The organism is Brevibacterium sp. 50QC2O2 (assembly GCF_024580675.1).
Lineage (GTDB): Bacteria > Actinomycetota > Actinomycetes > Actinomycetales > Brevibacteriaceae > Brevibacterium > Brevibacterium moorei.
The window spans coordinates 115,343-172,594 of record NZ_JANIJZ010000006.1 but is presented as its reverse complement, the minus strand read 5'-3'; the positions used below and the strand labels follow the sequence as shown (position 1 = coordinate 172,594).

Genomic DNA, 57,252 nt, shown 5'->3' with positions numbered 1-57,252 from the left:
AAGGAGACCGGCCAGAAGCTCGTGCTGATCTTCGAGGGCCGCGACGCCGCGGGCAAGGGCGGGGCGATCAAGCGCTTCACCGAGCACCTCAACCCCCGCGGCGCACGGGTTGTGGCCCTGGAGAAGCCCACGGAGCGCGAGCTCACCCAGTGGTACTTCCAGCGCTATGTCGCGCATCTGCCGGCCGGGGGCGAGATGGTGCTGTTCGACCGGTCCTGGTACAACAGGGCCGGGGTGGAACGCGTCATGGGGTATTGCACCGATGAGCAGTACGAGGAGTTCATGTGGGAGACCCCGCGGTTCGAGCGGTTGCTCGTGCGTTCGGGCATCACACTGGTGAAGTTCTGGTTCTCCGTGGGCCGGGAGGAACAGCTGCGCCGGTTCGGCGACAGACTGACCGATCCGGTCAAGCAGTGGAAGCTCTCACCGACCGATCTGGCCAGCCTGGACAAGTGGGATGCGTACACCGCCGCCAAGGAGGCGATGTTCCAGGGCACCGATACCGACTATGCGCCGTGGACTGTGGTCAAGTCGAATGACAAGAAGAGAGCCAGGCTCGAGGCGATGCGCCATGTGCTCGGCCTCTACGACTACCCGGACAAGGACCCGGAGGTGGCTCTGACCCCCGATCCCCTGTTGGTCGGCGCCCCCGATCGGATCTACGATTCCGGCGAGTCCCCCACCGCGCGGGCGAAGAAGCACAAACAGCACCGCGGCTGAGAGCGCACCGGCCACATCGGCTCCGGTCCCGCCGGCGCCCGAGAGGAGACCAGACCACATGGATACCCGCATCAGCAGCCTGCTGGCCGAGGAGTCCGATCTGCAGCGCAGATCCCGGCAAATCACGCACAGACCTGGCATCGTCCACATCCGCGACACCATGAGCAGGTACTCGGCCCGGCTGGGCAATCAGTTCGCCGCCGCGATCACCTACTTCCTGATCTTGGCGGTACTGCCGATGCTCATGTTCGCCTTCGCCGCCCTGGGGTTCGTCCTCGATGTGGCCCGCCCCGAGTTCATTCCCGTTGTCGAGGACTGGATCGGCAGGCTGGTGCCGGGCCAGGATCAGCTGGTCGACCTGTTGCACTCCTACCTGTCCAATTGGGCCGGGGTGGGCATCCTGGGCATCGTCTCGGCGCTGTACACGAGTCAGGGTTTCATCGGCAATGTCAAGGACGCCGTGCGCGCCCAGCTGACTCCGAACATGGATGACATTCCGAAGGAGTCGTTCGTCCGCCGTTTCCTGACCAACACCCTGACCCTGGTGGGCATCCTCATCGGGGCGGCCCTGACAGTCGCCGCCACCGTTCTCGGCACCGGGCTGGCGACGTGGATCATCGACCGGGCCGCGCTGCCCGGCTGGTTCTACGGCGTGGTGACCCCAGCTGGGCTGCTCATCTCACTGGCCGCCGCCTGGACCCTGTTCTTGTTCATCTTCACCCTGTTGCCGGCCCGGCCGGTGCCCATGCGCACCCGGATGATCGGCTCGGCCCTGGGAGCCGTCGCGCTGACCGTGCTGATCAACCTGGCCACCGTACTGATCGGGGCGTTCTCCTCTTCGCCCACTGCGGCCCTGTTCGGCCCGGTGATCGCGATCATGGCCGCTCTGAACGTGTTCGCCCGGATCATGCTGGTGATCGCGGCGTGGATGGGCACCGGAATCGACGGGCCCACAATCGTCGCCGAGGTTCCCGCCACCGCCCCCGCCATCGCTCCGACGCAGGGGACGCCCGGTCGGCTGCGGCGCTCGACCGAGGCGGTCGCCGCTCTCAGCCTGGGCAGCGGAATGCTGGCGCTCGCCTTCACCGGCCTGTATCGGATCCGCAAAAGCAGTCAAAGTCACATCCCCGGCGGGCGCTGAGCGGAGCACCTGGGGCCGAAACCCACTTCCACTCCACGTAGAATGGGCCCGACGCATCCTCAACCCAACGAAAGGGACTGACCCGTGAGTGATCTCGCCACAGCGAAGATGCAGGAGTGGACCGCCAAACAGGACGCAGCGGAGCAGCTGCTGCCGATCGTGGGCCGCCTGCACCGGAACAACGAGGTTCTGCTGACCGTGTACGGTCGGAGCCTGCTGAACAAGTCGGTCAACGGCATCATCAAGGCACACCGATACGCCCGACACTTCGATACAACCGATCTGGACCTGGGCGAGACCCTGGCCATCGCCGAAGTACTCGAGACCTTGGACCTGGGCGCGGCCCGGATCGACCTGGGCCGTCTGGCAGCGGGCTTCCGCACCACCGGCGGTGAACTCGCCGACTACCTGCGCTCCGAGCTCGCCCCCGTCGTCGGCGCTCACACCGCCGCAGGTGCCCCCCGCGATGTCGTGCTCTACGGCTTCGGTCGGATCGGCCGACTGCTGGCCCGCATCCTGATCGACCGGGCGGGCAATTCCGGTATGCGCCTGCGCGCCGTTGTGGTCCGCCGCAACAGCGATGACGACATCATCAAGCGCGCCTCCCTGCTGCGCCGCGATTCGATCCACGGCAAGTTCGACGGCAACATCGTCGTCGACGAGGAAGCCGAGACGATCCTGGCCAACGGCGTGCTGATCCAGGTCATCTACTCCAACGATCCATCGACGGTCGACTACACCGCCTACGGCATCGAGGACGCCCTCGTCATCGACAACACCGGTAAGTGGCGCGACGAGGCCGGCCTGTCCAAGCACCTGCAGTGCCCGGGCGCTGCGAAGGTGCTGCTGACGGCACCTGGCAAGGGCGCGCTGAAGAACATCGTCTTCGGCGTCAACAACGATTCGATCACCGATACCGACACGATCCTGTCCGCGGCCTCCTGCACCACGAACGCCATCACCCCGGTGCTCAAGGTCGTCAACGACGAATTCGGCGTGGTCAACGGGCACATGGAGACCGTCCACTCATACACCAACGACCAGAACCTGGTCGACAACTTCCACAAGAAGGAGCGCCGCGGCCGCGCAGCCGGGCTCAATATGGTGCTCACGGAGACCGGTGCCGCCACCGCGGTTGCCAAGGCGCTGCCGGAACTGGCCGGCAAGCTCACCGGCAATTCGATCCGCGTCCCCACCCCGGACGTGTCGATGGCCGTGCTGAACCTCAACCTGGCCAAGGAGACCACCGCAGATGACCTCAACGACTTCCTGCGCCAGGTCTCACTGAACTCGCGGCTGCGCAACCAGGTCGACTACATCGCCTCCCCGGAGGTTGTGTCCACCGACTTCGTCGGGTCCCGGCGGGCAGGTGTCGTCGACGGCCTGGCCACGATCGTCGAGGGCAACCGCGCGGTTCTCTACGTGTGGTATGACAACGAGTTCGGCTACTCCTGCCAGGTTGTGCGCATCGCCGCGCAGATGACCGGGGCAGCGGCCCCGGCCTTCCCTGCACTGGGCTGAGCTAAGAGATGCGCAGGGGGCGCGGAGCCATTGTCGGCTCCGCGCCCCCTGCGCATGTCCCGGGGATCACGCCCGGGCGTAGCCGCGGGCCACATCGACGGGGTTGAGCAATTCCCCACCGGTCTGGAAGCGCTCCCAGTTCTCGATGAACTGGTCGTTCACGCGCTCCTCGGAATCACGCAGGTCACCGCTCATGTGCGGTGTGATAACGATCCCGGGCGCGTCCCACAGCGGGTGGTCGGCCGGCAGCGGCTCCGGATCGGTGACATCGAGGATGGCCCCGGCAATGGTTCCCGCCTCAAGCGCACCGACGAGGTCATCGGTGACCACGGACGCTCCCCTGCCCAGATTGACCAGTACCGCGTGTGGCGCACAGGCCTCCAGCACCCGGGAGTCGATGAGTCCACGGGTCGCCCCGGTCAGTGGGGCGATGTCGATGATCCAGTCGTATGCACCGACGTGCTCGGCCAATCGGGCGGAATCGACGATGGTCTCGAATTCCGCATCGCCCGCCCTGGCGTGGGTGCCGGCGCCGGAACAGGAGACCCCCACCGCGCGCAGCGCCCTGGCGATCGCGCGCCCGATCGAGCCCACTCCCACGATCAGCGCCGACGTTCCCGCGAGCATTCCGGTGGGTCGGTAGGCCCACTCGTGGGCGGCCTGCTGTCGGGCGAACCGTGCATGCTCCTTGACATGGGCGAACAGGTGGGACAGCACCCATTCGGCCATCGGCTCGTCGAACACTCCCCTGGCATTCGTCACGGCCGCCCCCAGCGCTGCGATCCGGGGATCGCCCAGGTGATCGACTCCGGCTGAGCCGGTGTGAATCCAGCGCAGCCCACCGGCCGTGTCCACGAGCTCGGGGAGCTCGCGGGCGGCCCGTGGGCTGCGGATGAAGAGCACCTCGGTGCCGGGCAGCAGCGCGGCCAGATTGTCCGCGTGCGCCCAGCGCACCTCAGTGCTTAGGCCCGCTAGGCGCGGTGACCTCTGCAGCTGGGGATCCTGCACGATGGTCAGGACCGTCTCCGGGGTTGGCTTCTGTGGCGTCTGCGTCATGCAGTGCCTCCTCGATTGCGTCGGCTGTGGCGGGCCCGTCGCCCACCACCGCCATCGTATTCGTATCGAGGATCTCCCGGTGGGCTTCGGGCGTATCCTGGACGATCTTCGTCGCCAGCGCCTTCTCCTTGACCCACAGCAGGATGATCGCACCGATGAAGGCTGTCGGGCTGACCCACATGAACACCGGGACCAGCGCATCGGCGTAGGCGTGGGTGATCATATCGTGGACAGGATTGGCCAGGGTCTTGACGAAGTCAGGGGTCAACGAGTTCGCCCCGCCACCGGACATGGCCTTGGCGGCCTCGGGTCCCAACTGTTTGAGCCCGTCGCTGAGGTTGTTCGTCAGCCGGTTGGTGAACAGCGAGCCGATCACCGACATCCCCAGGGTCGCGCCGATCTGACGGAAGAAGTTGTTCGAGGCGGTCGCGGTACCGACCATGCTCACTGGGAACGAGTTCTGCACGATCAGCACCAGGGTCTGCATGCCCAGGCCAAGGCCCAGACCCATCACACACAGATAGCCGATCATCACCCAGGCGTTCTGGTCGGCAGTGACGGTGCCCAACAGGACCAGGGCGACGCCCACCAGGGCCAGGCCGATAACGGGGTAGAACTTGTAACGGCCGGTCTTGGACACGAGGAAGCCCACGATGATCGACACCGGCAGCATCACACCGTTCATCGGCACCATCATCAGGCCGGCGGGCGTCGGGGCGATGCCGTGGACCATCTGCAGGAAGGTCGGCAGATAGGACAGGGCGCCGAACATGCCGATACCCACGAAGATGCCGGAGATGGTGCACAGCACGAAGTTCCGGTCCGTGAACAGGCTCATCGGGATGATCGGGTTGTCCACCGCGTTCTCCACGAACACGAAGACGACTGCGCTGGCGACTGCCACGCCCAGCAGGGTGACGATGACCGGGTCGGTCCATTCGTACTGGTGACCGCCCCAGGCCGTGGCCAGGATCAGCGCCGAAGTGAACTCGGCGATGAGCACCATACCGGCGATGTCGAGCTTGCGGTCTTTGCGCCCGTGGTTCAGGTGCGGAACCTTGAGGAAGATGATCGCCGAGATCAGCGCCAGAATGCCCAATGGGATCATCAACGCGAAGTTCCACCGCCAGCCGGGGCCCTCGGTGATCCAGCCGCCGATCAGGGGGCCGGCGACGGAGGACACCGCGAAGTTCGCGCCCATGATGCCCATGTACTTACCACGCTGTCGGGCAGGCACGACGGCGGCGATGATCGACTGCGAGAGGATCATCAGGCCACCGCCACCGATCCCCTGGAGCACACGGCCCAGGATCAACAGTGCCATGTTGTGGGCGAAGAAGGCCACGATCGACCCGGCCAGGAACACCACAATGGCCGCGATGAAGATGTACTTCCGGTTGAACATATCGGAGAGCTTGCCGTAGATCGGCATCATGATCGTCGAGGCCAGCATGAAGGCCGTGGAGACCCACAGCATCTGGTCCACGCCGTTGAGTTCGCCCACGATGGTCGGCAGCGCGGTGCCCAACATGGTCTGGTTGAGCGAGAACATGAGCATCGCGATCATCAGGCCCACGAACAGCAGGATGATGCCGGACTGGCTCATCTCACCGTCGCCCGGGTGCGAGTGCCGCGCCTGCGCCCTCCGGGCAGTTGACTCTGGGGTACTCATTTCATCCTTTCGATGACGGTTTTGAACATGGCCACGGATTCTTCGAAGGCCGCGTCCATCTCCTCTTGATTCAGTTCACGGTCGAGTTCGACCTTCGCGGATCTGAAAGCGTGTTGCAGGGGCACGGTGCACAGCAGGGTGAGCATCCGGGCCAGACGGTCCGCCCGTGCCTCATCGGCCGGTTCGATCCCGCGGGTCTTGATCCTGTCGCGTACGCCGGCCACGATGTCCTCGTCGAAGCGGCGCACCGCCTCCATGTTCAGCAGGACCAGCTGCGGGTACTGCACCAGCAGTGCACGGACCCGCGGGCGGGTCGCCGAGGCGGGTCCGACGAATTCGAAGGCGTGGCGCACCACGTGGGCGATGTCCTCGGCCAGGTCGTCCCGGCGCGGTTGGAAGTCGCGGATGAAGGCGCGCAGCTCACTGCCGTCGGATTCGTGATCCCCCTGGTCGAGGATCGCGGCCTCCTTCGACGGAAAGTAGTTGAAGAAGGTCCGCTTGGAGACCTCGGCGCGATCGGCGATCTGTGCGATCGTCACCGCGTCGAGGCCGGCATCGCCGACTAGGTCGACGGCCGCGGCGTGGATGGCGTGACGACGTTCGCGGGTCTTGCGCTCACGCAGTGATTCGCCACAGTCCTCCGGCTCGGAAGGATAACGGGGTTCTGTAGTCACCAGATCATTATGCACGGTATGCAAGTTTGCAGCAAGCGCAAATCTGCAGACCGTGCAAGTTTTAAAGGCAGATCACATATACACCCTGGTCACAGGGCCGGTCGGATCACATCTGCTGCCGCAGCCGGGAGCGCTGCACCTCGAGCACTGTGAGCTGTTCGAGCAGTTTCGCACTGGTGGCGGCATCGGCCGGGTCGGTGCGCTGCAGCCGCGAGTGCAGCAAACCGGAGATCCGCACCATGTCGTTGTCGAACAGCCGGGCGACGATCCCCCTGGCGTAGCGTTCGACCCCGTCCTCCCCCTGCGCCGGCAGCGGGGATACCGCGAGTTCGCCCACCAGGGGCCGCAGGTCCTCTCCGGCCGATTGCATCACGGCCTCCGGCCAGGCCGGCCCCACCGCGATCGCCCGGGAGATCCCACCGCAGGACACCATCGCCCGGTGCACCGCCCGCAGCCGCGGATCGCGGAAGGTGTCGGGGCTCAAGGCGTCGAACAGTCGGGCGTTGACGAACTCCGGGCGTTGCAGGGCCACCTGCAGGGCCCCGCGCTCGACCCGGAGAGCGGTGGCATCGGCCGGGGACAGTTCCTCGGCATAGGCCGCGATCGTCTGGGACACCGAACCGGGCGAAGACCCGGGGGCAGCTGCCGGGGTCGGCTCGACCGGGCGGTGCCGCTCCGGTTCCGAACGGCCGGGTGAGCCGTGCCTGCGGGACCGCGCGGCCCGCACCGCCCTGGCGACCTCCGCGGTGTCCACGCCGAGATATCCGGCGACGAATCGCTCATAGCCCGGGCGCAGCGCAGCATCGCGCAGACCCGCCACCATCGGCGCAGCAGCCCGGATCGCACCCACCCTGCCCTCGACCGTGCCGATGTCGAAGGTGTCCACCACCGAGGTGATGGCGAACTCGACCAGGGGCCTGCGACCGTCGACCAGCTCCCGCACGGCGGCATCGCCCTGGGCCATCCGCAGCTCGCACGGATCCATCCCACCGGGGGTGATGGCGACAAAGGTCTGCGAGACGAACTTCTGGTCCTCCTTGAATGCCTTGAGAGCGGCATTGCGCCCGGCCTCATCACCGTCGAAGGTGAAGATCACCTCGCCGTGGGCGCTGGCGTCATCGCCCATCAGCCGCCGGACGATCTTCACGTGCTCCTCGCCGAAGGCTGTACCGCAGGTCGCCACAGCCTGGGTCACACCGGCCAACTGGGCCGCCATCACATCGGTGTAGCCCTCGACGATGACCACGCGCTTGGTCTTGGCAATCGACTTCTTGGCCAGGTCGAGCCCGTAGAGGACCTGGTTCTTGTGATAGAGGGGGGTCTCCGGGGTGTTGAGGTATTTCGGACCCTGATCGTCGGGCAGGATCCGCCGGGCGCCGAAACCGATGACCCGGCCGGAGACATCGCGGATCGGCCAGGTCAGACGACCGCGGAACCGATCGTAGACCCCCCGCTTGCCCTGGACCACCAGACCGGCCTTGAGCATATCGTCGGTGGTGAAGCCGCGCCCGGATAGGTGCCGGGTCAGATTGTCCCAGCCGGGCAGGGCGAAGCCCACCCCGTAGGTCTGGCAGGCGGTCAGGTCGAAACCGCGCTCGCTGAGATAGGCCCGGCCGGGTTCGGCCTGGGGTGCGCCCAGGTTCTCCCGGAAGAAGTCCGCGGCGACCTGGTGCATGTCGATCAGGCGCTGCCTGCTCCCCTGCTCACGCCGGTCGGGACCCTTGCCATCCTCATAGGTCAGCTGCAGTCCGGCCTTCTCGGCCAGCCGTTCGACCGACTCGGTGAAGCTCAGGCCCTCGACCTTCTGCAGGAAGGTGAACACATCACCGGACTCCCCACACCCAAAGCAGTGGTACAGGCCCATACTGGGGCGCACGTGGAAGCTCGGGGTGCGCTCATCGTGGAACGGGCACAGCCCCTTGAGCGAGTCGACGCCCCCGCTGCGCAGGCTCACATGGTCACCGACCACCTCGTCGATGCGCGTGCGGGCGCGGACCTCGTCGATGTCCTCGCGCCGGATCAATCCCGGCATGTGCACTCCTTCCGCGCTCGCGCGCCCCGTTCCATTCCCCGCAGACCCCACCGCGCCCCGGCGCGGCTCACAACAGGCTGCCGGTGTCGTTCTGCATCGTGTGGTAATGCGCCCAGGCCGAATGATCGGTCAGGGTCGCCACCTGGTCGACGACCACCCGCAGCCGCCCGGCGTCGTCCGCGGCGTCCCAATGGTCGAGGAAGAACATCCTGTCCATCGCCTCCGGGCGCTCCGCGAAGTACTCGCACAGCTGCCCGATGACCCGTGCCTGGATCCGCTGCAGCCGCAGGCGGTCCTGGGCGACCATGACGGTCACGGTGGCGAGCCCCTTGAGCACCGCGATCTCGATCCTGGTGTCGTCTGGAACGATCAGCCGGCCGTCGTAGCGGCCCAGCGGCTCCCAGCCGTAGACCGCGTGGGTCGCGGCTTCCGCGGCACCGGCGAACCGTCCGATCAGCTGGCTGGTCATATGCTTGAGCGCTGCCTGGGCGCGGCGGGAGCCGTCGAACTCGCCGTGGGGCCAATACGGTTGCGCGCGCAGCCGTTCGAGCGCCGCCAGCAGTGGGGCGTCCTCGATCTGGGGCAGATACCACTGCCTGGTGATGTCGAGCAGACCGGCCAGGGCATGATCGTTGCGGTAGGCGTCCAGGTCGAGGAAGCCCGAGTTGATCGCGTCCTCGACGTCGTGCACCGAATAGGAGATGTCGTCGGCCAGATCCATCAACTGGGCCTCGATGCACCTGCGCCCATCGTCGCGCCCCGCACGGACGAAGTCGAAGACCTCCCGATCGTCGGCGTAGACGCCGAACTTCCTGATCGTCGCACTGGCGGTATCCGGCGTGGGCGCCGCGGCGCGCGGCCAGGGATATTTGATGCACGCGTCGAGGGTGGCGCGCGTCAGGTTGAGGCCGGCGGGCCGGCCACCGGGGCCGAGCACCTTGGGTTCGAGCCGGGAGAGAACGCGCAGCGTCTGCGCATTGCCCTCGAATCCGCCGATGTCGCGGGCGATCTCGTCGAGTACCGCTTCGCCGTTGTGGCCGAAGGGCGGGTGTCCCAGGTCGTGGGCCAGGCAGGCGGCGTCAACGACATCGGGATCGCTGCCCAGGTAGCGGGCGAGTTCGCGGCCCACCTGTGCCACCTCGAGTGAATGGGTCAGGCGGGTGCGCACGAAGTCGTCACTGCCCGGCGAGACCACCTGGGTCTTCGCGCCCAGCCGACGCAGGCCCGAGGAGTGCAGGACGCGCGCCCGGTCCCGTTGGAACGCGGAGCGGCGCGGACTCTTCTGCGGTTCGTGGACCCAGCGCGCCCGGTCGTCAAGGCTGTAGCCCGCCACACCCTGGGGCAGGGCGCCCGGCATCGCGGTCATCCCTCAGCCCCCGGAAACGTCGAGTTCGGCCTCGGCCAGGTCGGCCCGGTGCTCCTCGTGCAGCGTCCGGGAGTCCAGCCATCCTTCGGGCAGATGCGGCTTCTTCGCCCGCGAGGTCCGCCCACGCGAGCCCTCGGCGTCGGCCCCCGGATAGGGGGCATCGAGGTCGAGGCGCTGCAACAGGCCGCGCAGCTCGTCCAGTGAGGACACCTTGGCCAGCTGCGAGCGCAGCTCCCCACCGACCGGGTAGCCTTTGAAGTACCAGGCGATGTGCTTGCGCAGATCGCGCACTCCCATGAATTCGTCCTGGTAGTGCTCCATCAGGTAGACGCCGTGCCGGTAGACGGTCTCGGCGACCATCCGCAGGTCCGGCCGGATCCGCTGTTCGGAACCGCGCAGGGCATAGGCCAGATCGCCGAACAGCCAGGGTCGGCCCATACAGCCGCGGCCCACCACGACACCATCGCAACCGGTTTCGGCCATCATCGCCTGGGCGTCCTCGGCGGCGAAGATATCGCCATTGCCCAGGACCGGCACCCGGTCGCCGATGAGGTCCTTGAGGCGTGCGATCGCCTCCCAGTCGGCGTGGCCGGAGTACAGGTCGGCGGTGGTCCGCCCGTGCAGGGTGATGGCCGCGGCCCCGGCCTCGGCGGCGATCGGGCCGGCCTCCAGGTAGGTCAGATGGTCCGCGTCGATTCCCTTGCGCATCTTGACGGTCACCGGTACATCGCGGCGGGAGGCCTCGCGCACGGCCGTGGTGACGATATCGGTGAACAGGTCGAGCTTCCACGGCAGGGCGGACCCGCCGCCCTTGCGGGTGACCTTGGGGACCGGGCAGCCGAAGTTCAGGTCGATGTGGTCGGCCCTGTCCTCCTCGACGACCAGCCGCACCGCCTGGCCGATGGTCTTCGCATCGACTCCGTAGAGCTGAATCGAGCGCGGGGTTTCGAAGGGCTCGTGGTGGATCATCCGCATCGTCTTGGGATTGCGTTCGACCAGGGCGCGGGTCGTGACCATTTCGGTGACGTAGAGGCCGGCTCCGTACTCCCGACACAGCCTGCGGAAAGCGGTATTGGTGATGCCGGCCATGGGCGCCAGGACGACGGGAGAGCTCAGCTCGATGTTCCCGATGCGCAGGGCCGGTTGCCGTCCGGGCGCGGCGGCCCCGGAGGATGCTTCGATGGTCTGATACGAGGTGGTCACTCCCCCATTATCCACCGCGCGTCAAATGCCCGTCTTAGTATGCGGATGAATCGCCGTACCAGCATTCGGACGGCGCCGTGAGCGGTCGGCGAGACGAACGTAGATTGATCGAAATCCTCCGCCGCATATCCCTTTTAGCAAGGAGTCCCTATGACAAGCGCACCCTCTGCGCTGACCACGTCCGACCGGATCTCGGCCGGCCACATGATGATCAAGGCCCTCGAGGCCCACGGAGTCGAGCGCGTCTTCGTCGTCCCCGGCGAAAGCTACCTCGACATGCTCGATGGGCTCTACGACTCCTCGATCGAAGCGGTCGTGTGCCGGCACGAGGGAGGAGCGGCCTATATGGCGGAGGCCGTCGGCAAGCTCACAGACACCCCCGGGGTGGCAATGGTCACCAGGGGCCCCGGGGCCGCGAACGCCCATGTGGGCCTGCACACCGCCTGGCAGGATTCGACCGCCATGGTGCTCTTCGTCGGGCTCATCCCCTTCGAACACCGGGAGAAGGAGGCCTTCCAGGAATTCGATCCGAAGGCCTGGTTCGAGACCGGCGCCAAGCGCGTGATGGTCCTGGACCATCCGGAGCGCGCCAGCGAGATCGTTGCCGAGGCTATGTTCGCAGCGCAGTCGGGACGGCCGGGACCGGTGGTCGTCGGCGTCCCCGAGGACATTCTGCGGATGGGCAACGACGGAGTCATCCACCCCACCATCCCGGTGGCCGAGGGCGGGATGACCGTGGATGACTGGAAGGCACTCAATGCCTCCCTGTCCAGGGCCGAGCGGCCCCTGTTCGTCTTCGGCGGCAACGATTGGGATACGGACACCGCACAGGACTTCACCGCCTGGCTCGAAACCCACAATCTGCCGGCGGCCGCCGAATGGCGCTGTGAGGGCACGGTCCCCTTCGACTCCCCCAGCTATGTCGGTCCGCTGGGCTACGGCCGGCCCAAGCAGACCAGGCGGCTCTTGGACGACTCGGACCTGTTGGTCTTCGTCGGCACGGTTCCCGGTGACGTCGTGACCGACGGGTTCCGCAACCGGCAGGCCTGGGACAAGGAGAACTTCATCGTCACCATCGACCCGGCGCTGCGCGGTCGGTCGGGCCCGGTGACCAAGCAGATCGTCGCCAAGCCGGCCTCCTTCGTCCGCGATCTGGTCAGGATGGACCTGCCGGTCCAGAACTCCTGGCGGGAATGGACCTCGGGGCTGCGCGCCGAACAGCAGGTCTTCGCCTCCCTGCCCGATGCCTCGACCGCGGGGCCGGCGACCATGGACGCCCTGATGGCGCACCTGGTGCCGCGCCTGGACGCCGATGCGATGGTCACCTTCGGTGCCGGCGAGCACACCAACTGGGCACACCGGTATTTCCCGACCCGCGGCTACGCCTCGATGATCTCGGCGCGCAATGGCTCCATGGGGTATTCGATCCCCTCGGCCGTGGCCGCCTCCCTGCTGTATCCCGAGCGCCAGGTGATCTCGATCGCCGGCGATGGGGAGTTCCTGATGAACGGGCAGGAACTGGCAACGGCTTCCCAGTACGGTGCCCACCCGCTGGTCGTGCTCATGGACAACCAGGAGTACGGCACGATCCGCACCCACCAGGAACGCGAGTATCCGCACCGGGTCTCCGGGACTCAGCTGCACAATCCTGACTTCGCCAAGCTGGCCGAGGCCTACGGCGCCGTCGGGATCCGCATCGAGCACAATGCCGACCTGCCCGCCGCACTCGACACCGCCTTTGCGACGATCGCCGAAGGACGCACCGCGCTCATCCACCTCGTCGTAGCCCAGCGGCAGAAGGCCTACTGAGCGCCGGTGGGACAGCGCGGCCCCGGTACGCCTGAACTTCAGGCGTACCGGGGCCGCGTCGTTCGCGCCGTGCTCAGCGCACCGCTGTGCCCTTGGCGCTTTCGGTCTTGGCCGCCGTCTTGCGCTGCAGACGGCGTTCAAGCCAACTGGCCAGGCCCGCGATGAGCATGTTGAGAATGATGAACAGGACCGCGCCGACGATGAAGGTCGGCAGCAGGTTCTGATAGTTCCGCCCGATCTGGTTGACCTGGTAGAGCAGGTCCTGATAGGTCACGATATAGCCCAACGCCGAGTCCTTGAGCAGGACGACCACCTGGGCGACGATCGTGGGCATCATCGCGCGGAAGGCCTGCGGCATGAGCACCAGGCGCATTGTCTGGGAATCGCGCAGGCCGATCGACATGGCCGCCTCCCGCTGCCCGCGTGGGACCGCGACGATTCCGGCCCGGATGATCTCCGCGAGCACCATGCCGTTGTACAGCGCCAGACCGCCGACGACGGCGACGAACGGAGTGGTGGAGAACATCAGGTACAGCGCGAAGATGAGCAGCAACACCGGCACGCCGCGGAAGAACTCCAGCAACGCGGTCGCGGGCACCCGGATCCAGGCCCGGCCGGATAGCCGCAGCAGGGCGAAGACCACGCCGATGACCAGGGCCAGCAGAGTCGCGATGACCGCCGCCTTGATCGTCGACCACAGACCCTTGAGCAGTGCCGCCTGGATCACCGAATAGGTGAAGGGGCTCCACTTGGCGCCGGTCAACTGGCCCGCCGCACCGAACCGGTAGACGATATAGGCGATGATCCCCAGGATGGCCAGTGCGGACACGATCGACAGGATGACGTTGTTGCGCCGGCCCTTGGGCCCGGGCGCGTCGAACAGCACGGTGGTGGGGGCGCTCATCGTACGATCACCCACTTCCTTTCCAGATACGTGAACAGTCTGCCCAGGATGAGCGAGAGCAGCAGATAGGAGACGGCGGTGGCCAGCAGGATCACGATGGTCAGATCGCCGCGCAGCTCGATCGCCCCGCGCATCGCGGAGATGAGTTCGCGGTTGTTGAACCCCGAGGCGATCGAGGTGTTCTTCAACATCGCGATAAGCACACTGCCCAGCGGCGGGATAACGGTGCGAAACGCCTGGGGCAGGACCACGAAGCGCAGCGTCTGGCCGAATTTCAACCCGATCGACCGCGCGGCCTCGGCCTGGCCCACCGGCACCGTGGAGATCCCCGAGCGCAGGGTTTCGGCCACGAAGCACGAGGTGTAGGCGATCAGCGCCACCGTCGCCATGAAGAAGGAATTGATCCCCGCGTCCTTGCTGGCGCGGATCTCCAGGAACGGCAACCCGAAGACGCAGAAGAACATGACCAGGGTCAACGGCGTATTGCGGACGACGTTGACATAGGCTGCGGAGGCCGCGCGCAGGACCGGGGTCGGAGAGACCCGCATGGCGGCGAGTACCGTACCGCCGAGCAGAGCGCCGACGGCGGTGATAAGGAAGAACTTGACGGTTCCCCACACACCCGAGGCGAAGAGGTCGAATAGTGCTGCAGTGTTCACGTCTGACCTTCGGTGTCGATTACGGAAAGGGGCCGTCCCCGGCCGGCCGGAGAGCATGCTCGGCCGGCCGGGGACGGTTCAGGTTGGGCAGTGGGCCTCAGTACCGGTCCACCTTGGGCATCTCCACTCCGTCGGTGGAGCCCAGGGTCGCCTCGAATGCCTGCTTCCAGACCCCGTCGTCCTCGGACTTCTCGATCGCATCGTTGACGGCACCGCGCAGTGCACTGTCGCCCTTTGGCAGGCCCACCCCGTAGGGCTCCTCGGAGAAGGGCTTGCCCACGACCTTGAACTTGCCGTCGGACTGCGCCGCATAGCCGCGCAGGATCGCGTCGTCGGTCGTCACCGCGTCCACCGATCCACTCTCCAGATCCGTCACACACTTGGAGTACGTGTCGTAGGTGACCAGCTGCGCCTTGGGGTAGTCGGATTTGATTCGCTGAGCCGGGGTCGAGCCGTCGACCGAGCAGACCTTCTTGCCGTCGAGGGATTCGGGCCCGGCGATGTCGGAATCGGCCTGGACCAGCAAATCCTGGCCCGCGACGTAGTAGGGACCCGCGAAGTCGACGACCTTCTTGCGCTCGTCGTTGATCGTATAGGTCGCGATCACCAGATCGACCTTCTTGTTCTGCAGGAAGGGTTCGCGGTTCGCCGAAACGGTCTCGACCCAGTCGATCTGATCGGGTCCGAAGCCCAGGGACGCGCCGATCATCTTGCCCATCTCGATGTCGAAACCGGCCGGCACGTCCGACCCGGGAGTGACATTGCCCAGGCCGGGCTGGTCCTTCTTCACCCCGATCTTCAGTTTGCCCGCCTTCTTCGCAGCTTCCCAGGTCTTCGATCCGTCCAGCTTGACGTCGTCGGCGACTGTATAGGTGGGGGCGGCCGCGGAGCCGGATGCGCCGCCGGCATCGGGGGTGCCGGACTGGCCGCAGGCGCTCAAACCCAGCAGGGCGATGGCGGTTCCGGCGATGATTGTACTCAGGCGTTTCATCTGTTTCTCCTTCATTGGAATCGGTTGCGGGACGGGGTCGGGCCGATCAGTGGCCGAGGATCTGGGCCAAGAACGTCTGCGCACGCTCCGAGCGAGGATTGGTGAAGAACTCCTCGGGCGTGCCCACCTCCACGATCTGCCCATCGGCCATGAACACCACCCGATCCGCGGCCTTGCGCGCGAACCCCATCTCATGGGTCACCACCACCATCGTCATCCCCTCCTTGGCCAGGCCCACCATCACATCGAGAACCTCGTTGATCATCTCCGGATCCAAAGCCGAGGTCGGCTCATCGAAGAGCATCACCTTCGGCTTCATCGCCAAAGACCGCGCAATCGCCACACGCTGCTGCTGCCCACCGGAGAGCTGCGCGGGATACTTCTGCGCCTGATGATCCACCCCCACCCTGGCCAACAACTCCATCGCCTCGGCCTCGGCCTGTGCCTTCGACAGCCGGCGCACCCGGATCGGACCCAGGGTCACGTTCTCCAGAATCGTCATATGCGCGAACAGATTGAACGACTGGAAGACCATGCCGACCTCCGAGCGCAGATTCGCCAACGCCGCGCCCTCGGCCGGCAGAGGCGCACCATCAACGGAAATCGTGCCCGACTCGATCGTCTCGAGCCGGTTGATCGTCCGGCACAGGGTGGACTTGCCCGACCCCGAGGGCCCGATCACCACCACCACCTCGCCGACATGGATGTCGAGGTTGATGTCGGTCAGGGCATGGAAATCGCCGTAGTACTTCTCAACGTGGTCGATGCTCACAAGGACGGGGCGGGAATCCTGATCACTGGTGGGGGTGTGGTCCATGACACTGATACTAAACCACGTGTGACGGATTTTACAGTTGGAGTACAGGTCGCGTGCAGGCCGGGCACAGACACAGCGGGCCCCGGTATCCCGCTATGGGATACCGGGGCCCGCTGCAGCGTGGCGCCCGCTCAGCAGCCCAGGCCGGCTGCCAGATATGCCTCGACACGGTCCAGGGGAACGCGCTCCTGACTCATATCATCGCGCTTGCGAATCGTCACAGCCGCATCGTCGAGCGAATCGAAGTCGAAGGTGATGCAGTACGGGGTGCCGATCTCATCTTGCCGGCGGTACCGGCGGCCAATCGCGCCCGCGTCGTCGAAGTCGACGTTCCAGCGCCGGCGCAGGCGCGCGGCCAGCTCCTTGGCCTGCGGGGAGAGCCTCTCATTACGCGACAGCGGCAACACCGCGGCCTTGACGGGAGCCAGGCGCGGATCGAGTTTGAGCAGCACACGCTTGTCGACGCCGCCCTTGGTGTTCGGCGCCTCGTCCTCCGTGTAGGCGTCGACGAGGAAGGCCATCATCGAACGGGTCAGGCCGAAGGAGGGCTCGATCACGTACGGGGTGTAGCGCTCATTGGCCTGCTGGTCGAAGTACTGCAGCTTGGCACCGGAGGCCTGGGAGTGATTGTTCAGATCGAAGTCGGTCCGGTTGGCCACACCCATCAGCTCACCCCAGGAGTTGCCCTGGAATCCGAAATCGTATTCGATGTCGATGGTGCCAGCCGAATAATGGGCGCGGTCCTCCTTCGGAACGTCGAAACGGCGCATGTGCTCCGGGTCGATGCCCAGATCCACGAACCACGCCCAGCAGGCCTCGACCCATTCCTTGAAGTACTGCTCGGCCTCATCGGGCTTGGTGAAGAACTCGATCTCCATCTGCTCGAATTCGCGGGTGCGGAAGATGAAGTTACCCGGGGTGATCTCATTGCGGAACGCCTTGCCGATCTGGCCGATGCCGAACGGGGGCTTCTTCCGGGCCGAGGTGACCACGTTGTTGAAGTTCACGAAGATGCCCTGGGCGGTCTCCGGACGCAGGTAGGCCAGGCCGGACCCGTCGTCGACGGCGCCCAGGAAGGTCTTCATCAGGCCGGAGAACTGCTGAGGTTCGGTCCAGGCGCCGGGCTGGCCGGTCTCCGGATCATTGATGTCGGCCAGACCGTTGACCGGCGGATGACCGTGCTTGGCCTCATAGGCCTCGAGCAGGTGGTCGGCGCGGTAGCGCTTGTGGGTGTGCAGGGATTCGACCAGCGGATCGACGAAGGTCTCGACGTGCCCGGAGGCCTGCCACACCTCCTTGGGCAGAATGACCGAGGAGTCCAGGCCGACCATATCGGCGCGCCCGCGCACGAAGGTCTGCCACCAGTTCGCCTTGATGTTCTCCTTGAGCTCGACGCCCAATGGGCCGTAGTCCCACGCGGACCGGGAACCGCCGTAGATCTCCCCCGCCTGGAAGACGAAGCCACGCCGCTTCGCCAGGGTGATGACGGAATCCAACTTCGATGCCACGAATTTCTCCTCATGTCACGCTGCGGCCTGGCTGGCCGCACGCAGGTTCTCCCCAAGCCTACCGAAGAACCCACTGTGAGTTAGAACGCCCCCGAACGGGGCCCATCGGCGCAGGGCCCCGTGTAGACTTATCGGAGCACCCAAACCTATCCCGGGAACCCCGTCGTTTCGAAGCCGTCGCCCCTTGCGCGACCGGATCATCCGGCTGTTCCGATATAAAGGCCCCTTGTGCGTTGATGAGTGCACGCCGGCCTGTAGGTGATTTAAGGTCGGTCGCCAATCCAGTTCACTGCGACCAAGTGTGTGATGCGTTCAACGCCTGACGAAGGGTTCTTCATGAACACCACGGAAACAGCCGCGCCCGAAATCCCGGACACCGCGGAAACCACCACCCCCGAGGCCGGCACCCGGTTCGCCGATTTCGACCTGGCCGCGCCCATTCAGCGCGCGGTCGAGGACCTCGGGTACGAAACCCCCTCCGCGATCCAGGAGGAGACGATTCCGCTGCTGCTCGACGGCCGCGACGTCATCGGCCTGGCACAGACCGGCACCGGCAAGACCGCCGCGTTCGCTCTGCCCCTGCTGTCCGACTTGGCCAAGCAGGGTCCCTCGCCCGAGGGTCCGCGCGGCCTGATCCTGGCCCCCACCCGTGAGCTCGCACTCCAGGTGGCTGAGGCCCTGACCAGCTTCGCGAACCATCTGGCCGATTTCTCGGTCCTGCCGATCTACGGTGGTCAGTCCTACGGCCCGCAGCTGGCGGGCCTCAAGCGCGGCGCCCAGGTCGTCGTCGGCACACCCGGCCGTGTCATCGACCACCTGAAGAAGGGATCCCTGCGTTTGGGCGCCCTGCGCCACCTGGTGCTCGACGAGGCCGATGAGATGCTCAAGATGGGCTTCCAGGAGGACATCGAGGAGATCTTCGACCAGAAGCCCGAGGACACCCAGGTCGCGCTGTTCTCCGCCACGATGCCCCGCTCGATCCACCGGATCGCAGGGCAGTACCTCAACGATCCCGCCGAGGTCAGGGTCAAGTCGAAGACGACGACCGGGGCGAACATCCGCCAGCGCTACCTGACGGTGATGCACAGCCACAAGCTCGACGCCCTGACCCGGATCCTCGAGGTCGAGGAATACGACGGCATCATCATGTTCGTGCGCACCAAGCAGGAGACCGAGGAGCTGGCTGAGAAACTGCGCGCCAGGGGCTTCCGAGCCTCGGCCATCAACGGCGACATCCCCCAGCAGGCCCGTGAGCGCACCGTCGAGCAACTGCGCGACGGCAAGATCGACATCCTCGTCGCAACCGACGTCGCAGCCCGTGGCCTCGACGTGGAGCGAATCTCGCTGGTCGTGAACTACGACGTGCCCCACGACACCGAATCCTATGTTCACCGGATCGGCCGGACCGGCCGCGCCGGGCGCTCCGGCGAGGCGATCCTGTTCGTCACCCCGCGTGAGGATCGGATGTTGCGCCAGATCGAGAAGGCCACCAGGCAGAAGGTCGAACCGTTGGTCCTGCCGACGGTCGAAGAACTGACCAACACCCGCGTCGAGAAGTTCAAGACCCGGATCAACGACGCCCTGACCACTCAGGATCTCACCGAGGTGCGCCCCGTGATCGAGGCCTTCGAGCGCGAACACGATGTGGACGCTCGGGAGATCGCCGCTGCACTGGCCGTGCTGGTGCTCGACGGGGAGAAGCTCACCGCCGAACCTCTGCCGGAACCGCGCGGACGCAAGGACCGTGACCGCGGCGGCGAGCGGGGCGGCCGTGACCGCGGGCCGCGGCCCGGCATGCGGACCTACCGGATCGCGGTGGGCCGCAACGACCGGGTCTCCCCCGGGGCGATCGTCGGCGCGATCGCCAATGAGGGAGGACTGGGCTCCGGCCAGATCGGCCACATCGACATCCGCTCGAACCACACACTGGTCGATCTGCCCGAGGACCTGGGCCAGAACGTGTTCGACCGGCTGGAGAACACCCGCATCCAGAACCGCCGGATCGACCTGCGGGTGGACGCGGGCCGCCCGGGCCGCCCGTTCAAGAAGCGCACGGGCGATCGCGGACCCGGTGAGGGCCGCTCGTTCAAGAGCGACCGGGGCGAGCGGGACTTCCGCCGCGACGACCGTGGCGGTTACGACCGTGGCTCACGCGGCTACGACCGCGGTGGTCGCGGCAACCGGGACTTCCAGGGCGGCAAGCGCGATGGCGGCGGTTTTAAGAAGAACGGCCGCAAGTACTGAGTCCGGTCTGACACAATGAGGCCATGACCTCACCAGACGGCCCACCCGCACGACCCCTGCTGCAGCAGAACACACTTGTGATGCAGCAGGTCACGGGGTTCATGAGCAATGATTTCGGCATTGTGAATCCCCAGGGCGTGCAGGTGGGCCGTGTGCACACCATCGGGTCCGGTGCCAAGCGCTTCTTCATGGGCTCCCGCGAATTCCAGCTGTTCGACGCCGACGGTGGCTATCTGTTGGGCATCAAGGATCTCGTCACCTTCGGCCGCGACCGCTGGGAACTGCGCGACACCGCAGGCGCTCCCCTGGCCGATATCGTGCGTCGGTTCACCTTCTTCATGAAGAAGATCGATGTGCAGGTCGTAGACGGCCCCCTACTGCAGGTGCAGGCCGCCGATATCTTCGACTTCGGCTTCGGTATCACTGCGGATGGGGTGGAGATCGCCCGGACCTCTCGACAATGGGCGGGCGTGGGCAATACCCTGCTGGGCCGCGACCGCTATGTGTTGAACTTCCGGCCCGATGTCCGCCCGCGCGACCGGGTGGCCATCATCGGCGCGATGATCGCCCTTGACCTGATGAGGCAGAAGGACCAGTCGAGCTGAGTCTCAGGCTTTCCCCGGCCTGTCCACTGCGGCGCCGAACCGGCGGTCGCGCCTGGCGTACTCCTCGATCGCCGCCCACAGCGTGCGCCGGTCGACATCGGGCCAGAGCACGTCCTGGAAGACCATTTCAGCATAGGCCGACTGCCACAGCAGGAAGTTCGATGTGCGCTGTTCCCCCGAGGACCGCAGGAACAGGTCCACATCCGGGACCTCGGGGGCATACAGGCGGGCGGCCACGGAGCGGTCGGTGATCTTGCCCGGTTTCAGCCTGCCAGCGGCGACGTCGGCGGCGATCGCGTTGACGGCGTCGACGATCTCCGAACGTCCTCCGTAGTTCACGCAGAATTGCAGAGTCAGGCCGGTATTGTGCTTGGTCGTCTCCTGTGCATATTCCAGTTCCCTGATCACCGAGGACCACAGTCGGCCCCGCCGGCCGGCCCAGACGATGCGCACACCCAGTTCGTTGAGCTCGTCCCGGCGCCGGTGGATGACATCGCGGTTGAAGCCCATGAGGAAACGGACCTCTTCGGGTGAGCGCTTCCAGTTCTCCGTGGAGAAGGCATAGGCGGACAGGTAGTCGACGCCGATCTCGATGGCGCCGTGGATGACGTCGAGCAGGCTCGCCTCGCCGGCCCTGTGGCCCTCGGTTCTGGGCAGCCCCCGGTCATTGGCCCAGCGGCCGTTGCCGTCCATCACAACGGCCACATGACGCGGCACGAACTTCGCGGGGATGCGCGGGGGCCGGGCTCCGGAGGGATGGGGTGGTGGGGCCGGATAGGATTTCTTCACCCGGCCAGTGTATCCGTCCGACTCGCAGCCAGGTCGAGGATGTCCCGGCCCACCCTGCTGCGCCCCTGTTCCAGCAACCCCAGGGAGCGCACATGGCGTTCCAGATGCCACTGCACATGCGCCGAGACGACACGGGATCCCTGCACGGCTGTGCCCATATCGGAGCCGTCCGCAGTGGCCCAGTCACCTGCCAGCAGCGCGCCGAGGTGGACCAGCACATCGGAACCCGGCAGCAGCACTCCGTGCTGCGCGCCGGCCCGGCAGTCCGGACACAGGGCACCGCCGGCCGCCGGGGAGAAAGCGCGGTGGGGCCCTGGCGCCCCGCAGACGGCACAGTCGATGAGGCTGGGGGCCCAACCGGCGATCGCCACGGCCCGCAACAGGTAGGCGTCCAGGGACAGCCGGGGGGCGTGTTCACCCTTGCACAGGGAGCGCACCGCCGATACCGCCAACAGGTACTGGTTGCGGGGACGCGGTTCCGTCTCCGTGAGTCGCAGTGCCGTCTCCGCGAGCACACAGGCCGCCTGGTAGGTGTCGTAATCGGCCACGATGGCACGGCCGAAGGGCTCGATCAGCTCGACCTGGGTGACGGTATCGAGGTTGCGGCCGATATGGCACTGTAGGTCCACGAGCATAAAGGGCTCGAGGCGCGAACCGAACCGGCTCTTCGTCTTGCGCACGCCCTTGGCCACGGCCCGTACGAGGCCGTGGTCGCGGGTCAGCACGCTGACGATGCGGTCGGCCTCCCCCAGTTTCTGTGTGGTCAGGACGAGGCCGGTATCCCTGTAGTACTTCATCATGGGACATTATCCTCCCCCGCACTGACATGGGGCTGCACACCGTGGTGTGCAGCCCCATGTCAGTGCGGGTCCGGGAGGCTTCAGGCCCCTTCGCGTTCCGCGCGGTTGACCGCGGAGATGATGGCCTTCAGCGAGGCCTTCGTGGTGTTCTCGTGGATCCCGGCGCCCCACAGCACCCGGTCGCCCACGGCCAGTTCGATATAGGCCGCGCCCTGGGTGTCGGCGCCGGTACCCACCGCGTGTTCGGTGTAGTCCTGCAGGCGGATGTCCAGGTCGAAGTTGTCGTTGAGGATGTTGACCATCGCGCTGATCGGACCGGTGCCACGGCCCTCGAAGGTGCGTTCCTGCCCGTCGACGAGCATGTCGACCTGCAGGATCTCCCGATTCCTACCCGATTCGGTGTCGTCCTCGTGCGTCGATTCGGTGCGCAGCGCCAGCGCCCTGAACCTGCCCCAGCGGTTGTCCTGCTCGTCCGCGGGCAGGTATTCGTCGCTGAACAGCTTCCACAGGGCCGGGGCTGTGACCTCGCCGCCGGATTCCGTATGGCCCTGGACCACCTTGGAGAATTCCACCTGCATGCGCCGTGGCATGTCCAGGCCGAACTCGCTGTGCATCAGATAGGTCACGCCACCCTTGCCGGACTGCGAATTGACACGGATGATCGCCTCGTAGCTGCGCCCCAAGTCCTTCGGGTCCACCGGCAGATAGGGCATATCCCATTCCATCTCGGCGATCGGGATACCGGCTGCGGCCGCACGCGCCTCACGGTCGGCGAATGCTTTGTTGATCGCGTCCTGGTGCGAACCGGAGAACGAGGTGAAGACCAGATCACCGCCGTAGGGGTGGCGTTCATGGACCCCGATCTGGTTGCAGTATTCGACGGTGTGGATGACCTCGTTGATATCGCTGAAGTCCAGTTCCGGGTCGACTCCCTGCGTGTACAGGTTCATCGCGACCGTCACCAGGTCCAGATTGCCCGTGCGCTCACCGTTGCCGAACAGGCAGCCTTCGACGCGATCGGCGCCTGCCATCATGCCCAGCTCCGCAGCGGCGACCCCTGTCCCGCGGTCATTGTGCGGGTGCAGCGAGACCGCCACATCGTCGCGGTAGGGCATATTGCGGCAGAACCACTCGACATGGTCGGCATAGGTGTTCGGGGTGCCGCGCTCAACGGTGGCCGGCAGGTTGACGACGGTCTCGCGACCGGCGGTCGGCTGCCACATGTCCAGCACATTGCCCACGACGTCGAGCGCGAACTCCGGTTCCGTATCGACCCAGATCTCCGGGGAGTACTGGTAGCCGAAGTTCGCATCCGACAGCAGGGATTCCGCGTGCTTCATCACGGCCTGGGTTCCGCGCAGTGCGATGTCGCGGGTCTGATCGTAACCGTCCCCGTCGAAGCCGAAGACCACCTTGCGGAACACGGGTGCGGTGGCGTTGTACATGTGGACGGTGGGGTTCTTGGCGCCCACCAGGGATTCCACCGTGCGCTCGATCAGGTCTTCGCGGGCTTGGGTCAGCACCGAGATGCGGACATCGTCGGGGATCGCGTCCTCTTCGATGATCTGGCGGACGAAGTCGAAATCGGGCTGGCTGGCGGCGGGGAATCCGACCTCGATCTCCTTGAATCCCAGCTTGACCAGCAGATCGAACATCTTGCGCTTGCGTTCGGTCGTCATGGGATCGATGAGCGCCTGATTACCGTCGCGCAGGTCGGTCGACAGCCAGCGTGGGGCCTTGTTCAGTCGCTTGTCCGGCCAGGTGCGATCGTGCATGTCCAGCTGAATCCGGTCGAAGTACGACTTGTACTTCTTGAAGGGCATGGGGCTGGGCTTCTGTAAATCGACCACGGGATGACTCCTTAGAAATCCTTGGAAAATGTCTGGCGACCCCATTGGGGGCCGGAAGCGACCGGCAGCGCAGACTCCGCGGTGAGGATCCGGCCTCTTTCAGGCCTCACCGCGGCAACTAAGGAGGAGCATGCCCCGAAATGTCATACTCCAACCGTAGACCCGCCCGACACCGATCGACAATCCGTGTCACATTGTGGGAAAACGTCCGGCCTCAGCGCTTCCAGCCGATCCCGGCCTGGGCCACCGAGAATCCCCTGCCCGATTCGGTGGCGTAGCAGGAGACACCCGTCTGCGAGGAGGTGCACTTCATCCCGGATTTCGTGATCGAGTCGTCATAGCCGAGTTCGGATCCGCCCGAGGGCATGGAGGTGTCGTGGCAGTTGAATCCGACCTCGGCGTCGGTGGCGACGAGCACTTTGCCGTAGTTGGCGGCCTGGCACTGTTCGGGCGCTTCATCCGGGGTGAACTGCACGGTGTTGATCAGACAGCGGGCGTAGGAATCCCCGATCTCGCAGGTGATGTTCCCGCTGGGAGAGTGGAAACTCGTCAGGTCCGCCGGCTTGTCGACGTCCTGCCCCTCGTCCGGCGCACCGAGGCCGCCCTCATCGGACTGCCCCGCGTTCTCGTCGTCACCGGCTGCCGGGGCCTGCGCGCTGGGGGCGGTGCCCGCGGAATCCGAACCGCGGGCAGAGCCCAGGGAGTCGACTGCGATGAAACCGACGACGCCGAGCACCACCACAGCGGCCAGGGCGATCAGGGCGATTGCGAAACCGGGCAGCCGCCTCTTCTGCGGTCCACCGGAGCCACCGGTCGGCGTACCACCACCCGGCGGCACCGGGCCGCCGGGCCCCGCCGGCTGAGCCGGTGCGGGATACTGCGGGCCGGGCCACTGTCCCTCGGGCTGCTGTGGGGGCCGTTGGGGTACCTCGTAGCGGGCTGCGGGCACAGCATCCGCCCACCCGGGACGGCCCTGCGATCCCACTGCGGGCTCCGCCGGATCCGTCCGGGGCAGCGCCTGTGTCGGTTCCCCGGCCGCGGCCGGGGAATTGAAGTTCAGGTACCCCGACTGCTGTCCCGAGTCCTGGGGCTGCGATGGACGGGGGGAATTGGGCGCTTGACTCATATGGGTCATTCTACCGAGTCCTCCGGCTCGCCCGATGATACCGTCAGTGCCCCGGCCCGACCCGGTCCATGACAAAATGGGGTCATGAGGTTCAAGCACGTGCACACATTCTCCGGAGTAGCACTGGCCGCGTGCGTCCTCGCGGGCGCCACCGCCGTGTCGGGTCCGGCCGCCGCAGCCGATCTCGCCGCACCCACCGTCCGCTCCCCCGACGACCTGCCGGCGCCCCAGGTGCGCAGGGCGACTCCCCTTCCGAAGGCATCCCCCAGCGCCGAGGAGCGCTCACAAGCGGGCTCGGCCACTCCGGCGCTGCCAGGAGTCGGCCCGCAGCATATGGCGGACCTACCGGCGGACACCACCCAGGTCCTGATCGCCTCGACCCCCAAAACGGGCGACGACGACGCCCGGATCGCCTTCTACACCCTGGACGACGGCCGTTGGAGGGAAGAACGGTCATTCAAGGGGCACAATGCGGTCAAGGGCTGGACAGACACGAGCAAGAAGCGGGAGGGTGACCTGCGGACTCCAGCTGGGGTGTTCGCGTTGACCGATGCCGGCGGCTACCTGCCCGACCCCGGGACGAAGATGCCCTATACCCGGGACCGCAGCCTGAAGAACGGGGCGGCCGGCGCCTACGGACCGCGCTATGCCAATGTCTTCGACTATGTGCTGGCCATCAACTACAACCGCAAGACCGGAGTCTCGCCGAACGAAAAGACCCGACCCCAGGGGTGGGACAAGGGCGGCGGCATCTGGTTGCACCTGGACCACGACGACGGCACCCACGGCTGTGTGACACTCAAACGGGCCGATCTCAAGTGGGTCCTGCGCCAGCTCGATCCGCAGGCTTCACCCCAGATCATCATGGGCGCCGCCCCGGACATCGCGAAATGAGCGCCGCCGCTCCTCTGCATATGTTGTTCGACGCCACCGGGCACCTCCCCGCCGGCGCCATCCCGCCGGCCGTCGGCGAACCACTGCTCAGCGGGCTCTACGACTCCGGCGCCTTCGGCGAACACACGCCGGGCCTCCGGGTGCAGGCGAATATGGTCGCGACCGTCGACGGACGCATCTCCGGCGCCGACGGCCTTTCCGGCACCATTTCCACGCCGGCGGATAAGCGGGTCTTCTCCGTACTCCGGGCCCTGGCCTCGGCAGTGGTGGTGGGCGCCGGCACAGTGCGCGCCGAACGCTATACCCGACTCAGCGCCAAGCCCGCCTTCGCAGCGGCCAGGGCGGGCCGCGGGCAGGAACCGTGCCCCACTCTGGTCATCGTCTCCGACTCCGGGCGCGTCGACATCGACCGGCTCGATTCGGCCGGGACCTCCCCCGTCATCGTGCACACGGGACCCACCGCGACTACGGGGATCCTGCGGGACCTGCGCGCGGCCTTCGGGGACGACCACGTCATCTCCCACACCTGCCCCGTGGAACCGGCACAGGTCCTGGCTGATCTGCGCGAGCGCGGTCTGACCCGCGTCCTGACCGAGGGAGGGCCGGGCCTGCTGGGCCAGTGGGTGGCCCAGCGCGCTGTCGACGAACTGTGCCTGACAGTCTCCCCTCTGCTGCTCGGGGCTCCCGCCCAGAGCATCCTGGGCGATACCCGACTGCCCCGAGCGGTACCCACGGTGCCGCGGTCCCTCATCGGCGACGCCGCAGGTCTGATCTGCCGCTTCGGACTGGACTAGAGGACCCGGGTCTCCAAGAAGTTCGCGACATCGTCGTTCCAGCGCTCGGGATCGACGTTGTACTCCTTGGTGTGCCTGGCTCCTGCGTAGGAGGGCATGGTGACCAGGTCGGACCGCACCCGGGCCAGCGCGTGCGAGGGCCCCGACGGCACGAACTCGTCGTCATCGGAATGGATCAGCAGGACCTCTTTGTCCAGTTCCCTGGCCCGCTTGACCCAGTCCAGGCGGTCCAGGTTCACCGGGGTGTCCAGGCCGGTGATCCGACGCGCCCAGGGGCGGGTGATCATCGCCAGGGTCAAGCGGGCGATGGGCGTGGGCAGGAAGTTCTCCTTCGCCTGGTGGTCGAGCACGTCGTACCAGTCGACGACCGGACCGTCCAGAATCAGCGCCGCGATGTCCTCGCGGTGGGCACCACGGGCGGCGGCCTGGAACACGATGGCCCCGCCCATCGACCAGCCGATCAGCACAACGCGCTTGGCCCCGTTGTCCAGGGCATAGGCGATCGCGGCATCGACGTCGCGCCACTCGGTGTCGCCGAGTCCGTAGCGCTGTCCCGTGCCCGTGCGCAGCTCCGCGTCATTGCGATACGACATCGCCAGGGCGGGGATGCCCAGCTGATCGAGCACGGGTGCCGCGCGCAGCCCCTCGGCTCTGGTGCCACCGCGCCCGTGGACGAGGATCGCCCAGGTGTCGCGCGGTTCCCCGGCGTTGGTGGGCAGGTACCAGGTCGGCAGGACACCCGCATCGCTTTCGATCTGCACTTCGGCGTAGGGCAGGTCGAGCACATCGGGGTGGGAGTACACGGTGCCGCTCATCCGGCCCCACCTGGCGCTGCGCAGGTCGCCCGAGTCGATGCCGAGCACGCGCCGCGAAACGGTCCGGGAGACGGGATCGTATTCCTCGATCGCGCCGATCCTGGCATGGCCGTGGCCGGCGTCGAAGAACAGCCCGTACACACCGGGCGCCAGGGTCTCCTCTGTCGCCGAGAGCTGCACCCGCATATCGTCACCCAGACCGGAGACGTGGAGGATCTCCACTTTCTCCGGCGCCAGTTCGGGGATGACGATCCGGCGGGCGAAATAGGCCGCCAGGCCCGATGAGGCAATGGACACCACCGCAGCGGCCCCTGCACCCAGCCCGAGGGCCAACAGCCCGGTCCGCACGATCCCGGTCTTCACGCTCGTTGCCATAACCCGCTTCCCTCTCCTCGTGCCTCTATCGTATCCATCGGAACCGGGCCCCGACAGCAGGCGCGACCGGTACGCTGGGGAATTGCGCCACCGCATGTGGTGTTGGACTCAGCGGCACACCGATTTCGAATAGGAAGTGGACTCATGGACAAGCAGGCCGGCACACCGGCGGACACCCGCAGCGAGGTGCAGTGGCAGCAGATACTCGCTCCGGACGAATACGCGGTGCTGCGCCAGGGAGCGACCGAACGGCCGTACACCGGCCAGTACACCGAGGTCTTCACCCGTGGCACCTACCGGTGCAGGGCCTGTGATGCCGCACTGTTCTCATCCGATACGAAGTTCCCCGCCCACTGCGGCTGGCCCGCGTTCTTCGCGCCCCTGGCCCGCGAGACGGTCGTCTACATCCGCGATGAGTCCATGGGCATGGAACGCGTCGAGGTGCGCTGTGCGAACTGCGGGTCACACCTGGGACACGTCTTCCATGGCGAGGGCTACGGCACGCCGACCGATGACCGTTACTGCATCAACTCGATCAGCCTGGTGCTCGACGAGGCGACCGGCCCGGCCGCCGCCACACCACCGGAGGACGAAGAATGACGACTGAGCCCGCAACCGAATCCGCCGCCGGCGTCGCGGCCTCCGCCCAACACCTGATCACCCGGGCCTTCCCCGAGCTCACCGGCACCGAGCTCTACGGGCTGCTGCAGCTGCGCAGCCAGGTCTTCGTCGTCGAACAGGACTGCGTCTTCCTGGACCTGGACGGCGTGGATATGCTGCCTGACACCATCCACGCGTTCATCCCGGCACCCGCCTTCGGCCTACCCGAGGTCCGGCCGATGGTCGATTCGCACGGCGCGCCGGCCGGCCTGTGCGCGATGCCGGCCGCCTATGCCCGCGTCCTGCCGGCGGGTTTCATCGACGGTCCGGCCGGCGAACCCGCCTCGCGCAGTATCGGACGGGTCGTGACCGATCCGGGCATCCGCGGCAAGCGCCTGGGCTCGACGCTGATGCGCTCCCTGGTGGCCCGGTTCGGACCCGAGACCGTGCTGACACTCAACGGGCAGTCCCATCTGCGGGGGTTCTACGAAACCTTCGGTTTCACGGTCTCCGGTGACGAGTTCATCGAGGACGGCATCCCGCATCTGCCGATGCGCAGGCCCCGCGGCTGAACCGGCTCCTCCACGCCGAACAGCGCCGCCGCACCCCTTATCGGGGTGCGGCGGCGCTGTTGTTGCTGGGCCGAAACCGCCGGAGTCTGCTGCGGGCGGCTCAGCGCCAACCGGTGACGATGTCCTCGAGCGGCTTGAGGGGACCGGTGAAGAACGGGATCTCCTCGCGGACGTGGCGGCGGGCCTCGGTGGCCCGCAGATCGCGCATCAGATCGACGATGCGGTCCAGGCTCTCGGCCTCGAAGGCCAGCAGCCATTCATAGTCGCCCAGGCCGAAGCTGGCGATGGTGTTGGCCTTGATGTCCTTGTAGCCGGCTGCCGCGATTCCGTGGTCGCGCAGCATGGTGCTGCGTTCGGCGGGATCCAGCAGGTACCAGTCGTAGGAGCGTACGAACGGGTAGACGCACAGGTACGGATTGGGTTCCGGGTCCGTCAGGAAGGCCGGGACGTGGGACTTGTTGAACTCCGCGGGCCGGTGCATGCCGACGACCGACCACACGGGTTCGAGCACAGCGCCCAGATCGGACTTGCGGAGAATGGAGTTGGCCTCCTGGAGCAGTTCGACACTGGGGGCGTGCCACCAAATCATGAGGTCGGCGTCTGCCCTGGTGACGGACACATCATAGGTGCCGCGGACCACCAGTCCGCGCTCGGCCAGCGCGTCGAGTCCGTTCCTGACTTCGGCGACCAGGGCTGCGCGGTCGGCGGCGCCGATCTCCCCGACAGCCTGGAAGACGGTGTAGGCGACATAGCGGATGTCGGTGTTGGCCTGCTCGATCTGTTCGGGCGTCGGGGCCTTGAAATCGGCCATGGGGTGTTCCTTTCCTCGTCGGATTGCAATGAAGTCGATGTGGAGCGGGGCCTCAGGCGCTCAGCCGGGCGGCCTCGGTGGTGGCGCGCTTGATGCAGGCCGGGATGCCGACCCCGTCGAAGGCCGAGCCGACCAGTCCCAGGCCGGGGATGCCGGCCAGGTCAGCGTCGAGTTCCGCTGTGCGCTCCAGATGTCCGGGCAGATACTGTGGCAGGGCCTGGTTCCAGCGTTGGACGCCGGCGTGGACCAGTTCGTCGTGGCGCCCGGTGATCCGCGACCAGTCGGCCACTGCGCGGTCGATCAGTTCCGCATCGGACAGCTCGGACCAGGCCGAGGCCGGATCGCCGTAGCGCCCGATGCTCATCCGCACCACCGCCAGCCCCTCGGGCAGGGAATCGCGCAGCCACGGCCACTTGTTCGAGGCGAAGGTCGAGGCCTTGATGAAGGCCGGCTCCGCCGGCGGCACCAGGAAGCCCGAACCCGTCAGTTCCCCGTCCAGGCGCAGCACCGTGTTCACCAGTGCCGAATTCGCATAGGGGATGGCGCCGAGCCTGCCCGCGATGCGTTCGGCCGCCGGTTCGTCCACGGCCCGCAGCAGCCCGGCCGCCGCATAGGCCGGCACCGCCAGGACCAGGTTGGCTGCGCTCATGGGGTGCCCGCCTGCCGTGGTCACGGACCAGCCGTTCTCACTCCGGGCGATCTGTTCGACCTCAGTGGCGGTCAGCAGTTCGACTCCGGCGCCGCGCAGCCGCGTCGCCAGGGCGTCCACGAGTCCGTTGATACCGCCCGGCAGGCTCATGAAGGTCGGTGGGGCGTCGGCGGTCTGGGTGCCGGGAACGTTTGCGCCGCGGGTCGCGGTGCGCCGGGCCAGGGTCTGCCTGACCGTCTCAAGGACTCCGGCGCCGGTATTGGCAGCCGGCAGCAGGGCGGGCACGGTGGCGGCCATGGACAGGTCGCGGCAGCGGCCGGAGTATACGCCGCCGAGCAACGGGTCGATGAGTTTATCGACGACCGCATCGCCCAGGCGGGCGGCGAGGAACTCTCCGACGGCCACGTCGCCTGCCACCGGATCGGTGAGCTGTTCATGGGCCACGCGCTCGATTTCGGGCTCGCTGAGGATCCCGTGCAGCGACTGCGGATCGCCCGGGACCCCCATCAGAGTGCCGGCCGGCATCTCATGCAGACGCCCGCCGACGAACAGCTGTGAGTGCTGGGACCGGTCCGGATAGACCGGTTCCAGATCCAGCTCCGCGGCCAGGGCGCGGGTTTCCGGGCGGACGTAGAGGCTGGCCTCGGCGCCCACATCGGCGCCGAGTCCGGCGTAGCCGCCCAGCTCATCGCGCTTGAGGCAGCCGCCCAGTCGAACACGCCGTTCGATGACGCGGATGCGGGCGGCCGGCTGGGCCGTGTGCAGGCGCCAGGCGGTGACGAGTCCGGAGATCCCCGCGCCGACGATGATGAAATCGGCGGGCGCGCTCATGCGGCCTCCCCCGCCCTGCGGGCTGCGATGAGTTCCGCGCTGACCCGATGGACCTCGTCGACGATGAGGCCCGGCACTGCCGGATCGGTGTTCGGCAGGACGCCGTGGCCCAGATTGAACACGTGGCCGCCGTGGTCCAGGCCGGCCTTGACGATATCGGCGATGCGCGGGCGCAGCACTTCCCAGGGAGCGAACAGCAGAGCGGGGTCGAGGTTGCCCTGCAGCGCCTGGCCCGGCTGCACACGCGCAGATGCGTCGGCCAGCCGGACCCGGAAGTCCACGCCCATGACATCGGAGCCCGCCCGTGACATCGGTTCGAGCAGTTCGCCGGTCTGCACGCCGAAGTGGAAGCCGGGGACATCGTAGGGCCGCAGGGCCTCGAAAACCGCGGTGGAGTGCTCGAGCACGGAGCCGATGTAGTCGTCGGGTCCCAGATAGCCCGCCCAGGAGTCGAACAGCTGGAAGGCGGAGGCCCCCGCGGCCAGCTGCACCCCGATGAAAGTCGCGGAATAGCCGGCCAGGCGTTCCAGGATGTCGTGGAACAGGGCCGGATCGCCCAGCATCATCGCCTTGGTCTTCTCGTGGTTCTTGCTCGGCCCGCCCTCGATCAGGTAGCTGGCGACCGTGAACGGCGCACCGGCGAAACCGATCAGCGGGGTCTCGCCCAGTTCTGCTGTGATCCGGGTGACGGACTCGGTGATGTCCGCGAAGTGTTCGGCGCTCAGCTCCGGCAGCCGGTCCAGATCGGCCCGCGAGCGCACGGGGTGGTCGATGACGGGCCCGACGCCCGGTTTGATCTCGACGCCCACCCCCGCGGCCTGCAGGGGCACGACGATATCGGAGAAGAAGATGGCCGCGTCCACGCCGTGCCGACGGACCGGCTGGAGGGTGATCTCGGTGACGAGGTCGGGGGTTCGGCAGGCCTCGAGCATTGCATTGCCGCGGCGCAGCTCGCGGTATTCGGGCAGGGACCGGCCGGCCTGGCGCATGAACCAGACCGGGGTGAAGTCGACGTCCTGGGAACGTGCGGCGCGCACAAGAGTGGAAACCATATGCCCTATCGTCTCAAATCCGGTTGCCCGCCGCGGACGGTATCGCGGTGTGACCTTGAAGATCTCATCCGGCGGATGGTCAGCCGATCACGTGTTCGGCGTCCAGGGTGTAGAAACCACGGTCCATATAGACCAATGGGTCCCCTGCTGCGTCGACGACGACGTCCTCGACACGGGCGACGATGCACGTCGAGTCCCCGATCGCAACCTTCTCGAACGGCGTACAGCGCAGTGCGGCGTGCACCCCGGACAGGACCGGCTCGCCCGTCGGCAGAGTGCTCCAGCCCTGCTCCGTGGTGAACCGCGGAGCGCCCGGCTTGGCGAAGGACTGGGCGATGGGCAGTTGGTCTGCTCCCAGCAGGTTGACCACGAAGCTGTCCGCGGCCAGGATCTTCGAGGCCGAGCCCCGGCTGGTACTCAGGGAGAACAGCAGAGCAGGCGGATTGACGGAAACGCTGGCGACCGAGGACACCGTCAGTCCGGCGGGTCCGTCCGGGCCCGCCGCAGAGATCACCGCGACCCCCGCCGGGTGGTGTCCGAATGCGTGCTTGAATGCCGCGGGCTCAACTGCCATGGTTCTTCCTTCCGTAGATCTTCGAAGACAACACGTCTCGACATCAACATATTCCCACCCCGCCGCCCCGGCGGGCGTGTGAGTCATATGACGCCACACCGTGCGGTCGGCGAGCCGGACGCACGGGGTCCGCGGCCAGGTCTTACAGTTGCAGAGTGGACCAACCCATGCAGCTGAGAAGAATCCCGGAGCCGTTCGAGCGCGCTCATCGGGCTCTGGCACAGGCCGGCAGCGCCGGCCCGGTGACCCTCGAGGAGGTTTCCGCACCCGGCGGGCTGGCCCCCTGGGCGGCAGCGCTGAGTGCCCGCGTATCCGGCGGGGCCGTTCCGGCTGTCATCGGCACGGGCCGGATGGCCCTGCTCTACGATGCCTCGGCCCCCCGTGAGTGGGGCGGCGAATTCCGGATCGTGACCTACATCCGGTCCGAACTCGAGCCCGAGATGGCAGAGGAGGTCCTGTTGGGCCCAGTCGCCTGGTCCTGGCTGACCGAGGCGTTGAACCGACACCACGCCACCGTCGAGCGCGTGGGCGGGCAGACCACCCGGGTGCTCGCCGAGAGCTTCGGCATCCTGGCCGAAAGACCCGACACCCGCGATCTCGAACTGCGCGCGTCCTGGACTCCCATCCTCGCCGCCCCGGAGGACGTCGCGGACCACATCGACGCCTGGCTCGACCTGCTCTGCACGGTCGCAGGCCTTCCACCACTACCCGAGGGCGTCAGCGCCTTCCCAGGGAGCAACCGCCCATGAGCAACCCCCAGTCCGACGATTCGCTTGAGGCCCTGCCGCTGCTGGCCGAACCCGCGGCCGGCGTGCCCGAGGTCGTCGACACGCCCGCTGCACTCGCCACCGCCGTCGCGGCTCTGCGGTCCGGGTCCGGCCCCGTGGGCCTCGATGCGGAGCGCGCCTCGGGGATCCGCTACGGCCAGCGCGCCTTCCTGATCCAGCTCAAACGCGTGGGCGCGGGCATCGTGCTCGTCGACCCAGAGGCCCTGCCGGATCTGCGCGGGGTCTCCCGTGCCCTGGATGGGGTCGAATGGATCCTGCACGCCGCCACCCAGGATCTGCCGTGCCTGGCCGAGCGCGGAATGCACCCCGATGCGCTCTTCGACACCGAACTGGCCGCCCAGCTGCTGAACTTCGAGCGGATCGGGTTGGCCAGCGTGGTCGGTGGCCTGCTGGGCGTGCGCCTGGCCAAGGAGCATTCGGCCGTGGACTGGTCCCACCGGCCCCTGCCGCACGACTGGCTGGCCTATGCAGCTCTCGATGTTGAGCTACTGCCCCAGCTCGAGGAGCTGCTGTGGCAGCGGCTGCGCGCTGCGGGCAAGGACGGCTTCGCCGTCCAGGAGTTCGCCCATCTCAAGACCTTCGAACCGAAGGTCTACGCCGAGCCCTGGCGCCGGGTGCACGGTCTGGGTGCGCTGAAGTCGCGCAGACAGCTGGGCCGGGTGCGCGCGATGTGGGCGCTGCGCGACGATTTGGCCGAGGACCGCGATGTGGCACCGGGGCGGGTGGTGCCCGATAAGAAGCTCGTGGCCATCGCCGCAGGCCATGTCCGTTCCCCCTCCGACATCCTGCACCTACCGGGCAAGGGCCCGACTCCCGCGGATGCCAGGGAGTTCTACTCCGTGCTCAAGGCCGCCGATAAACTGCCCGAGTCCTCCATGCCGGGTCGCAAGGCCGATGGCAAGGCCGGGCCCCGGGTCGACAAGGACCTGGTCAAGGCCCGGCTCGAGGCGCTGCGGGCCTCTCTGGGGCACGTCGCGGCGGAGCTCGACATGCCCAGGGAAATCGTCCTGGCGCCCAAGATCCTCAAGGAGCTGGCAGGCCTGCCGAGCATCGGCGATGGGGCCTTCATCGCCGATTTCCTGGCCGCGCATGCCGCCAGGCCCTGGCAGATCGAGTACGCAGCGGACCCGCTGGCACGGGCATTGGCGAACCTCTAGTCGGCACCGGGCTTCAGTCGGTGCCGGCCAGGTGGCCGGTGATCCGGCGCACCATGGTCTCGACGTCGAGGCCGGCCAGCTCGAGGATCTCCTCACGGGTGCCGTGCGGGAGGAATTCGTGCGGCACCCCGAGTTCGAGCACCCCCGTGCGGTGCTCCTCATCGCGCAGGTCCTGGCGCACCTGTGTGCCGATGCCGCCTAGTTTGACCCCATCCTCGATCACCACGACCAAACGGTGTGCGGCCCCATCTGTCACGACCGGGGCCGGGACGGGCAGAACCCAGCGGGGGTCGACCACACTGGCCCCGATCCCGGCTTCCGCCAGCCGGGCGTGCACGGCCAGCGCCCGGTCGGCCAGGGCGCCGACGGACACGATGTAGACATCGGCGGCCAGGCCGGCGGGGACCTCGGCCAGGGTGTCGACGCCACAGGCGTCGCGGTGCAGCGCGACGATCTCCCGACCGACAGTGCCCTTGGCGAAGCGCACGATGGACGGGCCGTCCTCGATCGCCACCGCCTCGTTCAGTTCCTCCCGCAGGCGTTCGGCGTCGCGCGGGGCTGCCAGGCGCAGGCCTGGCACGATCCGGGCCAGCGCCATGTCCCACACGCCGTGGTGGCTGGCCCCGTCCGGGCCGGTGATCCCCGCCCGGTCGAGCACGATGGTCACTGCCTGCCGGTGCAGGGCCACGTCCATCAGCAGCTGGTCGAAGGCGCGGTTGAGGAACGTCGCGTAGACGGCCACGACCGGGTGCAGGCCGCCGTAGGCAAGGCCTGCGGCAGAGGCCACCGCGTGCTGTTCGGCGATGCCGACGTCGAATACCCGCTCGGGGAACTCGGTGGCGAAGGGGCGCAGCCCGACCGGGTCCAGCATCGCCGCGGTGATCGCCACGATATCCTCGCGGCGCCGGGCGATCTCGAGGATCTCCTGGCCGAACACCTGGGTATAGGAAGTGCCGGTGCTGGGCTGGGCCCGGCCGGTTACCGGGTCGATCACGCCCACCGAGTGGAACTGATCGGCCTCATCGGCCACGGCCGGGCCGTAGCCGTGGCCCTTCTCGGTCAGTGCGTGCACGATGACGGGCCCCTGGGTGTAGCCCTTGGCCCGCTCCAGCGCCTTCTCCAGGGCGAACTGGTCGTGGCCGTCGATCGGCCCCATGTACTTGATGCCCAGGTCCGCGAACATCCCGGCCTCGGGGGCGGAGAACATGTCCTTGAGTCCGCGCTTCATCCCGTGCATCGCGGTATAGGCGGCGCGTCCGGGGATCCCCGAATGGTGCAGCGCCTCCTTGCCCCAGTCCAGTAGCTGTTCATAGGCGTTCGAGGTGCGCAGCGCGTCGAGGTGTTCGGCGAAGCCGCCGACGGTGGGCGAATAGGAGCGACCGTTGTCGTTGACGACGATGATCAGACGCCGGGCGGGTACCGATTTGTCCGCTGCGATCGTGTTCAGCGCTTCCCAGGCCATACCCCCGGTCAGTGCCCCGTCACCGATCACCACGACGACGTAGCGCTCGGACTCCCCGCGCAGCTGGTGGGCCTTCGCGATCCCGTCGGCCCAGGACAGGGCGGCCGAGGCGTGCGAGTGCTCGAGCACATCGTGGTCGCTTTCGGCACGGCTGGGGTAACCGGAGAGCCCGCCGAATTGTCGCAGGGTCTCGAAGCGCTCGGCCCGGCCGGTCAGCAGCTTGTGGACGTAGGCCTGGTGGCCCACGTCGAACAGCAGGGTGTCCCGCGGTGAGTCGAAGGTGCGGTGCAGGGCCAGGGTGAGTTCCACGACCCCGAGGTTGGGGCCCAGGTGCCCGCCGGTGCGTGCGACGGTGTCGACCAGCACGTCGCGGATCTCCTTGGCCAGTACCTCGCATTCGGCCGGGTCCAGGCGTTTGAGGTCCTGTGGAGAGGCGATATCGGAAAGAATGGGCGGCCTCCTTGCACGGTCACGACCCGCCGAACACGAGCCGCGTCCATCCTATCCTCGTCCTGCCAGGGCCGGTTATGAGCCGACGCTCAGCTCAGTGCCCGGTGGGCAATGGCAGGGCCAGGCGGACGCTGGTGCCCTCCCCCAGCCGTGAGCGCAGGGACACGGTGCCGCCGTGGCGCGCGACGATCACCCGCACCAGGGCCAGGCCGACCCCGGAGCCGGGGCGATCGAGCGCATTCGAAGCCCTGCCCAGCTCTTCAAAGACCGTCGCGACCTCGGCGGCGGGGATGCCCCGGCCGGTGTCCACAACCTCGATGACCACCCAGCCGTCGGCCTCGCTGCCGCGCACCTCGACCCTCTGCCCCACATCCGTGTACTTCACGGCATTGCTCACGAGGTTGCCGATCGCCAGGCGCAGCAGGTCCGGGTCGCCAGGACACAGCGGCAGGGGCCAGGGCGCCGATGGCAGCTGGACCGAGATCCGGGCGCGGGGGCCGGTGCCCGTCTCCTCGGCGAGGTCCTCGACTGCTTCGCGGATCAACAGGCCCGGATCGACCGGTTCGACCGCCAGGGGTGTCTCCTCGAGTTCGGCCAGCGCGCGCAGATCCCCGACCAGGCGCGCCATCCGGTCGGCCTGGCCGCGCACCCCGGCCCAGGCCGGATCGCGTTCGGCCCGTTCGGCCGCCAGGGAGCGCACCACCGTCACGGGGTTCTTCAGCTCGTGGTCGAGCCGGGAGAGGAACCTGCGGCGCGCCTGGGCCGCGGCCTCGCGCTCGGCCGCGCGCGCCCGGTCGAGCCGCGTCGCCGCACGCCTCCCCGCGATCGCCAGGGCGGTGTAGGCGCAGAGCACAAGCACCCCGGCTCCTCCGATCACGGCGCCCAGTGGGGCCGAGGCCGACAGCCAGGTCGACGGCGCCAGCAGCCATACGAGAATCCCGCTGGTAAGCAGTGCGCAGACCAGGAGCAGGGCCGTCCAGTCACCGATCCGCAGGCCTCGGCGCTCAGCCACGGCGCACCGCTGCGATCAGCCGGTAGCCACCCGGCACCGTGCGGATCAGAGTGGGGTCGGAGGCGTCCTCGTGCAGCACGCGGCGCAGTTCGGCGATCCGGTGGTCGACGGCGCGCGAGGCGACGACGGACTCGAATCCCCAGACCCGCTCGAGCAGGGTTTCCCGACTGTGGGTCTCGTCCGGGTGCATCATGAAGAAGTCGAGCAGAGCGAAGGCCCGCGGTGTCAAGGAGACCTCGGCGGGCCCCAGGAAGACCCGCCGGCCCTCCCGTTCGAGCCTGACCTCCCCCGTGGAGCGGGGGCCGGCCACCAGCACATCGGCCACGGGCCCCGGTGCCGGCCGGCTGCGCCGCACCAGCGCCCGGATGCGCGAGGCCAACTCCTGGGGTTCGAAGGGCTTGTTCAGATAGTCGTCTGCGCCTTCGTCGAGTGCCGCGGAGCGTTCAGCGGCCTGGCCCACCCGGGTCAGCAGGAGGACCGGAGTCCAGATCCCGGCCGCGCGCATCCGCCGCAGCAGTTCGCGGCCGTCGAGGCCGGGCATCATGACGTCGGAGACGACCACGGCGGGCCCGGAGCCCTGGCCCGCGGCCAGCTGGGCCAGGGCCTCGAGTCCATCCGCAGCGCAGGAAACGGCGAATCCGGCGCGCTGCAGAAAGGATCCGACGCTGTCCCTGATCGCCGGATCGTCGTCGACCAGGAGGATCCTGGTGCCCCCGGTGTCCACCGGCCTCAGCCCTGCAGGGGCGTGGTCGAGACCGTGTTGTCGACTCCGTCGCCGCTGGTCTGCGGAGCGGGACCCGCATAGGCCACGGTGTTATCCGAGCCGGACATGTTCACCGACTCGACTGCGGACGTGGCCACAGAGTTCCCGGCACCGGTGATAATCAGCGCACCGATCCCGTGCGGGGCCAGGACGACGGCGTCGGCGGCTGAGACGGTGACGTTCGCGCAGTGTTCGGTCAGTTCGACCACCGCGTCGGTCTCGCCGATGTCGATGCTGCCACCGGCACAACCCGTGCGGGAGGTGACCGCGGCTCCGAAAGTGCTCGCGGCGGGGAGTTCGCCCGTCGTGGTCCCAGCTGCCGGAGCTGACGCCGCCGTGTCGTCGCCGCCCGGTGGGGCGGAGTCGGCCGACTGGGAGCCGCGCTGGTCGACGGTCATGCAGGCGCTCAGGGAGAGTGCGACGGCGGACAGAGCGGCGGACAGGATCAGGGGCTTGCGGGCTTTCATGGGAGGCTCCTCGGTAGTCGGGAGTGATCGGGGTCCGATCGGCTCATGAACCACGTTATGGGGAATGGTTCGCCGGTTGATCGCAAGCGTGTCGCAGCCCTGTCTCAGATCTGCGATACGCCTGCGGCATGATCACAGTATGCCGGAAACGGCGCGGGGCCGGAGGGACATGATGTCCCTCCGGCCCCGCGCCGTAGCGATGCTACCGAACGATCACTTCACGAGCGAACGCAGCACGTACTGCAGGATGCCGCCGTTACGGTAGTAGTCGGCCTCCCCGGGGGTGTCGATGCGCACGACCGCGTCGAACTCCGTGGTGGAACCGTCGGCCGCGGTTGCGGTGACCTTGACGGTCTTCGGGGTGGTCCCGTTGTTCAGCTCCGTCAGACCGGCGATATCGAAGGTCTCCGTGCCGTCCAGGCCCAGGGTCTCGGCGGATTCGCCTGCCGGGAACTGCAGCGGGACGACGCCCATGCCGATGAGGTTCGAGCGGTGGATCCGCTCGAAGCTCTGGGCGATGACGGCGCCCACACCGAGCAACTTGGTGCCCTTGGCGGCCCAGTCACGCGAGGAGCCGGTGCCGTATTCCTTGCCACCGAGGACAACCAGCGGAATGCCGGCGGCCTGGTAGTTCTGCGAGGCGTCGAAGACCGTGGTCTGCGGGCCGCCTTCGAGGGTGAAGTCGCGGGTGAAGCCGCCCTGCACACCGTCCAGCAGCTGATTGGCCAGGCGGATGTTGGCGAAGGTGCCGCGGATCATGACCTCGTGGTTACCGCGTCGCGAGCCGTAGGAGTTGAAGTCCTTGCGCTCGACGCCGTGCTCGACCAGGTACTTGCCGGCCGGGGTGTCGGCCTTGAAGGAACCTGCGGGCGAGATGTGGTCGGTGGTCACCGAGTCGCCCAGCTTCAGCAGCACGCGGGCGCCGCTGATGTCGGAGACGGGCTCCGGTTCCGCGGGCATGCCGTCGAAGTAGGTGGGCTTGCGCACATAGGTGGAGTTCTCGTCCCACTCGAAGGTCTTGCCCTCGGGCGTGGGCAGGGACTGCCAGCGCTCGTCACCGTCGAAGATCGTGCCGTATTCCTTGTCGAACATGGCGGTGTCGATCGAGGAGTCGATGACCTCCTGGACTTCCTCCGGCGAGGGCCAGATGTCCTTGAGGTAGACGTCCTTGCCCTCGGAGTCCTGCCCCAGGGGCTGGTTGTCGAAGTCGAAGTCCATCGTGCCGGCCAGCGCATAGGCGATGACCAGCGGCGGGGAGGCCAGGTAGTTCATCTTGACGTCGGGGCTGATGCGGCCCTCGAAGTTGCGGTTGCCCGAAAGCACTGCGGTCACGGACAGGTCGTTGTCCTGGATGGACTGCGAGATCTCGTTCTCCAGCGGGCCGGAGTTGCCGATGCAGGTCGCGCAGCCGTAGCCGACCACGTAGAAGTTCAGCGCTTCGAGGTCCGGGATCAGGCCGGCCTTGTCGTAGTATTCGCTGACGACGCGCGATCCGGGTGCGATCGAGGTCTTGACCCACGGCTTGGTCTTCAGGCCCAGCTTATTGGCCTTACGTGCCAAGAGGCCTGCGGCCATCATCACCGAGGGGTTCGAGGTGTTGGTGCACGAGGTGATCGAGGCGATCGCCACGGCGCCGTTCTTCAGTGCGAAGTTGCGTCCATCGCCCATCGCGACGTCTGCTTCCTTCGCCTCCTCGCCCGGCTTGGCGTAGTTGTGGATGTCCTTTTCGAACTGTGCCTTGGCGTCGGTCAGCTCGATCCGGTCCTGAGGGCGCTTGGGCCCGGAGATCGAGGGGACGACGGTGCCCAGGTCCAGTTCCAGGTACTCCGAGTAGTCGACCTCGACAGACGGATCGTGCCACAGGCCCTGTTCCTTGGTGTACTTCTCCACCAGGGCGACCTGCTCGTCGGAGCGGCCGGTCAGGCGCAGATAGTCCAGGGTGACCTCGTCGATCGGGAAGATCGCAGCGGTCGAACCGAACTCGGGGCTCATATTGCCGATCGTCGCACGGTTGGCCAGCGGGACCTCGCCCACGCCCTGGCCGTAGAACTCCACGAACTTGCCGACCACGCCGTGCTGGCGCAGCATGTCCGTGATGGTCAGCACGACGTCGGTGGCGGTCACGCCCGAGGGGATCGAACCGGTCAGCTTGAAGCCGACCACGCGCGGGATCAGCATCGACACGGGCTGGCCCAGCATGGCGGCCTCGGCTTCGATGCCGCCGACGCCCCAGCCGAGCACGCCCAGGCCGTTGACCATCGTGGTGTGCGAGTCGGTGCCGACCAGGGTGTCGGGGTAGGCGCGCATGACACCGTCGGTCTCACGGGCCATGACCACGCGGGCCAGGTGCTCGATGTTGACCTGGTGAACGATGCCCATGCCCGGGGGAACGACCTTGAAGTCGTCGAAGGCGGTCTGGCCCCAGCGCAGGAACTGGTAGCGTTCCCCGTTGCGCTGGTATTCGATGTCCATATTGCGCTTGATCGAGTCCTCGGAACCGAAGGAGTCGATCTGCACCGAGTGGTCGATGACCAGTTCGGCCGGTGCCAGCGGGTTGATCTTGGTCGGATCGCCGCCCATATCCTTCACGGCTTCGCGCATCGTAGCCAGGTCGACGATGCAGGGCACGCCGGTGAAGTCCTGCATGACGACGCGGGCGGGCGTGAACTGGATTTCGACGCTGGGTTCCGCGCTGGGATCCCAGTCGGCCAGGGCCTTGATGTGGTCTGCCGTGATATTCGCACCATCTTCGGTGCGCAGCAGGTTCTCCAGGAGTACCTTGAGGCTGTACGGAAGCTTCTGCGAGCCGTCCACCGCATCGAGGCGGTAGATCTCATAGCTGTTGCTTCCGACCTCAAGAGTGCTCTTGGCTTTGAAGCTATCGACGTTGCTCATCGTCACTCTCCTGATCGGTTATCCAAGATCCTATTTAGGTCACAATCCGCTGGCCTAAACTATCTTGACATCAAGATAAATTCTAGCCCATTCGGGCCCGGCCCGCCACTGCGGATCACAGAATGAACGGCGCGGATTCTAGGGGATTGCGAGGGTTTCGGCTCTACCATCCCGCATCGGCGTGGTGAGCCTCAAGCTGGCGCGCCCTGAGGGAATTAGCGAACAAATTCACTGAAAAATTCCACATGCGCCGTCAGTGGGAACAGATCGTGCCCCTCAACGGTCTCCAGCCGCCAGCCGCGCTCCAGCAGGTTCTTCGCATCGCGGGCGAAGGTGCCGGGATCGCAGGAGACGTAGAGCAGCCGTCCGGCTCCGGTTCCGGAGATCAGGTCGACCACTTTCTGGCCCAGGCCGGCCCGCGGCGGGTCGACGATCACGGTGTCGGCACCGGGCAACTCGGTCAGCCGCTCGATCCGGGCGGTGCCGAATTCGGCGCCGGTGCTGCCCGCGCCCAGCAGTCGCTGCGCATTCGCCCTGGCGTCCTCGACGGCACGCGCCGAGCCCTCCAGCCCGATCACCGGCACACCGAGTTCATGCGCCGCACGCAGGGAGAACAGGCCTGCACCGCAGTACAGGTCGAGCACGCTGTCGGTCCCGTCGATGCGTGAGAGCACCCGGTCCGAGAGCACCTCGGCGGCATCCCGGTGGACCTGCCAGAAACCCTGGGCGCTAACCCGGAAATCACTGGCGGCAACCCGCTGGAGCAGTGTCGTCTCCCCCAGGGTGATAGCACCCTGGGCGGTATCCGAACCCGGCTTCGGGCGCCGGGCCCGAACCTGTTTGCCACCGCGCTGGCGCCGTCCCGCGCCCGCCACCCTGCCGTGGGAGGAAGCTACTAACAGGCTGAAGCCCGAGGCCTCGGCGATCGAGCGCAGCGCCGCGGTTGCCTGTGCAGAGGGCCGACCGGTCGCCACGATCGTCCCGCACCCGGTGCCGGCTGCCAGCTCGATCCGGGACACACCGGGGAAGACGCCGTGTTGGACCCCCAGGGCGTCCAGTTCCCCGACCGCCAAGGGCAGCCGGTCGACGTCGACGACATCGTGCGTGCCCGCGCGGTACATCCCGGGGCGCCCGTCGGGGCGCACCGCCAGTTGGACACGTGTCCGCCAGGCCTGTCCGGCGTCCTGTCCCCCGGTGGCCTCCAGGGGTGCGGGAGCCACGCTCAGCTCGGTTTCGATCCCGCCGATGCGGGCAAGCTGATCCCGGGCCGCCTGGGCCTTGAGGTCTCGGGAGGTCGCCAAGTCGACGTGGGCGAATTCGACGCCTCCCACGCCCTCGGCACCCCAGGCCACCCGGCGATCGGGTACCCGTGCTGCAGCGGCGTCGAGCACCTCGACGGTTGCGGCCCTTGCGAAACGCGGCTTGATCTCGGTGATCCTGGCCCGCACGGTCTCGCCGGGCAGGGTGCCGGTGACGAACACCGTGCCGTACTCCCCCGTCGCCACCGACTCCCCGCCGGCGGCGGGTCGCAGGACCTGTAATTCGAGTTCGTCTCCGAGCTGCGGGCGCTCGTTCATATCTGGTCTCCCCATGTGGTCTCCGACTGATCGCGCGCAGGGCGCAAGGGTTCAATATACGCGTCCGGACCCGCGGTGAACGACTGCAGACGCCACGGCACGGTCGCCACCACCACATTGGGCACGATGAGCAGGCGTGATTTCAATCTCAACACGGTCTGATTGTGCAGCAGGTGCTCCCACCACCGGCCCAGGATGAACTGTGGGATGAACACGATCACCAGATCCTCCGGATTGTCACGGCGGATCCGCGCGATGTGGCCCAGCACCGGGCGCACCAGGGCCCGGTAGGGCGAGGCCAGGATGGTCAATGGGACCGGCAGCTCCATCTCGTCCCACCGGCGCTGCAGTTGAGCCGCCGCGTCCTCGTCTACGGCCACCGTGATCGCTCCGATGAACGTCGGCCGGGTGGCGCGGGCGAAGGACAGCGCGCGCAGCGTCGGCTTGTGGATCTCCGTGACCACGACCACCGCGTGGGTGTTCGGCGGCAGGCGCTGAGCGGGATCGTCGGGCGCCGCCGCCAACTCCGAATCGACCCGCTGGTAGTGCCTGCGCACAGCGCCCATGATGAGCGAGAGCACCACCATCGCCACAAGCGCCAGCCAGGCGCCGTGGGTGAACTTGGTGACCACCACGATGAGCAGCACCGCGCCGACCACGACCAGGGAGAATCCTGCCACCAGGCGCGCGGCCAGCATCCGGGTGCGCGCCGGCGAGGACACCATCCGGCGCACCCTGACCGTCCAGTGGCGCACCATGCCCAGCTGCCCGATCGCGAAGGAGAAGAACACTCCGACCAGGTACATCTGCACCAACCGGGTCGGCTCCGCCCCTGTGGCCACGACCAGCACCACGGCGGCGCCGGCCAGCAACAGGATGCCATTGGACAGGGTCATTCGGTCCCCGCGCTGGGCGAGCTGGCGCGGCAGGAAGCCGTCACGCGCCAGCCGAGAGGCCAGACCGGGAAAGCCCTCGACCGAGGTGTTGGCCGCCGCCAGCAGTACCAGTGCTGCGATGATGATCACGCAATAGCCCAGCGCCGGCGCGAAGTCGAAGACGCCCAGTGCCAGCTGCCCCAGCACGGGGTCCTGGGCGTAGTCGCCCACCGGCGTGCCATCGGCGCGTAGCAGCGCCTGTTCCGGCCGCTCGACGTATTTGACGCCGGTCACCCCGGCCAGCCACGTCAGTCCCACCAACAGCACGATCGAGAGCACCCCGGTCAACAACAGGGTGTTGCCGGCGTTGCGCCCGCGCGGCTTGCGGAAACTGGGGACCGCCGTTGCGACGGTCTCCACCCCCGCCAGCGCCACCGACCCCGAGGCGAAGGACCGCAGGAAGAGCACCAGCAGGCCGATCCCCGTCAGTTGGGCGCCGGGGTCGGCGGGATCGGCGATGTGCAGCTGCGAGCTGGCGGTGCTCGGGGGGTCCCCGGAGAGAACCCGGATCGCACCGACGATCAGGGTCAACCCAACCGCCGCGATGAACAGATAGGTGGGGGCGGCCAGAAGTTTCCGGCGGGAGCGCCAGCCGCGCAGGCCCAGCAGTGTCACCAGCGCGATACCGGCCACCGCGATCCACACGGTATGCGGCGCCAGCACGGGCCAGGCCGCGGCCAGATAGGCCGCGAAGACCGCCATCGAAACCGCCAGGGTGAGCGTGTAGTCGACCAGCAGGGCCGAGGCGACGAACAGGGAGGGGCCGCGCCCCAGGTTCTTCGCGGCCACCTCGTAGTCCCCACCGCCATCGGGATAGGCACGCAGGTTCTGCCGATAGCACAGCACCAATAGGACGATGACCACACCAACGCCCACGCCCACCCACGGCCCCAGGTGCAGTCCGGCCATGCCAGCCACCGCCAGACCCAGCAGGATCTCATCGGGGGCATAGGCCACGGATGAGAGCATGTCGGAGGCGAAGACCGGCATGGCGATGCGCTTGGGCAGGGCCTGGACACGGTAACTGTCGCTGCGAAACGGCCGCCCAACGAGTAGTCTTTTGACGGCATCAGAAATACTGCTTGCCACGACAGCCATCGTAGAGCACTCCCGGGGTTTCCGGGCCTGGAGGGACCTCGTGCACTTCGTCATCATGGGATGCGGGCGGGTCGGGGCGCTGCTGGCGCGCACCCTGGACAAGAACGGCCATACGGTGGCCGTGGTGGACCGTGACCCCGATGCCTTCACGCGCTTGGGCAAGGACTTCTCCGGCTCAACCGTCACAGGGATCGGTTTCGACCGCGACGCCCTCTCGCGTGCGCGCACCGGCGATGCATACGCCTTCGCGGCCGTCTCCAGCGGGGACAACTCGAATATCCTGGCCGCCCGGGTGGCCAGGGAGACATTCGGAGTGGCCAATGTGGCGGCCCGGATCTACGATCCGCACCGCGCCCAGGTGTTCGAGCGCCTGGGCATCCCCACCGTCGCCACCGTCCGGTGGACGGCCGATCAGATGATGCGCCGCCTCATCCCCTCCGGCTCGGTCAGCGAGTACCGCGACCCCTCGGGGCGCATCGTGATCGCCCAGGTGCATCTGCACCCGGCCTGGGTCGCCCGACCATTCAAGGAGATCGAAACCGCCGTGCGGGCACGGGTGGCTTTCGTCACACGCCTCGGCGATGGAATGCTGCCGGGACCCGACGATCTGGTCCAGCAGGGCGATCAGGTGCATCTGAGCTGTGAACGCTCCGGACTGCCGGAGATCACCCGGGTACTGGACCGCCCACCGCGGGACGACGAGGAGTGACGGTGCGCCGTGAGCGCTCCGCCGAAACAAGGGGAAGACGATGCGCGTTGTGATTGCCGGCGCCGGCTCGGTCGGTCGGTCGGTGGCCAGAGAGCTGCTGGAAAAACACCACGAGGTCCAGCTGATCGACCGGAACAAGGATGCCATCCGCCGCGACCGGGTGCCAGGTGCCACCTGGCTGCGCTCGGACGCCTGTGAACTGACCGGGCTGTCCGAAGCCCGGCTCGACACCGCCGATGTGGTGGTCGCCGCAACCGGCGACGATAAGACGAATCTGGTTCTCAGCCTGCTGGCGAAGACGGAATTCGCGGTGCCGCGCACCGTGGCCCGGGTGAACAATCCCCGCAATGAATGGCTGTTCGACGACAACTGGGGCGTCGATGTGGCGGTATCCACTCCACGGCTGATGACAGCATTGGTCGAGGAGGCCGTCGAGGTGGGCGGACTGGTGCGGTTGATGAACCTGGACCGGGGTCGGACCGGGCTGATGGAATTCACCGTCGCCACCACCGACCCGGTGGCGGGGCAGCGGATCGGGCAGCTGCGCTGGCCCGGGGACACCGCACTCGTGGCTATCGTGCGCAGTTCCAAGGCCATCGTCCCTGGACCCGACGTTCAGCTGGTCACCGGTGATGAGTTGTTCTTCGTCTGCCCACCCGACGATGAGGCCCCTCTGCTGGGGCTGCTGACCGGTTCAGCAGACGATATACGGGATTGAACACGATGAGACCGCCGGCGCCCACATCGGCGAAACGACCGGTGATGACCACCCGCCGCCCGGGGAACAGCCCCGGCACCTCACGTTGGCCGAGGAACCGCACGGCCACGGTTCCCGTCCCGTCGTCGACGTCGAGATCCAGGCGCGGGCGCGAGCCGGGCACCGACCGGGTGACGGCGACGATATCGCCGATCACCGTGGCCCGCTGTCTGTCCCGCAGCCCGGCGATCGAAGTGTCGCCAGACCGCCCAGGGGTCATCTGACCTCGGCGATCTCGGGACCGCGGGCGAACGGATTGGGGTCCTCATCGGCGTCCTGTACCTCACCCTCACCGTCGTCGACCCTGGGGGCCGACAGGAGCAGCACCTCGCGCGGGGGCATCGCCTGGTCGCCACGCTCGACGATGGTGCCGCGGAAGATCTTGAGGAACAGCTCGGCCGCCTCGTCATCGGTCGCCGCAGCGTCGGTGAGCACTGCGCGCAGGAACCAGCGGGGCCCGTCGACTCCCAGGAACCGGGCCGGATGCAGATGCGCCCGTCCGGAGCGGTCGGCCACAGGCACACCCGCGACGATCTCGTAGCCGTGCTCGCCGAACGCCTCCCTGGCCTTACCGCCCGAGGCCGTGATGCCCTCGATCAGTGAAGCCCTGACCTCGCCCCACAGCCCTTCGGTCTTGGGCGCGGCAAAGGCCTGCAGTTGCATCTTGCCCTCACCGTAGACAACCGAGGCCGCCATGATCGTCTGCTCGTCCTCGGCGGTCTCCAGCTGGAACTGCAGTCCGTCGACCACCGGGATCCGTAGGGCGCCCAAATCGATCCGATTGCCGTCCAGGGCGTCCTCTGCGGCGTCCCACGGCCCGTTCTCGGACCGGTCGCGCGGAGCCTGCTTGGCGAACTCCTCGTCCTCCGCAGGGGTCTCCTGCTCTGCCGGGACCGGCTCGGACGACCCCGCGGTGTCATCTGCCTCCTGTGCCCCCGCCGCCGCGTTCGACGGCTCCTGCGATTCCTCGTGCTTCTTCCGGAACCGATCGAAGAGTCCCACTGCGTCCTTCTTTCCTCGCCTGCGGACCGGTGCGGTCCGCTTTTCAGTCTCCCATATCGAATCCGCCGGTGGAACCGAAGCCGCCGGTACCGCGCTGGGAATCGTCCAGGCAGTCGACCGGGGTGAAGTCGACGCGGACGACGGGCTGGACCACCAGCTGGGCGATGCGATCGCCGCGGGTGATGCTCACGGCCTCCACCGGGTCCAGATTGATCAGCGGCACCTTGATCTCTCCGCGATAACCGGAGTCGATCGTGCCGGGGGAATTGACGACCGTCACGCCCCGCTTCGATGACAGTCCCGAGCGCGGGTGGACGAAACCGGCCAGCCCGGCGGGCAACGCGATCGCGATGCCCGTTCCCACCGTGCGCCGCTCAAACGGCTGCAGGGTGAAGTCCTCCGTCGAATATAGGTCGGCGCCCGCATCGCCGACGTGTTCGTATGCGGGGCAGGGCAGACCCTTGTCGATCTGCTTGAGCATGACGTTCGTAACGTGTTCCACGGCTGGCCACTCTACCGCCGCCGCTGCCTGTGCCCAAGCCCGGAAGGACCGATGTGGGAGAATCGACGTATGTCAAACGTTCCCACGTCCGCCTCCGGCGTCCTGTATCGTGACCGTGCCTTCCCACCTGTGACCTGGTGGATCGTCGCGGCGCTGATTTCCGGCATGACCTCACTCATCGTCCTGCCGGTCTGGCCCCTGGGCGGGCTCCTGGTGCCCATCGTCATCTGCATCCTGGTCTTCTTCGGACTGGCCCGGCTCTCGCCGACGGTGATCGTCACCCCGGATGCGCTGTACGCGGGCCCCGCCCATATCGACCGCCGGTTGGTGGGCACGGCCACCGCCCTGGACCGGGAGAAGACCAGGTGGGAGTGTGGCCCCGGTCTGGACGCGCGCGCATTCATCTTCATCCGCCCTTGGATCCGCACCGCGGTTCGCGTGGAACTGGATGATCCGGCGGACCCGACGCCGTACTGGATCGTCTCCAGTCGTGATCCGGAGGCCTTGGCCGCCGCAATCAACTCCGGATCGCCGACCGCCTGAGAGTATCGGGGACATGGACAAGGAGCCCGGATCCCCCTGCGGGGATCCGGGCTCCTTTACACATCCATGGAACGGACCATATCGTTCCGGTATCGGCTCAGCCGGCGCAGTCGGTGCACACGAGCACACCGCCATCGTCACTGGCCAGCTGCGAACGATGCCGCACCAGGAAGCACTCCATGCAGGTGAATTCGTCGTTCTGCTTCGGCAGAACACGCACCGAGAGTTCCTCGTTGGACAGGTCGGCACCCGGCAGCTCGTAGCTGTCGGCTACCGCGGTCTCGTCCTCATCGACCTGGCTGGCCTGCTTCTGATTGCGCTGCGCCTTCAGCTCCTCTAGCGAATCACTGTTGACGTCCTCGTCCTGCTTCCGAGGCTGATCGTAATCTGTTGCCATAAGAGACCACACTCCGCGAGTTCATTTGGTGTACATACAAGGGATATCGTTTCGACGTCTCAAGCATTGTCTACCGTTCGAACACTTTGCGCAAAAATTTATGCCCATCCGATATATGACGTTGCTCACAGAGTATTCGCAAGCGCGGTTTCTAGACTGGAGGACATCGCCGAACTGGCGATTTCCGCCCCGCCTCCGGATACCCCGGCCGGGGTATCCGACCCTGAAAGGAGTGACGATGAGCCAATTCGAAACCGAACTCGACAACAGGGTAACCGATCTACGCCAGATGCTCGCGGACGCCCGCGCCGCCGACGACGATTTCAAGGCCGAGGCCCTGCTCGAAGAACTCGGGTCCCTCGTCGGCCTGGCCGATGACAACGATGTCGACACCTCGCAGATGCGCCACGTGCTGGCCGTCGAAACGGGTGCGATCCCCATCGTCGAAGAGGCCTGATCGACAAAATGCGAGGGGGCCGGTCCCGCACTCAAGGTGCGGGACCGGCCCCCTCGCTTTCCGATGCCCTCTTCAGGCTGCGCGCCAGGGCTCGCCGTCACCGCCGTCCAACGGACCCTGTGGGGTCACGGCAGGCCTTTCCGGGCTCTTCCCCGAGGCCTGGGCCGCGCGCTCCTCCAGCAGGTCGACCAGGCCCGCAACGAACCCGGGAGAGGTCGAGACCGTGGCAGCACGGTGGTAGTCCAGGCCCAACTCCGCAGCGGTCTGGGCGGCCTCCGTGTCGAGGTCGTATTTGACCTCCATATGGTCGGACACGAAGCCGATCGGCACCGCTACGACGCCGGTGACGCCCTGTGCGGAGAGCTCGCGCAGCCGATCGTTGATATCGGGTTCCAGCCACGGGCTGCCGGGGGCGCCGGAACGCGAACAGAAGACCAGCTCGGTCGGCAGCGTCAATTCGTCGGACAGCTGTTCGGCCACGTAGTCGATGAGCTCCTCGTGCTGGTGCAGATAGCCGTGCGACCGGGTCTCCGATTCGGCCTCCATCGGGTCGGGGATCGAGTGCGTGACGTAGAGCAGGCGGTGGTGCTGCGGGTCGAGTCCGCCCACCTGCCGGTCCAGAGCGGCCAACCCCGAGCGCACGATGTCGACCTCGGTGTCGGCGAAACCGGGATGGTTGAAGTATTGGCGAATCGCGTCGATCTCGACCTCGATGCCCTCGGAGGCCAGTTCCTCGCGGGTCTTGGCGAAGTAGTCGTAGTACTGCCAGACGCTCGAATAGGAGGAGTATGCACTGGTCAGAATCGCCAGGTAGCGCTTCGCGCCGGTGGCCCGCGAGTGTTCGCGCAGCGCATCGGGCAGATACGGCTCCCAATTCCGGTTGCCCCACAATAGCGGAGTGGAGATGGAGCGGGAGTCCAGTTCGGCCCGCAGCGCAGCCAACAGGGCCCGATTCTGGTCGTTGATCGGCGACTTACCGCCGAATCCGTAGTAATGCGCTCCCACGACCTCCAACCGCGCATCGGGAATTCCCCGACCACGGGTCACGTTCTTGAGGAACGGGAGGACGTCGTCGGGCTTCTCGGGCCCTCCGAAGGACACCAGTACAACGGCGTCGTAGGGACTCAGTAAGGATTCGGTCATACCCCTACTGTACCCAGCGCACCCGGTCACCGCGCTCGACGACCAGGTGTGGAACGCGGCGTCCCGAAACGTGATCGATCGGGCCGATCGGCGACTCGCCCGGCGAATGCCGCGCGGATCCGCCGGACACATGACACTCTTGGAGATGGAAGGAAAGGTACCCATATGACCGATTTGACACTGCACGCCATCGCGTCAAGCGGTCGTGCCATCATCCTGACCGACGACGCGGGCGGCGAATACCGGCTCGAACTCACCGATGAACTCTACGCGCTGATCGGACGGGCCAGGGCCCAGTTGGCCGGGGCCAAGGCCGGCGAACCGGTCCGGCCGCGCAACATCCAGGCGCTCGTGCGTTCGGGTATGAGCGCCGAAGACGTGGTGGAGGCCACCGGAGCCGATCTCGAGTACGTCCGCCGTTATGAGCATCCGGTCCTGGCCGAGCGCGCACATATCGCCCATTTGGCCGGCCAGGTGCCGATCTATCCCGACACCGGCTCCGATGGCGGACCCAAGCCCTTGGCCGAGCTGGCCGCCGAACGCCTCGCCCTGCGCGAGGTCCCATCCGACTCCCTCCGGTGGGACGCCTGGAAGAACTCCGGGGGCAGCTGGCACGTGCAGCTGTCCTTCACCGCAGCAGAGACTGCGCTGAGTGCAGCGTGGAAGTATGAACGGGGAACCGTCACCCCCCTCGATGAGGAGGCCGGCTGGCTCTCGGACTCCGGGCCGACCGATTCCGGGCCGATTCCGACCCTCGGTTCGTTCCAATCCGACCGACCCGGCGCCGAGGCCCCCGTCGAGCAGCGCGGACAGCAACGCCTGCGGCCGGAGTACACCGCGATCCCAACGGAGCCGATCCTGACCAGGGAGACCCTGGACAATCAGGCCGAGACCGGTCGGATCCTCGAGAGCTTGCGCAAGCGCCGCGCCAAGGCGGCCGCACAGCCGACGGAGGCGCAGGGGCGTTTGCGCTCCGTGCCCGATGAGCCGACCGGCCCGGATGCACCCGACGGGGCGCACACCGCGCTCTCCCGCCCCGACGACGCTGCCGACGACGGGGTTCTGCCCCTGCCGGCCGACGACGGGCGGAAGGACGATTCCACCACCGGCGCCTCCGCCGATGAGCCGGGGACGGGTGAGGCGCGGCGCAAGGGCCGTTCCTCGATCCCCAGCTGGGATGACATCATGTTCGGACCGAAGAAGGACTAAGCGCGGGCGGGCAGCCGCACCACAAGGTCCCTGGCTGCGATCTCGGTCGGGTCGTGCGTGACGTCGATGACAGTGCGCTCGGCCAGGCTCTCACGCAGGTCCTTCAGTACCGTTGCAGAGGTCGCCGCATCCAGGTGTGCAGTGGGTTCGTCGAGCACGACGACCGGAGCTCCGGTGAGCAGGGTGCGCGCCACCGCCAGACGCTGTCGCTGACCGCCGGAGAGGGCTGAGCCCGCAGACCCGATGCGCCCGTCCAACCCGATCTGGTCCACCAGATCCGTCAGGCCAACCCCGGCCAGCACTTCCCGCAGCCGGTCGTCATCGGGGGCCTGTTCCATCGGACGGGCCAGCAACAGGTTCGCGCGCAGGCTGGAATCGAAGACGTGCGCTTCCTGCGGGCACCATGCGATGGTCCCCGAGAGTTCCCGGGCATCCAATCGCAGGGCGTCGAGGCCGTCGATCCGGTAGCGGCCGGCCGTGGGGTCGAGAAATCGCAGGATGACCGAGAGGGCCGTCGTCTTACCCGAGCCGGACGGACCGGTCAGGACAGTCCACCGACCGGGACGGGCCTGCAGGTTCAGGTGTTCGAACACCTCGGTCGCGCCCCACGACGCGCTGATATCGTCCAGCTCCAAGTGCCGGCCGAGGCTCTCCGGACGGCTTTCTGGTGGATCCTCCTCCACCGGCCGGCCGTCCAATTCCTCCAGACCGGCCAGACCGGCCGCCAGAGCCGGCCACTGCTGAATGGCGCTCAGGGCCTCGAGCGCACAGTCGATGAGCGACAAGGGCAGCAGCACGGTCACGGCGAACAGTGCCGGGCTCAGGGCGCCCGCTGCCACATCCGGTCCCAGACCGGCGATCATGGCAACGCTCGTCGCCACGCCCGCCGCTGTCACCAGCCCCTCCCCGAGTCCGGTCGCGCGAACCGCCCTGACCTCTGCCGCGCGGGCTCTGTGATCCTCCGCGAGGACGCGCTCGACTGCCCGCTCGGCCACACCACCGGCCCGCAGGTCCGCGCGGGCTGCGAGCAGGGAGGTAACCCGCTGGAGCACTGCCGACCGGATGCGCAGACGCGCTCGACTGGCACGGCGGTCCGCCCACAGGGTGATCGCGGGGGCGAACACGAGCATGCACACCAGCCCGAGGCAGGCGATCAGGCCGGCGTGCGGGCTGATGAGCAGCAGGGCGACGACGGCGGCCACTGCGACGACCAGTGCGACCAGCGGCGGCAGGACCACCCGCGGTGCCAAGTCGCGGACGTCGTCCACATCGCCGACCAACCGCCGCAGCGCGATGTCCCCGCGTAACAGCGACCTGTCGGCGGTGCCCCTGCCGGCGAAGCCGTGCCAGATGCGCACGCGCAAGGCTCCGAGCCCGGCCAGGACCGCATCGTGCAGGTTGAGCTGTTTGGCATAGGTGAATGCCGAACGTGACAGGCCGAAGAAACGGACGCCGACGATCGCAACCATCAGATACATGATGGGCGGACGATCCGCCGCGTAGACGATCAGCCAGGCCGAGACACCGGTGAGGGCGGAGCCCGCGGCGATGGCGCAGACACCGCACAGGGCGGCCAACCAGAACCGGCCGCTGCCCACGTTCGCGACCCGCGCCAGGCGGGCGAGCAAACGCTCGAGCGGCACCGCGGGCACGGCGGACTCGGCCGTGGTCGGCTCCCCGGCAGATTCCCGGTACGTCCCAGGGGCTGTCTCCACAGCCGGCAGAGGAACCCGAACGGCGACGCTCGGAGCCACAGTGGCCACTTCGCCGGAGACGGTTCCCGCTGAGCCACTCCACCCCATATGCCCAGTGGGATCGGCAGGGTGCAGCTCGACGCGCTGCCCGCACGCCAGAAGCTTGCGATCATGGCTGGCCACGATGACGGGGATGGTCAGCGCGATCTCCTCGACGCTCCTCCTGACCCGCCCGGCGCTGTTCGCGTCGAGGTGTGCCGTCGGTTCGTCGAGCAACAACAGGTCCGCGCCCAGCTCGACCTGGGCGAAGGCGCGGGCCAGCGCCAGACGGCGCAGCTCTCCCGGGCTCAGGGCAGCGCAGGCACGGCCGGGTTCGACGTCGAGCCCGGCCCGTTCCAGCGCACGTTGGCTCAGCCACTCGATTCGTTCGGCCGGCACCTCCCCGGCCCACTCCGGGGCACAGTACAGAGCCAGTTCCCCACCCACCGTGTCCGCATAGGTACGGGGGGTCTGAACCGCCTGGGCGATCCGCCGCGGCACCCCGGTGATCCGACCTGAGATCTCGACCCCGTCCTGAGCGCGAACACCGCCGCCGAGCACACCCAACAGGGTGGTCTTGCCGCTGCCCGACTCCCCCGCCAGAACCGTCAGCCCCGGTCCGGGGACCGACAGGTCCACCGGGGCGCACACGGGCCGGGGCCGGCCGGGATAGGTCACCGTGAGCGACCGGATTTCCAATGCCGTATCCGCGCCGGCGGCCGGTGCGCCACACGGCTCGACCACCGGCTGGTCCGTCAGTTCCCGGGTCCGGTGGTAGGCTGCCAGTCCGTTCTCCGAGGCGTGGAAGGCCGCGCCCAGCTGGCGCAGCGGGAGGAAGCACTCGGGTGCCAGGATGAGCGCCAGCAGGCCGTCCGCGAGCTCCATCTCACCGGCGACCAGTCGGACTCCGATGAAGACGGCTACAAGGGCCACGGAGATCGTCGCGATCAGTTCGAGGGCCAGGGCCGACAGGAAGGCGACCCGCAGCGTCTGCATCGTGGTCGCCCGGTAGTCCTCGGAGACCCTGCGCAGTGCCCGCTCCTGCGCATTGGCCCGGCCCAGCCCGATGAGTACCGGCAGGCCCCGCGCCAGTTCGACCAGGTGGGTCGAGAGCTGATCGAGCGCATGGGTCGCATCCGAGACGCGATCAGCCGTGTATTTTCCGATGAGGACCATGAACACGGGCACCAGTGGCAGGGTCACCAGGAGGACCGCCGCCGAGACCCAGTCGGCCAGCAGGATGCGCACACCGATGAGCAGTGGAATGGCCAGAGACCCCGTCAGCGCGGGTAGCACGGAGGTGAAGTAGTCGTCCAAGTCGTCGAGGGACCGGGTGGCGGTCACCGCCAGCGCCCCGTCGGACAGTCGTTGCTCATCCCCCGTCCCGGCGGTCGCCCGCCGCAGCAGACCCGCGCGCAGCTCCGCTTTCGCAGCCACCGCTGCGCGGGCTCCGACGACGCGGGTCAGCCAGAGCGCCACACCGCGGATCAGCGCGCCGACAGCACCCAACCAGACCGGTTCGGGGTCGACGGATCCGGCGGCCAGACCGATCACCGAGCGTGCAATCGCCTCCGCCACCAACACGAGGCCCACGGCCTTGAGAACGGACAACAGCCCGAGCAGGTAGAGCGCCCTGGCCCCGCCGGCGGTGGAGCGGGCGGGGGCCAGGGGCGAGGCGGAGCTCATTGGCTCAGTGCTTTCCGTCGGTGTCCGCGGCCAACAGTCGGAGCGCACCAGCAGCCGGCTGCGCCGTAGCGCCCGCGCCCCTGATCGCCACGGGGACCAGATGGGCCTCTGGAATGTGCGCTGCGGTCAGCCGGGTGGTCCAATGGCTGTAGGACCAGCTCTGGTAGATCAACACGATCGGGACGAACACCGCGGCCACAACCAACATCACCGCCAGGGTGTACGGCGAGGAGGACGCCGAGCCGGCAGTCAGGTCGAACCGGGGGTCGACTGTCGATGGGAGTACGACGGGGAACACCGCGGTGAAGATCGCGGCGACCCCGGCTGCGAGGAACAGTCCCTGGCAGACGAATGCCGACAGTTCCCGGCCCAGACGCACCGCCCACCAAGCGGCGGCCAGGCCCAATGCGGCCACGACCAGCAGGATCCAGCTCAGCGGATTGCCGGACTTGACCTGCACTATGACCGCCCATGCGACCAGTGGCACCGCGCACACGGGGCCCCAGGTCCCGGCCAGCGCACGGGCGCGCAGACGCAGCGGTCCGTCGGTCTTCAACGCGATCCACACGAGTCCGTGCAGCAGCGAGAAGCCCACGACGCCCAGGCCACCGACCACCGCGTAGACATTGAGCCAGGAGAAGGGTCCACCGGTATCGTCCCCGTTGGCGTTCAGGGGCAGTCCGGTGGTGGTCACGGCCAGCATCGCGCCGACACAGAAGGCCGCGACCGTGGAGCCCGCGGCCAGGCACCAGGTCCATCCGGTGCGCCATGCCTCGCTGTGGCCCTTGCCCCGGTATTCGATTGCGACGGCGCGCACGATCAGGCCCAACAGGGCCAGGGTCAGCGGTAGGTAGAGCGCGGAGAACAGACTGGCGTACCACAGGGGGAAGGCCGCGAAGGTCGCGCCACCCGCAGTCAGCAACCACACCTGGTTGCCATCCCAGACCGGGCCGATGCTGTTGAGCAGCACACGGCGTTCGCGCTCATCGCGGGCGAAGCCCTTGAGCAACATGCCCACGCCCAGGTCGAACCCCTCGAGGAAGAGGTAGCCGAACC

50 protein-coding genes (2 of these 50 only partly in view) are annotated in these 57,252 nt (G+C 67.4%); 17 read left to right on the top strand and 33 right to left on the bottom strand.

The genetic code is table 11. The features are described 5' to 3' along the window. The 3 genes from ppk2 to NQ038_RS07145 all read left to right on the top strand — a co-directional run. Window positions 1-720, top strand: partial view of a polyphosphate kinase 2 gene (gene ppk2 / locus NQ038_RS07155; RefSeq protein WP_257046498.1) — the 3' portion only. The gene continues 222 nt to the left of window position 1, outside the view; the window shows 720 of its 942 coding nt (coding positions 223-942); its start codon lies off the left edge, out of view; its stop codon occupies window positions 718-720. 58 nt (window positions 721-778) lie between these two features. Beyond that, a complete protein-coding gene (locus NQ038_RS07150) occupies window positions 779-1,861 on the top strand; it encodes a YhjD/YihY/BrkB family envelope integrity protein (RefSeq protein ID WP_257062210.1) in 1,083 nt (360 codons plus the stop codon). A gap of 84 nt (window positions 1,862-1,945) precedes the next feature. Beyond that, window positions 1,946-3,382: a glyceraldehyde-3-phosphate dehydrogenase gene (locus NQ038_RS07145; RefSeq protein WP_257056875.1), complete on the top strand. Its 1,437-nt coding sequence runs from the start codon at window positions 1,946-1,948 to the stop codon at window positions 3,380-3,382. Window positions 3,383-3,448: 66 nt separating this feature from the next. On the opposite strand, the gene NQ038_RS07140 is transcribed toward NQ038_RS07145, so the two are convergent. The 6 genes from NQ038_RS07140 to dusB all read right to left on the bottom strand — a co-directional run bounded on the left by NQ038_RS07140 (window position 3,449) and on the right by dusB (window position 11,385). After that, window positions 3,449-4,438 carry a D-2-hydroxyacid dehydrogenase gene (locus tag NQ038_RS07140; protein ID WP_257062209.1) on the bottom strand — a complete coding sequence of 330 codons (990 nt, stop codon included), beginning with the start codon at window positions 4,436-4,438 and terminating at the stop codon, window positions 3,449-3,451. Next, window positions 4,338-6,110, bottom strand: a complete 1,773-nt coding sequence (locus NQ038_RS07135) for an MDR family MFS transporter (protein ID WP_257046502.1) — start codon at window positions 6,108-6,110, stop codon at window positions 4,338-4,340. The genes NQ038_RS07140 and NQ038_RS07135 overlap by 101 nt, the downstream gene beginning before the upstream one ends. Then, window positions 6,107-6,784 (bottom strand): TetR/AcrR family transcriptional regulator, encoded by a 678-nt coding sequence (locus NQ038_RS07130; RefSeq protein ID WP_257062208.1) that lies wholly within the window; start codon window positions 6,782-6,784, stop codon window positions 6,107-6,109. The genes NQ038_RS07135 and NQ038_RS07130 overlap by 4 nt, the downstream gene beginning before the upstream one ends. Before the next feature lie 106 nt (window positions 6,785-6,890). Further along, window positions 6,891-8,816, bottom strand: coding sequence for a DNA primase (gene dnaG / locus NQ038_RS07125; protein ID WP_257046504.1), 1,926 nt, complete (start codon window positions 8,814-8,816; stop codon window positions 6,891-6,893). Between the two features lie 67 nt (window positions 8,817-8,883). Next, window positions 8,884-10,182, bottom strand: a complete 1,299-nt coding sequence (locus tag NQ038_RS07120) for a deoxyguanosinetriphosphate triphosphohydrolase (protein WP_373456791.1) — start codon at window positions 10,180-10,182, stop codon at window positions 8,884-8,886. Between the two features lie 3 nt (window positions 10,183-10,185). Beyond that, the gene (gene dusB / locus NQ038_RS07115) at window positions 10,186-11,385 is read right to left on the bottom strand and encodes a tRNA dihydrouridine synthase DusB (protein ID WP_373456790.1); all 1,200 of its coding nucleotides are present in this window, start codon (window positions 11,383-11,385) and stop codon (window positions 10,186-10,188) included. Between the two features lie 150 nt (window positions 11,386-11,535). On the opposite strand from dusB, the gene NQ038_RS07110 reads away from it, so the two are divergent. Continuing rightward, window positions 11,536-13,194, top strand: coding sequence for a thiamine pyrophosphate-dependent enzyme (locus NQ038_RS07110; RefSeq protein ID WP_257046505.1), 1,659 nt, complete (start codon window positions 11,536-11,538; stop codon window positions 13,192-13,194). Window positions 13,195-13,267: 73 nt separating this feature from the next. Here NQ038_RS07110 and NQ038_RS07105 read toward each other — a convergent pair whose 3' ends face one another. The 5 genes from NQ038_RS07105 to NQ038_RS07085 form a co-directional block, all read right to left on the bottom strand. Continuing rightward, a complete protein-coding gene (locus NQ038_RS07105; RefSeq protein WP_257056878.1) occupies window positions 13,268-14,113 on the bottom strand; it encodes an amino acid ABC transporter permease in 846 nt (281 codons plus the stop codon). Continuing rightward, window positions 14,095-14,757, bottom strand: coding sequence for an amino acid ABC transporter permease (locus NQ038_RS07100; protein WP_257046507.1), 663 nt, complete (start codon window positions 14,755-14,757; stop codon window positions 14,095-14,097). The genes NQ038_RS07105 and NQ038_RS07100 overlap by 19 nt, the downstream gene beginning before the upstream one ends. A 97-nt stretch (window positions 14,758-14,854) precedes the next feature. Next, window positions 14,855-15,748 (bottom strand): glutamate ABC transporter substrate-binding protein, encoded by an 894-nt coding sequence (locus tag NQ038_RS07095; protein WP_257046508.1) that lies wholly within the window; start codon window positions 15,746-15,748, stop codon window positions 14,855-14,857. Window positions 15,749-15,794: 46 nt separating this feature from the next. Continuing rightward, the gene (locus tag NQ038_RS07090; RefSeq protein ID WP_257046509.1) at window positions 15,795-16,565 is read right to left on the bottom strand and encodes an amino acid ABC transporter ATP-binding protein; all 771 of its coding nucleotides are present in this window, start codon (window positions 16,563-16,565) and stop codon (window positions 15,795-15,797) included. Between the two features lie 131 nt (window positions 16,566-16,696). Beyond that, complete coding sequence (locus NQ038_RS07085) at window positions 16,697-18,073, bottom strand: glycine--tRNA ligase (RefSeq protein WP_257046510.1); 1,377 nt, start codon at window positions 18,071-18,073, stop codon at window positions 16,697-16,699. A gap of 336 nt (window positions 18,074-18,409) precedes the next feature. Between NQ038_RS07085 and NQ038_RS07080 the strand changes: the two genes are divergently transcribed. After that, window positions 18,410-20,317, top strand: a complete 1,908-nt coding sequence (locus tag NQ038_RS07080) for a DEAD/DEAH box helicase (protein WP_257046511.1) — start codon at window positions 18,410-18,412, stop codon at window positions 20,315-20,317. A gap of 23 nt (window positions 20,318-20,340) precedes the next feature. Further along, the gene (locus NQ038_RS07075; protein ID WP_257046512.1) at window positions 20,341-20,922 is read left to right on the top strand and encodes an LURP-one-related/scramblase family protein; all 582 of its coding nucleotides are present in this window, start codon (window positions 20,341-20,343) and stop codon (window positions 20,920-20,922) included. Window positions 20,923-20,925: 3 nt separating this feature from the next. On the opposite strand, the gene NQ038_RS07070 is transcribed toward NQ038_RS07075, so the two are convergent. From NQ038_RS07070 to NQ038_RS07055, 4 genes are all read right to left on the bottom strand, one after another. Continuing rightward, a complete protein-coding gene (locus NQ038_RS07070) occupies window positions 20,926-21,711 on the bottom strand; it encodes an isoprenyl transferase (RefSeq protein WP_257046513.1) in 786 nt (261 codons plus the stop codon). Next, entirely contained in the window at window positions 21,708-22,508 is an 801-nt protein-coding gene (gene recO / locus NQ038_RS07065; RefSeq protein ID WP_257046651.1) for a DNA repair protein RecO, read from the bottom strand. Before recO ends, NQ038_RS07070 begins: the two co-directional genes overlap by 4 nt. A gap of 83 nt (window positions 22,509-22,591) precedes the next feature. Then, a complete protein-coding gene (gene leuA, locus NQ038_RS07060; RefSeq protein ID WP_257046514.1) occupies window positions 22,592-24,361 on the bottom strand; it encodes a 2-isopropylmalate synthase in 1,770 nt (589 codons plus the stop codon). A 214-nt stretch (window positions 24,362-24,575) separates the two neighbouring features. Further along, on the bottom strand, window positions 24,576-25,487 hold the full coding sequence (locus NQ038_RS07055; protein WP_257046515.1) for a hypothetical protein: 912 nt from the start codon (window positions 25,485-25,487) through the stop codon (window positions 24,576-24,578). Between the two features lie 84 nt (window positions 25,488-25,571). Between NQ038_RS07055 and NQ038_RS07050 the strand changes: the two genes are divergently transcribed. Both NQ038_RS07050 and NQ038_RS07045 read left to right on the top strand, forming a co-directional pair. Beyond that, on the top strand, window positions 25,572-26,381 hold the full coding sequence (locus NQ038_RS07050; protein ID WP_257046516.1) for a L,D-transpeptidase family protein: 810 nt from the start codon (window positions 25,572-25,574) through the stop codon (window positions 26,379-26,381). Then, window positions 26,378-27,175: a dihydrofolate reductase family protein gene (locus NQ038_RS07045; RefSeq protein ID WP_257056879.1), complete on the top strand. Its 798-nt coding sequence runs from the start codon at window positions 26,378-26,380 to the stop codon at window positions 27,173-27,175. The genes NQ038_RS07050 and NQ038_RS07045 overlap by 4 nt, the downstream gene beginning before the upstream one ends. Here the strand turns inward: NQ038_RS07045 and NQ038_RS07040 are convergent. Then, window positions 27,172-28,365 carry an alpha/beta hydrolase gene (locus tag NQ038_RS07040; protein WP_257046518.1) on the bottom strand — a complete coding sequence of 398 codons (1,194 nt, stop codon included), beginning with the start codon at window positions 28,363-28,365 and terminating at the stop codon, window positions 27,172-27,174. The two genes, NQ038_RS07045 and NQ038_RS07040, sit on opposite strands and share 4 nt — an antisense overlap. Window positions 28,366-28,509: 144 nt before the next feature. Here NQ038_RS07040 and msrB point away from each other — a divergent pair, with 144 nt between their 5' ends. Continuing rightward, window positions 28,510-28,965: a peptide-methionine (R)-S-oxide reductase MsrB gene (msrB, locus tag NQ038_RS07035; RefSeq protein WP_257046519.1), complete on the top strand. Its 456-nt coding sequence runs from the start codon at window positions 28,510-28,512 to the stop codon at window positions 28,963-28,965. Continuing rightward, entirely contained in the window at window positions 28,962-29,537 is a 576-nt protein-coding gene (locus tag NQ038_RS07030) for a GNAT family N-acetyltransferase (protein ID WP_257046520.1), read from the top strand. Before msrB ends, NQ038_RS07030 begins: the two co-directional genes overlap by 4 nt. Window positions 29,538-29,637: 100 nt before the next feature. On the opposite strand, the gene hemQ is transcribed toward NQ038_RS07030, so the two are convergent. The 4 genes from hemQ to NQ038_RS07010 all read right to left on the bottom strand — a co-directional run bounded on the left by hemQ (window position 29,638) and on the right by NQ038_RS07010 (window position 33,454). Continuing rightward, a complete protein-coding gene (gene hemQ, locus NQ038_RS07025; protein ID WP_257062206.1) occupies window positions 29,638-30,348 on the bottom strand; it encodes a hydrogen peroxide-dependent heme synthase in 711 nt (236 codons plus the stop codon). 52 nt (window positions 30,349-30,400) lie between these two features. Then, a complete protein-coding gene (hemG, locus tag NQ038_RS07020; protein WP_257062205.1) occupies window positions 30,401-31,828 on the bottom strand; it encodes a protoporphyrinogen oxidase in 1,428 nt (475 codons plus the stop codon). Next, on the bottom strand, window positions 31,825-32,880 hold the full coding sequence (gene hemE, locus NQ038_RS07015; RefSeq protein WP_257046523.1) for a uroporphyrinogen decarboxylase: 1,056 nt from the start codon (window positions 32,878-32,880) through the stop codon (window positions 31,825-31,827). The genes hemG and hemE overlap by 4 nt, the downstream gene beginning before the upstream one ends. Before the next feature lie 79 nt (window positions 32,881-32,959). Then, window positions 32,960-33,454 (bottom strand): flavin reductase family protein, encoded by a 495-nt coding sequence (locus tag NQ038_RS07010; protein ID WP_257056880.1) that lies wholly within the window; start codon window positions 33,452-33,454, stop codon window positions 32,960-32,962. Window positions 33,455-33,609: 155 nt separating this feature from the next. On the opposite strand from NQ038_RS07010, the gene NQ038_RS07005 reads away from it, so the two are divergent. Together NQ038_RS07005 and NQ038_RS07000 are read left to right on the top strand one after the other, a co-directional pair. Then, window positions 33,610-34,203, top strand: coding sequence for a DUF3000 domain-containing protein (locus tag NQ038_RS07005; protein WP_257046525.1), 594 nt, complete (start codon window positions 33,610-33,612; stop codon window positions 34,201-34,203). Beyond that, complete coding sequence (locus NQ038_RS07000) at window positions 34,200-35,399, top strand: HRDC domain-containing protein (RefSeq protein ID WP_257062203.1); 1,200 nt, start codon at window positions 34,200-34,202, stop codon at window positions 35,397-35,399. The genes NQ038_RS07005 and NQ038_RS07000 overlap by 4 nt, the downstream gene beginning before the upstream one ends. A 13-nt stretch (window positions 35,400-35,412) precedes the next feature. Here the strand turns inward: NQ038_RS07000 and dxs are convergent, their stop codons facing one another. The 7 genes from dxs to NQ038_RS06965 form a co-directional block, all read right to left on the bottom strand. Further along, window positions 35,413-37,311 carry a 1-deoxy-D-xylulose-5-phosphate synthase gene (gene dxs, locus NQ038_RS06995; RefSeq protein ID WP_257062218.1) on the bottom strand — a complete coding sequence of 633 codons (1,899 nt, stop codon included), beginning with the start codon at window positions 37,309-37,311 and terminating at the stop codon, window positions 35,413-35,415. Between the two features lie 94 nt (window positions 37,312-37,405). Next, window positions 37,406-38,323: a HAMP domain-containing sensor histidine kinase gene (locus NQ038_RS06990; RefSeq protein WP_257062202.1), complete on the bottom strand. Its 918-nt coding sequence runs from the start codon at window positions 38,321-38,323 to the stop codon at window positions 37,406-37,408. Continuing rightward, window positions 38,316-39,047, bottom strand: a complete 732-nt coding sequence (locus NQ038_RS06985) for a response regulator transcription factor (RefSeq protein WP_257062200.1) — start codon at window positions 39,045-39,047, stop codon at window positions 38,316-38,318. The genes NQ038_RS06990 and NQ038_RS06985 overlap by 8 nt, the downstream gene beginning before the upstream one ends. Before the next feature lie 5 nt (window positions 39,048-39,052). Then, complete coding sequence (locus NQ038_RS06980; RefSeq protein WP_257062199.1) at window positions 39,053-39,553, bottom strand: DUF3060 domain-containing protein; 501 nt, start codon at window positions 39,551-39,553, stop codon at window positions 39,053-39,055. Between the two features lie 213 nt (window positions 39,554-39,766). Next, window positions 39,767-42,448, bottom strand: a complete 2,682-nt coding sequence (gene acnA / locus NQ038_RS06975) for an aconitate hydratase AcnA (RefSeq protein WP_257062198.1) — start codon at window positions 42,446-42,448, stop codon at window positions 39,767-39,769. A gap of 215 nt (window positions 42,449-42,663) precedes the next feature. After that, window positions 42,664-44,025 carry a class I SAM-dependent RNA methyltransferase gene (locus NQ038_RS06970; RefSeq protein WP_257062197.1) on the bottom strand — a complete coding sequence of 454 codons (1,362 nt, stop codon included), beginning with the start codon at window positions 44,023-44,025 and terminating at the stop codon, window positions 42,664-42,666. Then, window positions 44,022-46,058, bottom strand: coding sequence for an APC family permease (locus tag NQ038_RS06965; RefSeq protein ID WP_257046532.1), 2,037 nt, complete (start codon window positions 46,056-46,058; stop codon window positions 44,022-44,024). Before NQ038_RS06965 ends, NQ038_RS06970 begins: the two co-directional genes overlap by 4 nt. 40 nt (window positions 46,059-46,098) lie before the next feature. Here NQ038_RS06965 and NQ038_RS06960 point away from each other — a divergent pair, with 40 nt between their 5' ends. Next, on the top strand, window positions 46,099-46,767 hold the full coding sequence (locus NQ038_RS06960) for a TrkA family potassium uptake protein (RefSeq protein WP_257062196.1): 669 nt from the start codon (window positions 46,099-46,101) through the stop codon (window positions 46,765-46,767). A 40-nt stretch (window positions 46,768-46,807) separates the two neighbouring features. Beyond that, the gene (locus NQ038_RS06955; protein ID WP_257046534.1) at window positions 46,808-47,485 is read left to right on the top strand and encodes a TrkA family potassium uptake protein; all 678 of its coding nucleotides are present in this window, start codon (window positions 46,808-46,810) and stop codon (window positions 47,483-47,485) included. A gap of 255 nt (window positions 47,486-47,740) precedes the next feature. Here NQ038_RS06955 and NQ038_RS06950 read toward each other — a convergent pair whose 3' ends face one another. Together NQ038_RS06950 and dut are read right to left on the bottom strand one after the other, a co-directional pair. Beyond that, the gene (locus NQ038_RS06950) at window positions 47,741-48,526 is read right to left on the bottom strand and encodes a DUF3710 domain-containing protein (protein ID WP_257046535.1); all 786 of its coding nucleotides are present in this window, start codon (window positions 48,524-48,526) and stop codon (window positions 47,741-47,743) included. A 43-nt stretch (window positions 48,527-48,569) separates the two neighbouring features. Beyond that, window positions 48,570-49,007 (bottom strand): dUTP diphosphatase, encoded by a 438-nt coding sequence (gene dut, locus NQ038_RS06945; RefSeq protein ID WP_257046653.1) that lies wholly within the window; start codon window positions 49,005-49,007, stop codon window positions 48,570-48,572. 90 nt (window positions 49,008-49,097) lie between these two features. Between dut and NQ038_RS06940 the strand changes: the two genes are divergently transcribed. Beyond that, window positions 49,098-49,571: a DUF3093 domain-containing protein gene (locus NQ038_RS06940; RefSeq protein ID WP_257046536.1), complete on the top strand. Its 474-nt coding sequence runs from the start codon at window positions 49,098-49,100 to the stop codon at window positions 49,569-49,571. A gap of 97 nt (window positions 49,572-49,668) precedes the next feature. Here NQ038_RS06940 and NQ038_RS06935 read toward each other — a convergent pair whose 3' ends face one another. After that, complete coding sequence (locus tag NQ038_RS06935; protein WP_257046537.1) at window positions 49,669-49,968, bottom strand: DUF4193 domain-containing protein; 300 nt, start codon at window positions 49,966-49,968, stop codon at window positions 49,669-49,671. Between the two features lie 238 nt (window positions 49,969-50,206). Here NQ038_RS06935 and NQ038_RS06930 point away from each other — a divergent pair, with 238 nt between their 5' ends. Beyond that, window positions 50,207-50,425 carry a hypothetical protein gene (locus tag NQ038_RS06930; protein ID WP_257046538.1) on the top strand — a complete coding sequence of 73 codons (219 nt, stop codon included), beginning with the start codon at window positions 50,207-50,209 and terminating at the stop codon, window positions 50,423-50,425. A gap of 72 nt (window positions 50,426-50,497) precedes the next feature. Here the strand turns inward: NQ038_RS06930 and NQ038_RS06925 are convergent, their stop codons facing one another. Then, complete coding sequence (locus NQ038_RS06925) at window positions 50,498-51,568, bottom strand: ferrochelatase (RefSeq protein ID WP_257046539.1); 1,071 nt, start codon at window positions 51,566-51,568, stop codon at window positions 50,498-50,500. A gap of 165 nt (window positions 51,569-51,733) precedes the next feature. On the opposite strand from NQ038_RS06925, the gene sepH reads away from it, so the two are divergent. Then, window positions 51,734-52,777 carry a septation protein SepH gene (gene sepH / locus NQ038_RS06920; RefSeq protein ID WP_257062195.1) on the top strand — a complete coding sequence of 348 codons (1,044 nt, stop codon included), beginning with the start codon at window positions 51,734-51,736 and terminating at the stop codon, window positions 52,775-52,777. On the opposite strand, the gene cydD is transcribed toward sepH, so the two are convergent. Further along, window positions 52,774-56,196, bottom strand: coding sequence for a thiol reductant ABC exporter subunit CydD (gene cydD, locus NQ038_RS06915; RefSeq protein WP_257062194.1), 3,423 nt, complete (start codon window positions 56,194-56,196; stop codon window positions 52,774-52,776). The two genes, sepH and cydD, sit on opposite strands and share 4 nt — an antisense overlap. 4 nt (window positions 56,197-56,200) lie before the next feature. Beyond that, a protein-coding gene (gene cydB / locus NQ038_RS06910) for a cytochrome d ubiquinol oxidase subunit II (RefSeq protein ID WP_257062193.1) crosses the window boundary here: on the bottom strand, window positions 56,201-57,252 show its 3' portion. Its footprint extends 46 nt past the window's final position; only the last 1,052 of its 1,098 coding nucleotides appear in the window; its start codon lies off the right edge, out of view; the stop codon is at window positions 56,201-56,203.

What these genes read in the sequence shown, in the direction of transcription:
- NQ038_RS07150 (WP_257062210.1), top strand. Translation starts at nt 779, where the DNA reads ATGGATACCCGCATCAGCAGCCTGCTGGCCGAGGAGTCCGATCTGCAG.
- NQ038_RS07140 (WP_257062209.1), bottom strand. Translation starts at nt 4,438, where the DNA reads ATGACGCAGACGCCACAGAAGCCAACCCCGGAGACGGTCCTGACCATC.
- NQ038_RS07135 (WP_257046502.1), bottom strand. Translation starts at nt 6,110, where the DNA reads ATGAGTACCCCAGAGTCAACTGCCCGGAGGGCGCAGGCGCGGCACTCG.
- dnaG (WP_257046504.1), bottom strand. Translation starts at nt 8,816, where the DNA reads ATGCCGGGATTGATCCGGCGCGAGGACATCGACGAGGTCCGCGCCCGC.
- NQ038_RS07120 (WP_373456791.1), bottom strand. Translation starts at nt 10,182, where the DNA reads ATGACCGCGATGCCGGGCGCCCTGCCCCAGGGTGTGGCGGGCTACAGC.
- NQ038_RS07110 (WP_257046505.1), top strand. Translation starts at nt 11,536, where the DNA reads ATGACAAGCGCACCCTCTGCGCTGACCACGTCCGACCGGATCTCGGCC.
- NQ038_RS07095 (WP_257046508.1), bottom strand. Translation starts at nt 15,748, where the DNA reads ATGAAACGCCTGAGTACAATCATCGCCGGAACCGCCATCGCCCTGCTG.
- NQ038_RS07090 (WP_257046509.1), bottom strand. Translation starts at nt 16,565, where the DNA reads ATGGACCACACCCCCACCAGTGATCAGGATTCCCGCCCCGTCCTTGTG.
- NQ038_RS07080 (WP_257046511.1), top strand. Translation starts at nt 18,410, where the DNA reads ATGAACACCACGGAAACAGCCGCGCCCGAAATCCCGGACACCGCGGAA.
- NQ038_RS07075 (WP_257046512.1), top strand. Translation starts at nt 20,341, where the DNA reads ATGACCTCACCAGACGGCCCACCCGCACGACCCCTGCTGCAGCAGAAC.
- recO (WP_257046651.1), bottom strand. Translation starts at nt 22,508, where the DNA reads ATGAAGTACTACAGGGATACCGGCCTCGTCCTGACCACACAGAAACTG.
- NQ038_RS07055 (WP_257046515.1), bottom strand. Translation starts at nt 25,487, where the DNA reads ATGAGTCAAGCGCCCAATTCCCCCCGTCCATCGCAGCCCCAGGACTCG.
- NQ038_RS07050 (WP_257046516.1), top strand. Translation starts at nt 25,572, where the DNA reads ATGAGGTTCAAGCACGTGCACACATTCTCCGGAGTAGCACTGGCCGCG.
- NQ038_RS07045 (WP_257056879.1), top strand. Translation starts at nt 26,378, where the DNA reads ATGAGCGCCGCCGCTCCTCTGCATATGTTGTTCGACGCCACCGGGCAC.
- NQ038_RS07040 (WP_257046518.1), bottom strand. Translation starts at nt 28,365, where the DNA reads ATGGCAACGAGCGTGAAGACCGGGATCGTGCGGACCGGGCTGTTGGCC.
- msrB (WP_257046519.1), top strand. Translation starts at nt 28,510, where the DNA reads ATGGACAAGCAGGCCGGCACACCGGCGGACACCCGCAGCGAGGTGCAG.
- NQ038_RS07030 (WP_257046520.1), top strand. Translation starts at nt 28,962, where the DNA reads ATGACGACTGAGCCCGCAACCGAATCCGCCGCCGGCGTCGCGGCCTCC.
- hemQ (WP_257062206.1), bottom strand. Translation starts at nt 30,348, where the DNA reads ATGGCCGATTTCAAGGCCCCGACGCCCGAACAGATCGAGCAGGCCAAC.
- hemG (WP_257062205.1), bottom strand. Translation starts at nt 31,828, where the DNA reads ATGAGCGCGCCCGCCGATTTCATCATCGTCGGCGCGGGGATCTCCGGA.
- hemE (WP_257046523.1), bottom strand. Translation starts at nt 32,880, where the DNA reads ATGGTTTCCACTCTTGTGCGCGCCGCACGTTCCCAGGACGTCGACTTC.
- NQ038_RS07010 (WP_257056880.1), bottom strand. Translation starts at nt 33,454, where the DNA reads ATGGCAGTTGAGCCCGCGGCATTCAAGCACGCATTCGGACACCACCCG.
- NQ038_RS07000 (WP_257062203.1), top strand. Translation starts at nt 34,200, where the DNA reads ATGAGCAACCCCCAGTCCGACGATTCGCTTGAGGCCCTGCCGCTGCTG.
- NQ038_RS06980 (WP_257062199.1), bottom strand. Translation starts at nt 39,553, where the DNA reads ATGAAAGCCCGCAAGCCCCTGATCCTGTCCGCCGCTCTGTCCGCCGTC.
- acnA (WP_257062198.1), bottom strand. Translation starts at nt 42,448, where the DNA reads ATGAGCAACGTCGATAGCTTCAAAGCCAAGAGCACTCTTGAGGTCGGA.
- NQ038_RS06970 (WP_257062197.1), bottom strand. Translation starts at nt 44,025, where the DNA reads ATGAACGAGCGCCCGCAGCTCGGAGACGAACTCGAATTACAGGTCCTG.
- NQ038_RS06965 (WP_257046532.1), bottom strand. Translation starts at nt 46,058, where the DNA reads ATGGCTGTCGTGGCAAGCAGTATTTCTGATGCCGTCAAAAGACTACTC.
- NQ038_RS06955 (WP_257046534.1), top strand. Translation starts at nt 46,808, where the DNA reads ATGCGCGTTGTGATTGCCGGCGCCGGCTCGGTCGGTCGGTCGGTGGCC.
- dut (WP_257046653.1), bottom strand. Translation starts at nt 49,007, where the DNA reads ATGCTCAAGCAGATCGACAAGGGTCTGCCCTGCCCCGCATACGAACAC.
- NQ038_RS06940 (WP_257046536.1), top strand. Translation starts at nt 49,098, where the DNA reads ATGTCAAACGTTCCCACGTCCGCCTCCGGCGTCCTGTATCGTGACCGT.
- NQ038_RS06935 (WP_257046537.1), bottom strand. Translation starts at nt 49,968, where the DNA reads ATGGCAACAGATTACGATCAGCCTCGGAAGCAGGACGAGGACGTCAAC.
- NQ038_RS06930 (WP_257046538.1), top strand. Translation starts at nt 50,207, where the DNA reads ATGAGCCAATTCGAAACCGAACTCGACAACAGGGTAACCGATCTACGC.
- NQ038_RS06925 (WP_257046539.1), bottom strand. Translation starts at nt 51,568, where the DNA reads ATGACCGAATCCTTACTGAGTCCCTACGACGCCGTTGTACTGGTGTCC.
- sepH (WP_257062195.1), top strand. Translation starts at nt 51,734, where the DNA reads ATGACCGATTTGACACTGCACGCCATCGCGTCAAGCGGTCGTGCCATC.
- cydD (WP_257062194.1), bottom strand. Translation starts at nt 56,196, where the DNA reads ATGAGCTCCGCCTCGCCCCTGGCCCCCGCCCGCTCCACCGCCGGCGGG.